The sequence below is a fragment of the Mesobacillus harenae genome (genome assembly GCF_013343715.1).
Classification (GTDB): Bacteria; Bacillota; Bacilli; order Bacillales; family Cytobacillaceae; genus Mesobacillus_A; species Mesobacillus_A harenae.
In genome coordinates this window covers 1-53,427 of the sequence record NZ_JABUNR010000023.1, presented here as the reverse complement: position 1 = coordinate 53,427, position 53,427 = coordinate 1, and the positions used below count along the sequence as shown (strand labels likewise).

Sequence of the window (53,427 nt, the reverse complement as noted above, 5' to 3'; positions counted from 1 at the left end):
ATTAGACATTTGGTGTTAGAAATGACCAGTCACGTTTTATCGAGTGGTCATTTTTAACACCCCACCAAACGAAGTGCGGTAGTATTCTGAGGAGAATCTAGTCTCATTTTTTTGTGTCTACTTTCTTGACAGAAGTCCAGATTTTCCCGTTATACTGCAGGATAGAACTCGGTTCGGGGTATATAAGCGGAAGTTTTCCCGTTAAGTAAGGTACAATGATCGATTTTCATGTTTTTGGAGCATATAGGCGGAATCCCTCCCTCTAATTAAGCTAAATTTCATGTTTTTCTTAAATAAGAGGAATTTCTCCGCTTATTTATCAACCATGCAGATCCCCTCCTCTGGTCCGTGAGAGTCCGCTCTTTTATGGTTAGGGTTAAGCAGAACTTTGAAGAAAAGGAGGCACCGCATCAAACAAGGTTGCAGGAGGTTTTTTTAGTAGAGAATTGATGCAAGAGTTGTTTAAAGGAAGAAACCTTCCATAAGATTGTTATAAAAAATGCTTGGAGCATATGTCTCCAAGCATTTCTTTGCTAATTTACTTTTTAACTCTAGTGCGAATTACTAGACGAATTCGTATTTTGTACTTCAAACAGAATCCGTTAGAAAAAAAACAGTTTTACTTATTACCTTTCCACTCTAGCATTCCACCAACCATATTTTTCACTTTATACCCATGATCCATTAAAAAGTAACAAACATTTTCACTGCGTCTTCCTGACCTGCAAATAAAAATATACTCTTTATCCTCATCAAAGTAGTCCAAATTTGTGGGAATGTCGTCCATACGGATATGCTTTGCTCCTGGAATGATTCCCTCTGCAACCTCTTCGTTCTCTCTAACATCGACAAGCTCAAGCTTTTCTCCAGCTTCGAGTTTTTTTTGTAATTCTTCAGTAGTGATTGTCTGCAATTGATCCATACCTCTAACCTCCAGTTAAGTTGCTTACGTTCTCTAATTATTATATATAAAATAGACCCCAGAACAAGAGGGCAAAACTCTCAGATGCGGAGAGAGTCTGCTTATATCTAGTTCTGGCCAAGGTGCTTGCGCTTTTCTAGTTAGCGACGATATTTACTAATTTTCCTGGTACGGCAATGACTTTACGAATTGTTTTACCGGTAATCTGCTCTTTTACCTTTTCATCATCCATTGCGATTTGCTCAAGTGCTTCTTTATTTGCTCCAGACGGCACCATCATTTTAACTTTCACTTTACCGTTTACCTGAATGACAATTTCGACTTCATCATCAACAAGTTTTGCTTCGTCAAAGGCAGGCCAGGCTTCATAGGCAATAGTTTCTGAATTGCCAAGTAAGTGCCAAAGTTCTTCAGCGATATGCGGGCAAATTGGAGAAAGCAGTTTTACAAATCCCTCAATATAACTCTTCGGAAGAACATCCGCCTTGTATGCTTCATTTATAAAAACCATTAGCTGTGAAATGGCGGTATTAAAACGAAGACCTTCTATATCTTCTGTTACCTTTTTTACCGTTTGATGATAAACCTTTTCAAGACTCTGAACATCAGTGGTGTTTTGAATTTTCCGATTCAAAGCCCCATCGTCTCCAACAAATAGACGCCAAATTCTGTCAAGGAAACGCCGGGAACCATCTAGGCCAGTAGTTGACCAAGAAATCGATGCTTCAAGCGGGCCCATAAACATTTCATAAAGGCGAAGTGTATCAGCACCATGGCTTTTAACTATTTCATCTGGATTAACAACATTCCCCTTAGATTTGCTCATCTTTTCATTATTTTCTCCCAAGATCATTCCTTGGTTAAACAGCTTCTGAAAAGGCTCTTTTGTAGAAACTACACCGATATCATATAGGAACTTGTGCCAGAAACGGGCATACAGCAAATGCAGCACAGCATGCTCAGCACCACCGATGTAAATATCAACAGGAAGCCATTCTTTTAACTTTTCGGGATCTGCCAGAGCCTGATCATTTTTTGGATCTATATAGCGAAGGTAGTACCAGCAGCTTCCAGCCCATTGCGGCATGGTATTCGTTTCCCTGCGCCCTTTTTTACCTGTTTCGGGATCGGTTACATTAACCCAATCCGTAATGATTGCCAGTGGAGACTCCCCAGTACCTGAAGGTTTAATTTCAGTTGTTTTCGGTAAAATCAATGGTAATTGATCCTCTGGAACAGCCGACATCGTTCCATCTTCCCAATGAATAATTGGAATAGGTTCTCCCCAGTATCTCTGGCGGCTAAACAGCCAATCACGAAGGCGGTAAGTAACCTTTTTTGTACCCAGTCCTTTTTCCTCCAGCCAAGAAATGGCTTTAATGATGGCCTCTTCCTTGTCTAACCCATCAAGAAAGCCTGAGTTAATATGTTCTCCGTTTCCTGTATAAGCCTCTTCGGCAACATTGCCACCTGCAACAACCTCTTGGATTTTAAGATCAAATTTCTTGGCAAACTCATAATCTCGTTCATCATGTGCTGGAACAGCCATAATCGCACCGGTCCCGTAACTCATTAGCACATAATCAGCAATCCAGATAGGCATTTTCTCACCATTAACAGGGTTAATTGCATAAGCTCCGGTATAAACGCCAGTTTTGTCCTTCGCTAGGTCGGTCCGCTCTAAGTCGCTTTTACTTTTAATTTCATCCAGGTAGCCTGCAACCGCCGCTTTTTGCTCGTCCGCAGTAATTTCGTTAACTAATGGATGCTCAGGAGCCAGGACAGCATAGGTAGCTCCAAACAAAGTATCAGGGCGCGTTGTAAACACTTTAAATGAACTGTTATGGCCATCAACGCTAAACGTAATTTCAGCACCCTCTGACCGGCCGATCCAATGGCGCTGCATATCTTTGATGCTTTCAGGCCAGTCAACCTCTTCAAGATCCTCAAGAAGGCGGTCCGCATATGCAGTAATTCTCAGCATCCATTGTTTCATTGGACGGCGCACAACCGGGTGCCCGCCTCGTTCACTTTTACCGTCAATTACCTCTTCATTAGCTAAAACTGTTCCTAGAGCGGGGCACCAATTAACAGCAACTTCATCAATATAGGCCAAGTCTTTTTCATACAGTTTTAAGAAAATCCACTGGGTCCATTTATAATATTCTGGATCGGTTGTGTTAACTTCCCTGTCCCAATCATAGGAAAAACCAAGTGCTTTAATCTGGCGGCGAAAGTTATCGATGTTTTTCTTCGTAAATTCTGCAGGATCATTTCCTGTATCAAGCGCATATTGTTCTGCTGGTAAACCAAAAGCATCCCAGCCCATTGGATGGAGAACATTATATCCTTGCATTCTTTTCGTGCGGGATAATATATCTGTTGCTGTATAGCCTTCTGGATGGCCAACGTGCAGACCAGCTCCTGATGGATATGGGAACATATCTAAAGCGTAAAACTTCCGCTTTCCTTCATCTTCCGTTGTCTTGAATGTGTTATTTTTTTCCCATTGTTGCTGCCACTTTTGTTCAATTTCCTGATGGCTGAAACTCATTTCTTTTCCTCCTAGTAAATAAAAATAGTTGTTATTGTGTAAGAGCTAATTAGCCCATGCAATTGAAGTTTTTGAACGGCTATATGCCGGACAAATAAAAAAACTCCCATCCCTATAAGGGACGAGAGGATATGTATATCTCCCGCGGTACCACCCACAATTAGTGACAAGTCACTCGCTTCATTAACTCCTTAACGCGGAAAACGGCAAGCATTACTGGAAATTCACACTTGCAACTCAAAGGTGAGTTCACGATGGGTCCGGTTGGCTTGCACCTGCCGCCAACTCTCTAGATCGGACAAAACATCATTACTATTCCTAATCAAAGTTATTTCATATTCAGATTATAGTGATATTGTATTAAATTTCCCATAAAGATGCAAGCTAGGCTAATCTTCAAAGGAACAAGTAATATATACGGTATGCAGGCAGCAGGGGAAAGTTCTTAGCTTCTGCAGTAAATTATTATAGACAACTATTTAAAGCTTTAAAAGCATACTTAACCGTTTTTCGCAGTTTTTAAAGAAAGATGTGAGATAAAATAGGCAATAGTCGCTGCTACGAACATAAAGAACGATGAACCCCATGAGTTCTCACCGAAAACAACTTCCTGTTTCGAACTTTGTTCTAAGGCAGAAAAATCTGGAATATATGCAGCTGTCAGCCATAATCCTAGTAGAAGCTGAAATGCCGTATGCAGCAGTAGAAAACAGGCTATGAACACAAGATATCTCTTCAAATAAATCTCCTCCTTCCTTTTAAATACGAAAGCTGGAGGAAAAAGTTACATAAAGTTTTTTAACTGACATATATTTCATAACCCTTTTAGTGTTCAGGCAACACTTAACTTGATCCTAAGACGCTGTTTTTGAAGCATTTGCTGGGAGTTGTGCTCCCTGTTTGAGTTTTTTGTCATAGACGATAGTGGTAAAGATCGAAATAACAAACAACCCAATCAGTACAGCAAACATCATTGACATACCATAGTTATCAACAAGAAGGCCACCAAGCAGAGGGCCGATCATTCTGCCTCCTGTAGCCGTACTGTTGACAACCCCCTGGTAAAACCCTTCACGCCCTTTTGGTGCAAGTTCATTTGCGATGGTTGGCACCGCGGGCCAAATTAACATTTCACCAATTGTTAAAATAGCCATGGCTGTTAGGAAAAAGGCAAATTCTGTTGCGGCTGCTGCGACAGCAAAAGAGCCCATAAAAATAACCATTCCTATAATAATCTGCTTCTTTAGGGCATTTTCAAAAGGCTTGACCATTCTGTTCATCAAAGGCTGGGCAAGCACAATTAAGGCTCCGTTTAAAGTCCACAAAATACTGTACTGGTTCAGGGATATGTTAAGCTCCTGGGTATATGCAGGAATGGTAGACTGCCACTGGACATAGCCAACCCAGCAAAGTAGATACCCGATACACAGAACCAATAACGCATAAAGCTTAGTGTGGTTTTTAACTTTGCCACCCTCCTGAAGGATCGTTGTTTGACTTACAGGATTCGTATTAATTTTGCGATATCCTACCCCAGCTATAATTAAAAATATAAAATACATCAGTGCATTCGCGATGAATATCAGCTGGAATGAGTAAGAAGCAACTACACCCCCTAATGCTGCTCCGACCGCAACTCCAAGGTTCTGGGCCACATAAATGGAATTAAACGCTTTTCTTCCTCCAGTTGGCCATACTGAACCAGCCATTGCATACATGGAAGGAAACACGATCCCAGAACCGAAACCAATAATGGTTAAAAAGAAGATGTAAGCTGGCCAATGGTGCCAGACACTTAAGCCAAGCAAAGCGAAGAACGTAATCAAAATTCCTAGGAGGATACTTTTATAGCCGCCAATTTTATCGTATAAAATCCCTCCATATAGATTACCGGCAACACTCGCTGCTGAATTTAACATTAAAATAAGGCCAGCAACAGACAGAGTTTTGCCAAGATGCTGATGAATATAGATCGTATTTAAAGGCCAAAGAAAGGAAGAGGCCGTTACATTTACTGCCATTCCGATTATTAGAAGCCATAATGCTCGCGGCATGAAAAACGCTCCTTTACCAATTAAAGATTTTACACCAACAAATTATTCTATTGGTTTTTATAAAGGAGAGCAACAACTTTCGTTACCTTGCTAGCAGTAAATGGTTTCCTGCTGTCTGTGAATCTATGTGTGTAAAAAACTGTTGACACCCCTCCGTTTTTTTGTAAAACTAAAGAAAACACCGTGCAAGTACTATTCGCACAGTGTTTTCCTAACTTACCTATATTTATTTTGGCGCTGGAGGCTGTTGAGCAGGGAAGTAGCTGTTGATCGCATGCTCTTTCTTCTTGAAATTGTCCGTTTCAGATGTCACAGCCTTTTTCGCCTTTTCTATCTCTTTCTTTAATTCCTCAAGATTTACTTCTTTCTTAACCAGTTCCTCGGTTGCCAGCTTAATGGCTTCATTTGATTCCTCTACAGAAACCCTTAAGTTATCCATAGCTCCTTGCGGGTTATGGAATCCAGCTGCGTTTTCAGCCGCGACAATATCCCACATCCATTGCCCTTTACGGACATGCTCCTGTGCCTGCTTAACTTTATCTTCACTGACACCACTAGTAATCATCTTATTGATATAATAATGTGCCGTAATTGAAATGTCTTCTGCTTTATGAAGCCCTTCCATATGTGTATCCTGAATTTCACCAATCCGATCTTTCAGCTCGTCTGCAGTACGGTTAGTATGACAGGTTGCACAAGACTGCTCCATTGTTTTTAGCGGAGAAGTCCACCAGTGAGAGGTAATTTTCTTTTTGCCGTCTACCCGCTCATATGGCATATGGCAGTCCGAACAAGTTACTCCTGCCTGCCCGTGCGGACCCTCCATATGAGTCTCAAACTCTGGATGCTGTGCTTTTATCATTGGTGTACCGGAAACATTATGAACCCAGTCTTTTTCAAAACCGTTTGCTTTTGCTGTTGTGTCATAGTATTCATACATATCTTCAGCCTTAAATCCATTTGCCCAAGGGAAGGTTACTTCACCATTGCCGGCATCAAAATAGTACTCAACATGGCATTGTGCACACACATAGTTACGCATGTCGTTCTTCGTTGCATTTGAAATATCTGTACCTTGTGATTCCATTGCCTTAATAAAACTAGGGCGGGTAATCCGCAGATCCATTGTTTCGGGATCATGGCAGTCCGAACATCCAATAGAGGAATGCCCCATAGCCTCTGCTTTCGGCCAGATATCTTTATTAAAATTGCCGCCCCAATAATCGTCACCCAATTCTTCGATTAAGTGCGGAACAGCAGATGACTTACAAGTTAAACAAGATCCAATTGATTTATCGGTAATCCTTGCTACCGCACGAACATCTTCATTTGCGTATATATGTCCGCGATCTTCATTATATTCAGTTGCAAATCCATATCCATTAAACAAAATAGGAAGATAAGGTTCTTTGTCCGCATCATATTTACTGCGTTTTACGGACCCACTATATTTTGTATCTTCATGATCTTCCCCATTTTTCATGTAGCTGTCATATTGAAGCGGAAATAAATCCTTAAATGCTTCATTTTTAATTTCATCCTTGTCCAGTCCAGTTTTTAATTCACTGGCCGATGTCTCTTTATCGTTTGAACTGGAACAACCTGAGATGACAAGTATGACAGCGACTAGGAGCAAATATGCCCAACGTAGATTCCTAGCCATTGTTAAACGTACCTCCCTTATTTTCTAGTAACTCCCCTGGTTTTGGTGCTTTGTAAAAATCTTCTGTTTTAAATCCTTTCCCATGCGGCACTGACTGATGGCAGGTAACACAGCTGTCTTTCGAATCATGCGAAACATTATTTAAAGTGTTTTCATGACAGTCGATACAGTTTTCATTTACCACTTGTTCAGTACTTTCCACTGGATGAAGTACTTTTGGTATCTTTTCTTCACCAAGCGTGTTGTAATACACATGGTTCATTCCTGCCTTTGCCTTGTACGTATACTTATTGACCACATTGTCATGCGGCAGGTGGCAGTCCCCGCAGCTAAGCCCTGCATGGTTTGAATCGGTAAACGAATTATGGACCTCCGTCATAATGTGACAGCCGCTGCAAAACTCGGGTGAATCTGTATAAGCAAGTGTTTTTACAGTTACCACCGAAAAGATAATACCTGCAAATACCCCAATAAACAGCAGCAGCCGTTTGTCTACCTTCCAAATCTTTTTAAACATCTCTCTCTCACCTCCCTTTAATAGAAAATATCTATTAAAACACTAATAGTGCTTTAACCAAGTTAAGGTGAAGTTTTTTCAATTAAATTAATTAAATCTGTTTTGGTTGTTGGACCTGAAAAACGTTCGACTATCACACCATTTTTATCAATAATAATGGTTTCAGGCTGGCCGATAACGCTATATTCCTTAGACGTTTCTTCCTTAGTATCAAGTAAGTAGATCAACTTCGAACCTTGTTCATTGATATACTTTTCCATTCTTTTCTTCGTTTCGCCTTTTGCGATTATTAGCAATGCTGCATCCTTATATTCCGTACCAAACGCTTCGAGCTCTGGTGCTTCCTCAATACAAGGAGCGCACCATGTCGCAAAATAATTTAAAACAACTGTTTGCCCTTTAAAATCGGACAACCTGTAAGTCTCTCCATTGATATCCTTAAGCTCGAATTCAATTGCCCTGTCTCCAGGATTGGCAGAGGCTTTTCCTCCTAGACCATTAACGAGAAACCCGAGTACACCTGCAACGGCGATTATTACAATAATTGGAACAAGTTTCTTCCCCATCTTTTCCACCTGCTTTTACTGTTCTGTGTTCCATTCCTCTAACAATTTAATTTCCTTTTGAAGCTGCTTTTGGCGTTTTCCTAAGATAAGAACATATCCTGAGATTAAAGCCCAGATGATTGTATAGGTCATAAATAAGTAAGTCATTAATAATCCTCCTTAAGTTTCCAACTAGTTTTCTAGGTTTTTTAAGCAGCACTCACTTTTAGCTTGCAAGTCTGCTGATTGCTCTATTCTTTGCTCTCCTGACGGTATCACGCATCTTCTCAATTTCGATTCCTTTTCTCATTAGAAATGCATAAAGGACTGTGATTGTAAAAATACTGAACAATAGTGTAAGCAGCATCTCAGGTGCGATTCCGCCGCCAGATTGGTCTTTGCCTTCACCGAATACAACAGGATGCAGCTTTGTATTCCACCACCGGATTGCCATAAAGACGATGGGAACATTAATGCAGCCTATGATCCCAAATACAGCAGATAATCTTGCGATATTTTCCCAAGATCCTTCCATTTTACGGACAAAGAGGTATGCCACATAGATGAACCACAAAATCAAAGTGGTTGCAAGACGGGGTTCCCACGTCCACCAAGTGTTCCAGCTCGATTTACCCCATATCATTCCTGACAGAAGCGTAACTGTCGTAAAGATGACACCTATTTCGGCTGAAATACCTGCGGCAATATGATGATTCATATTCGGTTTTATCAAATTTCGAACACTGTAATAACCAACGATAATGAAAGCTAGAAAAGCTACCCAGGCACAGCCGACATGAAAATAGAAGATTTTTTGCGGTGCACCCATCACACGTTCTACAGGCGACCAGATAAACACTAACCATAACGCTAGAAAAAATGATGGAACCAATGTAAAAAATAGCAGTTTATCAATAATTCCAGAAACCTTACTCATCAGGATCCCTCCATAATAAACTCAAATAAGAAAAAGCAAGCGGCCAAAAACAGCAGGTCGTATGCGGCCATTAGCTGCAGCCACGATATAGCATCCGATATATCCTGATTTTCGAGCACAATCCTTGTACCCTGTACTGCTGCGATCATTAAAGGACTCAATAAAGGCAGCAGCAAGACTGGAAGAAGCATCTCACTGTTTTTCGCATTCGCTGCTAAGGCCGCCAGAAACGTGCCAACAATGATGAAACCAAACGTTCCTACAATAACAATTAACATAAACCATAGGATTGCTCCGAGAAAACGGTAATCAAACAAGATGAATAACACTGGTATACTAATCACCTGAACAACTGTTACGACTATAAAGTTGGCAAGGACTTTACCGAGGTAAATACTTGATGGATCAATTGGCGCTGACCTTAACCCGGTAAGACAATCATTTTCATGCTCTGACAAAAAGGAACGGTTCAGTCCAAGGATCCCAGAAAAGATAGTAATCAGCCAGACTAAGCCTGGTATTACCGCTTTGACCATGTTATTCGTTGGATCGAATGCAAAACTGAACACTAGGATAACCAGGCTTGAAAAAATAACCATCATACCAATCGTCTGTTTGGTTTTCAGCTCGTTGCTTAAATCCTTCCAGGCAATAGTCCAGGCATCTATTAAAATGCTCATTTTTGAGCCACCGCCTCTGCATACCAATCTTTCATTTTCGGCAAATCAATGTCCGATGTCAGCTGAATTGTTTCTGTTATCCGGCCCTTGTTTAGAATGGTTACTCTATCAGCAAGTTCATGAACCTGATCAAAATCATGAGAGATAATTAGGATGGAAGTTCCGTTTGTCTGTTTTTGTTTAATGATTCTATTAAGCAATGCAACTGCCTCCTGGTCTAGCCCGGTATGCGGTTCGTCCAGCATCAAAATGTCCGGCTCCGCCAGCAATACTCTCGCAATCGCTAGCCTCTGCATCATGCCCCGAGAAAATGAGCGGATCGGAATCTCTTTAAAGTAATGGAGGCCGACTTCCTTTAGCAGCCTGGTGGCCTTCTCATCAATATTTTTGACTTTAAATAATTTTCCGTAGAACTTAAGATTCTCCATCGGAGTAAGCGTGTTATAGAGAAAAGATTCATGGCCTAAGAACCCAATCTTTCTTTTAATCTCTGCAGAGTTTTTCTGTATCTTCTGGCCCTCAATAATGATATCTCCGCTAGTTGGCTGCAGAAGTCCTACAGTGCATTTAAAGAATGTGCTTTTACCAGCTCCGTTAGGTCCTATTACAGCTAGCGTTTCACCCTTATTAAGGACCAAGCTGACATTTTTTAAAATTAGCTTATCACCCAGAATCTTTGTCATATTCTTTAACTCAAGCATATTTCCCAACTCTTTCATAAGGTAAATTGGAGAAGCTGTTTTTTGACAATATCTAGATGCTCCTGAAACTCTCCTATTCTCTTCCTGTATAGCACTTCGGTTATCTCTCCCTGTTTACGCTGTTCTTCGAGATTTAGAAGCTGCTCTTCAATAACGTTTTTTTTCAGCAATAATCGCTTAAACGCCTGTTCATCTGCTTCAGGCTCACTTTTTTGCTTTCTCTTCCACAAACTATATAAGATCACTGTACCGAACACCGCTAAAATACCCAGCATCCAATGAGGATCCAGCCTATTGAGGCCTGGTGTTTTAAACCAGAAGGTTATTAGCCAATCAGGATGAAATGGCGGGAACTTACCCATCCCCTATCTTCCTTTCTGCCTGCGTAATGTTTCCAGCTCACGAAGGATTTCCATATCGACCTCTTTAGATGAGGTTTTGCCTTGGACAACCTTTGGATTTTGTTCTCCTTTTAAAAAGTCAGCTGCCAGCATCTGATAATGCTCCTTCATCTTGATGAAGTCAGCTTCAGAAATTTTTTTCATTAAAAAGTCCATTTCCAGCTCATTCACAGATCTGTAAATACTATCCACACTGCTTGCTTCCCCTGACACCTGCTCGATTAATCCGTCTGAATGAACTGTGGTTGAAAAGAAAGGCGAGATTATAAAGTAAAAACAAGTAATAATGATGATCGAACCTGTAACTAGAAATATGTAATCCATACAATCAGCTCCTAAAAAAGCTTTCGACGTTCTTCTTCGAATGTTTTTTCAATAATTTCACGCTCTGTTTCATTCTTCCAGCCAGCTTTTCCAGGCTGGACATATACGGCCTCCTGATTTTTTCTTGTCAGTCTTTTTAGCCATACAGCTAAAATGATAACTCCTATTACAAGTCCAATACCCGGCATCACCCAGGCAATTATTCCGCTTTTTCCGCTCCCAGGTGTTCTTAAAGCTGCCTGCCCATATTCATCCACATATGACTGGATGATTTCTGCTTCATTCATCCCGCCATTCAGCATTTCAATGACTTCATCGTAATAGACTTTTTGAATTGTACAGGTTGAAAACTCATGGTCTGCATGCCCCTGCATGTCAAGCTGCTTTATGACTGTTTGAAATTCTTTTGAGTTATAGGTAAACGCCCCGGTAATTGTTGGTATTAAAATGATTAGTAGAATGGTAGACAGTATTATTTTTAAATTCATAACGTTCACCTGCCTTAGCTCTTCGTTACTGATGTAGGCTGAATTCGACCTGCTGGTCTGCCGCCAATTAAGGCAAATGCTGATCCAATTACCACAATGATTCCACCTGTCCAAATCCAGCTAACAAACGGATTCACTTTTACCATGAATGTTACTTTATCTTTTGTCTCCCACGAGCTTAACACTACATATAAATCTTGGGCCCAATGGGTCTTAACTGCTACTTCTGTTGACGGCTCCGGCCATGTCTCGTAGAAGATTTTTTCAGGTTTTACTCCGCCAATCGCTTTTCCTTTATACGCAACAGAAACATCGGCCACAACAATTCCATTATTATTTCTAGTTGTTTCACTTAGCCCGTTAAAAGTTAATTCATAGTGCCCTATTGTAATACTTTCACCTTTATTAATCGTTTTCATCACTTCACTAGAGTAGGCGTATGAGGAAATGACACCAACAGTGAGCACAGCAATCCCCATATGAACAATATATCCCCCATACCTGCGCTGGTTTTTCAGCGTTAGCCTGACAGCCGCCCTAAAGACATTTTCTTTTGTTGCCTTTCTTCTGGCATGAATCCCCCTGACAAATTCCATGACATGGGTTCCAAACATAAAAACAGTAGAAGCTAAGCCCAGAATTGCATAAAGTCCTTTTACTCCTGCTGCCAATAATAGAAAAGCCGTGGCTAATCCCATTAAAAGAGGTACTATAGCGCTTTTAATAAACTTATCGAACGCAGCCTTCTGCCAGGCAATGAGTGGACAGACTGCCATGAGTAAAATAAGTGCCAGAAATATCGGTGCCATTACTTTGTCGAAGTAAGGAGCCCCTACGTTAACTTTTGTGCCTGTGACCGATTCCGAAATCAGCGGATACATGGTACCCCAGAAGACAGCGAAGGCAGCGACTACCAATATTAGGTTATTAAGAAGAAAGCTGCTTTCTTTTGAGAAATAAGATTCAATTGGGTTGCTGTCCTTTTTAATTAATTGATATCTAGTCATAACAATGTAAATAGAAATCATCGCCATGAAGGCAAGGAAAATCAGAAAATATGCTCCTAGGTTACTGTCCCCGAACGCATGAACACTTGTTAAAATCCCGCTTCTGACAAGAAATGTTCCAAATAAGGTTAAAATGTAGGACAAAATAATTAAACTGACATTCCAAATCTTCAGCATGTTTTTTCGTTCCTGGATCATAACCGAATGAAGGAATGCCGAGACAGTCAGCCATGGAAGAAAAGAGGCATTCTCAACAGGGTCCCAGGCCCAGTATCCTCCCCAACCCAGTTCAACATAGGCCCACCAAGCACCGATGATATTACCAAGTGTTAAAAACAACCACGCGGTTAATGTCCACCGTCTTGTCAGCTTTATCCACTCGGCATCCATTCTTTTCATGATGAGAGCAGCAATCGCGAATGCGAAAGGAACGGCAAGACCGACGTAACCCATAAATAGTGTGACCGGGTGGAGAATCATTCCTGGATTTTGGAGCATTGGGTTTAACCCTTTACCATCAGCAGGAATTTTATCTGTCATTTCAAATGGGTTGCCATTAATCAGCATAACGGTGAAGAAGAATAAAATATTAATCAATAACACACTTGAAACGTAAGGAATCATTGGATTCCGTTTCTCTTTTGAAAAAACAATCATTCCAGCATATATGCAGAGGAGAACCGTCCAAAGCATTAATGATCCTGCATTCCCTGCCCAAAAGGCGGTTAGCTTATATACCATCGGAAGATTTTGGCTGGTATACGCTGCTACATAGCTGAATTGAAACTGGCTTGTACCAAGGATGTAAAAGAGCAGAAAGGATGCTACAGCTGCTATAAAAACTAGCGATAAAACTCCGCCGCGGGCACTTTCCAGCCATTTCCGATCTCCTGTTCTAATTCCTATTATGTTGGCTGCCAGTGAATAAAGGGATATAACCACTCCAAGCACTAAGGCTATATTTCCGATCAAATACATTTAGAAAACCACCTATCCGAGTTATTCCATTTTGTCATTGAACATTTTCTTGTGCATTTCACCATCGTAGTTTTCCATGTCTTCACCTTCATACTTTGATGGGCATTTTGTCTGTACCTTCTCAGCTTCAAAGATTCCATCCTGCATGAATCCTTCTACGATTACTATGACATCATCCGTAAAGTTATCAGGTTTTACTCCTCTATAGAAAATAGGCAGACTGCCTTCACCTTCATTAAAAATTTCAAATTCAAGCTCGATTTTGTCAGCGTTCCATTTTATCGAGTCTTTGTTTAGCAAGCCCTGAGTCATAACGTAGTCACCTTTAAATTTTTCCTGGTTATTTACTAAATCGTCTATTGTAATCTCCTTACTTCCCGCAGCAGGCATCGTTGAGAAGAACATGATTAGGATTGCAGCAACTCCCATCGCTAAACCGGTAATGATTTTTTTATTTTGAGACATTTTCATCGGCCTCCTAGCTTCTTAATGAGTTGGTTGTACTCTGCTTCTGTGACAGTGCCATCCAGCAGCATAGTTCGCAGTTTTGCTTTTTTGATCTCTCGTAAGGCATCCTTTTGTGGCTGGGTAGTTGACAGCTGTTTAGTACGTCTTTTTAGGATAAAGACAAGAAAAGCTGCAGCAACAACAGTAATTCCTGTTATTACAGAGATGATGATCCATAACGGCATGGTTTCGTTATCTCTTACAGCACCATTGGATCCTGCAGATTTACCTGCCATCGCATCCATAATATCCATCGTAGTAGCTGATTCAGTCCGTTTATAGACCAGTTCAACATTCTTCTCTTCATTTGGTTTCATCCCGCGCTGCTGGTATAAAAACATATTCATGTTGTATGTGTTTTTTTGGTGTGTTTCTGCAGCGGGTTCCAGCTTAAAACTGTCGGTTTTCAGCGGTTCAACAAAGATCAGGTTGAGCATGCCAATATCTGCAAAGCTTTTGAATGTATAGGAAAGGGTTTTCTCACCATTATCTTTTGCTTTAATACTGTCTGTATAAAACTCTATAACAAACTTATATAGTTCCTGAGTTTCTATCTCATTGCTCGTCTCCCAAGCAATAGTTCCTTTTTCTTTATCTAGTGAATATTTAATTTCATTCATTTCTGTTCGATCTCCAGCATAGTCGGCGACAAAACCTATCCGGAAGTTTTTAGCATCCATCGGAAGGGGTATTTCAATTTCTCCCTTTTGGCTCGTCTCTGTTTTATTTATCAGCGTACCGTGATATCCGATCAATAACGGAGGCTGTTCCTCGTTCTTATCACTAGGATGAAAGGAGAATTCCGGCATGACTTGCACACTTAGTTCCTCCATTTTCAGCATATCGTTTTTATCTGCCGCACTTGTGAGCCCTGGTAGTGCAAACAAAAGACAAATCACAGAGCTGTAAATCAGTGCTAGTGTTTTCATTTTTAACATCCTTTCTAATCAATTGTCCTTTTAAGTGAAATGGCAGTTTCGTGAATTATTTCACAAGCGTAATGCCCTGTTTCCCAAATCAGGTTTGCAGCTTGGAAGAAGACTTGTTTTTTCATCCTTGTTAAGAAACGTTTCTCTTTTATCTACTCTATTTAAACCATTTCTGAAACAGTTCATTCTGTGATTTAACTCACACAAATCCCGGCAGATTCATCTGATTTGTGAACGCCAACTCTAAAGGTAAATAAGCTGTATACACAATACGCATTTTAAAATATTACAAAATATTGAACATATTTCGGTTTTTAAATTAAAAAAACAGTCTATCCACGTGGGAATAGACTGTCTTCCGCTAAGATGCTTTTTTATAGTAACTGCAGCCATAGCGTTTCTTAAAAGGACCACTCTTACCTAGCTTGTTCAGGCTCAGGGTGAAATTTCGACTTTACTGGCTGACCACCGGTTTGCTCATAATTTTTCTTTGATTTCTTTATTGGATCATGCTCTAAACCAAGTTCCATATCCTGGTTGTTGATTCCATTTCTCGTTTTCTGCTCAGGGTTATTTTGTTTGGAACGTTTTTTCATCATATATCCTCCTTATTTTTAATGGTCTAGAAGGATCAGGCTGTTTTGAAGCTGTTGAAGCTGCAGCCTTTTACGATGCAGCAGTTCGCGCTGTTCACTGTTGGCACTGAGCGCAAGCTGTGCAAGATCATTATAGGCTGTTTCAAGCATTTGAAGGGCACTTGTAAATTCTTCGTCATCATAATGCTCCTGCCTGCTCGCACTATTGTACTGTTCCTGTCCATAAAGAACTGCTTCCTCACATTTCTGGAGAAGTTCATCTACTGACTGCCGTGTAGCCACTTGAAACCCTCCTCTAAAACAAACTGAAGCAAAATTTTGCTTCATCGTTTATTTTGTTCAGTTTTTATTGTCCTAACACTTTACCTAGAGCAATAACTCCTTCCAATTTTTTAATACTAATTGGATAAGCAATAACTTCATGATAAAATCCTTTTTATAGTTTCGTTCCCAAAAAGGAGGTATCTGAAATGATTCAAAATAATCCTTTTCCATTTTCGAGTGAATCAAAACGTTATCATACCTGGAATTACCATCTCCGGCAGGAGTTTGGGCATAAGGTTTTTAAAATTGCTTTAGATGGCGGGTTTGATTGTCCAAATCGCGACGGTACAGTTGCACATGGAGGATGTACATTCTGCAGTGCAGCGGGATCTGGAGATTTTGCTGGAGACAGAGCAGAAAGCCTTGAAGCTCAATTTGTTGAAGGAAAAAATAAAATGCATAAGAAATGGAAAGATGGCAAGTACATGGCTTATTTCCAGGCTTATACCAATACCCATGCGCCAGTAGAAGTGTTGAAGGAAAAATTCGAGGCCGTTCTCAAGCAAGAAGGCGTAGTCGGCCTATCAATCGCTACACGCCCTGACTGCCTCCCTGATGATGTTGTGGAATATCTGGCTGATCTGAACAAAAGGACATACCTTTGGGTTGAGCTTGGCCTCCAGACTGTTCACGAACGCACAGCCCTTCTAATCAACCGCGCACATGATTATCAATGTTATAAGGAAGGTGTATCGAAGCTGCGAAGCCATGGGATACGGATCTGTACCCATATCATTAATGGACTGCCTTTAGAGAATCCTGAAATGATGATGGAGACGGCCCGTCAGGCAGCAAAACTGGATGTACAGGGGATAAAAATCCATTTACTGCACCTCTTGAAAGGAACTCCTATGGTTAAACAGTTTGAAAAAGGAATGCTTGAATTCCTTTCATTGGACGATTACGTAAATTTAGTATGTGATCAGTTAGAAGTATTGCCTCCCGAAATGATCGTTCATCGGATAACTGGCGATGGCCCGATTGATTTAATGATTGGACCAATGTGGAGTGTAAATAAGTGGGAAGTTCTAAATAGTATTGATGCTGAACTTAAACGGCGGAACAGCTGGCAAGGTAAGTATTACGAAACGACACTGGCCGGTACCTAAGATGAAGCTTGATAGAATCCTTCCCTTTGCGAGAAATTTATTGAAGAAAGCAATACAACCTGGCGATATTGCTGTGGATGCAACACTAGGAAATGGTCATGACACTCTTTTCTTAGCTAACCTTGTTGGACCAGAAGGAAAGGTTTATGGCTTTGATATCCAGGCTGAAGCTCTTTTCTCAACTAGATCGAGACTCCAAGAGCATCAGCTTCTCGATAGGACAGTGCTCCTTCAAAAAGGACACGAAAATATTAACACAAGCATACTTCCTGAACATTATCAAAAGATTACTGGGGGTATTTTTAATTTAGGATACCTTCCGGGCGGCGATAAATCCATAGTAACCAAGGCTTCCACCACTATAGCAGCAGTTGAGCAGCTATTAGAATTCATGCCAAAAGGGGGTATTATTGTCCTTGTGATTTACCATGGACATTCCGAAGGGGCTACAGAGCGAGATGAGCTTTTGAAATATGCAACTGATCTTAACCAAAATAAGTTCCATGTTCTCCACTACCAATTTGTGAATCAAAAAAACAACCCCCCGTTCATAATAGCCATCGAGAAGAAGTAAAAGTGGAAGCATCTGGATCAGCCAGGCATAGCGTAAACAAACAAGCCTCCCAATAGGAAGCTTGTTTGTTTTATTTTAGGAGCGTTTAACAAACCCAGACGGGACTAATTTCTGGAAGTTTCGGTATGCTCTGCCATTTATATAAAAGAAATAACTGATAAAACCAGAACCTTTGATCATTTTTCTTGCAAGCTGATGAACTTCTTTCTGTGAGCGAACCTTTTCATCCGATAGATAGACACCCAAAAGTCCTCGGTTTATTAACTTGTGAAAACCTTGATTGGGGAGTTTTGATGTATAACTATCTGCCTTTTCTACAAAATGGGTTAGACGTTCAAAAAGTTTTTCATCATTTTCATAATAAAAACAAAAGTTCAAGTCTCCTCCAGCCCGATCCTCCTCTTGATCAATAAAATAATCGAGCAAAATATGCAGACCTTGTATGTAGGGAAAATAACCATTTAAGATCCTATCGGCATCTTCCGACTTGAAATCATCCCTCATCGCATATGACACGAGACAGAAAATACCTAGGGTTGAACCTGTGCACGCTGAAAACTCGTACCACTCCATATTAGGCATACGATCTTTATGCGTCAAAAACCAATTTTGCAGCCTTGGTACTCTTTCATCCTGTTTGACATGCTTATGAACCTGAAGATCACAATACAATTGGGATAATTCCATAAGCTGGTCTTTAATAAGGCCGTATGTCTTTACGTCCTTGAGGACGTTTCTGCATGTTCTTACAAGATCAGCGAGGTATTCGCCATCATCTTGGTCTTCTCTGTAGCGGTAATAGTCCCTGATTTCCCCTTCGAGAATAAAAACATCTTTCATTGATTCATGTAATGCAGAGAAATCATCTGGGTCGAGGGATGTGCTTCGGTCACAAAGGTTATCTAAATAATCGCTGATGGTTTGGTAGGCAACGATAAACCGAACAGCTGATTTATAATCTTCTAGTGAAACAAGGGAAAGGATCCCTCCACCTTCACAATGAAAGGCCTTGTGATTAATGCTAGCAAGCGCCTGATTTCGCAGTTCCTCATTCGGTATTGCCTCAGCTCTGCTCTTCCAGTAGGCTAATTCCCTATGGACCTCGGGAAACACTTTACGATATACACGATACATAAGGCTAAGCGGCATGGATGGAATACTCATACTAACATCCTTTCTATATTACGTAGCCGATAGCCCTTAATTGGCTTTCAACAAAATCCTTTGCGTACACAAACACTTCGTCTCGTTCCGGCTCATTAAAAATTTCGTGATATAATTTTGGCCATTCCTTTAAACGTTTTTCAGAAAGAGGCACCTGATTAAACCATGCTTTAACTGGTTCTTTGTTAACAATTTTATCATCACCAGCCTGCATGAGCAGCAATGGGACGTCCTGCATCTGCCCCAATTCCTCAAAAGCCAGATTCATTGATTTCTCCAACTCCCTGTACCATCTCACAGACACTTTGGTAATGTACAGAGAATCGTTTAAATCCACATCAATGACGTCCTTATTTCTAGTTGCCATTTCAACAGTCAAGCCAGAGGCTATTTTTAAGGAAGGCATCATTATATTTAAACCGTGTGACAGGATATCCATTATTTTCGGTGGAGTATGAACAAGCCCTAGACAAGGAGAAGACAGAATTACACCAGCCAAAGCGAACTCTTCTTTTTGTAGGAGCCTAATCGCTATTAATCCTCCCATACTGTGCCCAAGTAGAAAAACTGGCAATTCAAAGTCATAAGCTGCTTTAACCCAATCCTTCACTTCAGTCAAATAATCTTCAAAAGAATCTATATGGCCTCTTTCGGCTCTTGTAGTCATTCCCTGCCCCGGGAGGTCTCCCATGATGACATGAAAACCTGATGAACGCCACATCTCAATAAGCCATCCATACCGTCCATGATGCTCCATTGCTCCATGAATCATCACAATGACTGCCTTTGCATCTCCTTCAGCTTCCCATTTCCACATGATATTTTCCTCCTAGCCATTTACTTTAACAGTAATAAAAAGAACGATATAATAAGAAAAGCGGAAACGCCTGGGCAGACCCGAATAGCGCTGGAGGGCCAGCGGGTGAAGTCGTACTTTGACTTCATCAGATGGACCGAAGCGTCTCGAGGGTCTAGGCGTTGACGCTCGACAATAAGAAAAGCGGAAACGCCTGGGCAGACCCGAATAGCGCTGGAGGGCCAGCGCGTGAAGTCGTTCTTTGACTTCATAAGCTGGACCGAAGCGTCTCGAGGGTCTAGGCGTTGACGCTCGACAATAAGAAAAGCGGAAACGCCTGGGCAGACCTGAAAAGCGCTGGAGGGCCAGAGGGTGAAGTCGTTCTTTGACTTCATCAGCTAGGCATCTACCTGAATTGGCTTCCTTGCAGCCTTACGATGCGGCTTTAGCCGTGGGAGCAGGACTCCGGGGTGCTTTTCTTTAATGAAGCATATGTGACCCGAGCAGCTCCGAGCCTATTGGCCCCTCGCGGGACAATCCGGGAAGTTTACTCTCGATATAAAATTGCTGGCTCCGATCAATGTAATTTCCATTTTAAAAATCATCATAAACTTTATTAGGGAGGCTGTAAAATGATTTACCCTTATGGCGGAAAATTTCCAAAAATTGCTGACACTGCATTTATTGCTGATTATGTAACAATTACTGGTGATGTTAAGATTGGTGACCACTCAAGCGTCTGGTTCAATACGGTCATTCGCGGTGATGTTGGACCAGCCGTAATCGGCAAACGCGTAAATATTCAAGACAATTCTATCTTGCATCAAAGCCCGGGAAACCCGGTAATTTTAGAAGATGAAGTATCCATTGGACACCAGGTAATTCTGCATAGCTGTAAAATCCGGAAAAAAGCCTTGATTGGCATGGGCTCTATTATCCTTGACAAAGCCGAAATCGGCGAAGGCGCTTTTATTGGAGCAGGAAGTCTCGTTCCGCAAGGAAAAAAAATCCCGCCGAACACTTTAGCCTTTGGACGTCCCGCAAAGGTTATCCGTGAACTGACCGACGAAGATATTCAGGATATGGAGCGAATCACCAGGGAATATGCCGAAAAGGCCCAATATTATAAATCACTTCAACCTAAGGGAAAGGATTAAAAACCAACATTCTGTAATCTAAGTTTATATCTTTACCCGTATTTATAAAAGCTTATGCCACATTTATATTAACTTTGCAGCTAGACAGCCGATAAAAAACATATGATCGATTTTTAAGGTGGTAATTCAATGAATAAGATGGAACTTGGCTACCTTTTACTTTTGGCTGTCTGCCTTTTTATCTTCTTTCTGTTATTATTAGCTAACAAAAAACTAAATTTATTTTTGAAATCTGCAATCCCTTTTTCGGTTGTCATCTTAATTGCAGCTATTATATTTGTACTTGAAAGTTCTAATACATCGCACAAGGTCTTATCGGTTACAAACTGGTTTGAGCCTTCCTCCGCAACAATGGCGATCGAGTCGGAGGTAACAGGTGATCTCAGAATAGTTAAGGTCAGCGAAAATGTATTACTCGATGTTCAAGTTGTATCACAAATGCCAGAGCTGCCCCGGGGCTGTGAGGTAACAAGCCTTGCTATGCTTCTGCACCACGCAGGATCACCAGTTGATAAGCTTTCCCTTGCCGAACAGGTACGGAAGGATCCTGCTCCATACAAGCTAAAGGCTGGAACTGTCATTTTTGGCAATCCTAACATTGGGTTTGTTGGCAATATGTATACTTATACTGAACCAGGCCTTGGTGTTTACCACAAGCCTATTTTCGACCTAGGCGAACAGTACTTACCCGGCAGGATGCAAGATTTAACCGGATCTGATTTTCAAGATTTAAAAATCCACCTGTCTGATAATCGCCCCGTTTGGGTAATCACAAATACTTCATATAAATCTCTTCCAGAAGCAGATTTCCAAACATGGCAAACTCCTTCAGGCAAAGTTAAGATTACTTTTAAAATGCATTCTGTTTTGGTTACAGGCTATGATAATGAATATATATATTTTAATGATCCGCTTACAGGTATTAAAAATAGAAAAGCACCCATCTCCGATTTTGAGGAGTCATGGGTGCAAATGGGCAGACAGGCTGTTACCTATCTCCCCCGTTAACCTTTTTGGGCATACATCAATTTATCAGTTTCATACTCCTTCTGAAAGGAGTATTTTTTTTCCACATAAACATCATGCCAAATCATGAACATTAAGACAGTCCAAATTTTACGGCTGTTATCAGCTTTTCCTTGGCAATGATCCTCAAGTATTTTCAAAATATAAGTCTTATTGAAGAGGTGGCCTGTATCACTCTCATGAATCGTCTTTTTGACCCAGTCATTCATTTCGTCTTTAAGCCAGTGGCGGATTGGAACTGGGAAGCCAAGCTTTTTCCGGTTAAGGACATGATCAGGCACTATACCTTCAACTGCTTTACGCAAAATATATTTTGTTGTTCCATCAGCTGTTTTCAAGCCTGCTGGGATTTTAGAAGCGACATCAAATACTGCTTTGTCAAGGAATGGTACTCGAAGCTCTAACGAGTGAGCCATTGTCATTTTGTCTGCTTTAAGAAGGATATCCCCGCGCATCCAAGTATGGATATCGATATACTGCATTCGGTCAATCGGATGATAACCTGCGCTTTCCTCATACAGGGGCTTTGTGACGTCAGTGTATTGAATCCCTCTGTTATATACGTTAAGCAGTTCGCTCTTTTCTTCCTCAGTAAACATTTTCGCATTTCCGATATATCGTTCCTCCATCGGGGTCACTCCGCGTTCAATAAAGCTTTTGCCTTTCATTCCTTCTGGCATAATTTTCGCAATGCCTCTAAGCAGATTTTTTCCTGCCTGCGGAATTTTATTGAACATCTCAAGATCCTGAGGTTCTCGGTAAATGTTATAACCGCCGAATAATTCATCTGCTCCTTCTCCCGAAAGAACAACGGTCACATGCTTACGTGCCTCACGTGCGACAAAATACAGCGGTACGCAGGCCGGGTCTGCAAGCGGGTCATCCATATGCCACATAATCTTCGGAAGCTCGTTCATATATTCCTCTGGTGAAATAACGTAACTGATGTTCTCAACACCAAGTTTATCGGCTGTTTCTTTAGCCACATCAATTTCACTGAAGCCATTACGTTCGAACCCGACAGAAAATGTTTTTATTGCAGGGTGAAATTCCTTAGCAATACTGGCAATTATGGATGAATCAATTCCGCCGGACAAGAATGACCCGACCGGTACATCACTTCGCATATGGATTTTTACAGAATCTATTAAAACGTCTTTTATTTCTTTGATAAAATCAGATTCTGATTTCTTAACGGGTTGGAAATTAGCTTTCCAGTACCTTTGTATTTCCATAGGCTGCCCGATTTTTTTTGTGAAGAAATGCCCTGGCTCAAGCTTGTGAATTCCCTCAGACATCGTGTCAGGTTCAGGAACAAATTGATAGGTCAGGTAGTGCTGCAGAGACTCATAGTCCATCACATCATTTTCAAGGGCTAGTAAGATACTTTTCTTTTCTGATCCAAAAAAAGTCCTTTCACCATCTTGGAAATAAAAAAAGGGCTTAATTCCGAACGGGTCACGTGCTCCAAATAGAGTCTGCTCCTGTTTATCCCAAATAACAAATCCAAACATCCCACGTAACTTGTCGACCGCTTTTTCTTTTAAATGACTAAAGAGAGCAAGAATCACCTCAGTATCAGAATGGGTCTCAAAACTCAGCCCTTCCTGAACCAATTCCTCCCGCAATTCTAAATAATTATAAATCTCTCCATTAAAAATAATCCAATAACGCTCGTTTTCATACGTTAAGGGCTGGTGTCCGCATTCAATATCAATGATACTTAAACGGCGGAAGCCAAATTGAATGTGTTCATCAAAGAAATAGCCATCATCATCAGGTCCTCGATGGGTAATAATATCATTCATATTTTTAAAGAGTTGTTGTTGTTCACTGTTATTATCTTGTGTCTTGTCATGTACACAACCGATAAAACCACACATTATGTACTTCACCTACTCCATTTCTACCAAAATTTCCCTTGGCTTGTATTTTTAGCCGACCTTCCTAGGCCCAGCATAGGTAAACATGAAAAAAAAACATATCTCTAATACTAACACTAAAACATTAAAAAATGTACTCATGAAAACAAAGGAAGCGATGGTTAAATTTCGGTAATAGTAAAATCTTACACGTTTTCCCGTTAGGATAAACCTTATGCGAAAAATCATATTCTTTTATAAGACGGAGAAAAGAAAAGAGGAGTTACAGTTTATGCAACTCCTCTTGAATATTTATTTGGTCGCTTGCTCACGAAGAGTATCTGCTTTATCCGTACGTTCCCATGGAAGATCCACATCAGTACGGCCAAAGTGACCATAAGCGGCCGTCTGCTTATAAATTGGCCGGCGCAGGTTCAGCATGTTGATGATTCCTGCTGGGCGGAGATCAAAATTAGAGCGGATAAGATCAGCTAACACATCTTCACTTACTGTGCCTGTTCCAAAGGTATCTACTGAAATGGAAACCGGCTGTGCTACCCCAATTGCGTAGGCAAGCTGTACTTCCACTTTTTCAGCAAGCCCTGCTGCCACAATATTTTTAGCAACATAGCGTGCAGCATATGCAGCAGAACGGTCTACCTTTGTAGGATCCTTACCAGAGAAGGCTCCTCCGCCATGGCGAGCATAGCCTCCGTACGTATCAACAATGATTTTACGGCCTGTTAAACCTGCATCACCTTGTGGTCCGCCAATAACAAATCGGCCTGTTGGATTAATAAAGTACTTTGTTTCTTCATCAATTAACTCTTTAGGAACTACAGGATTAATAACATGTTCCTTTAGGTTGCGCTGTATTTGTTCCAGGCTTATTTCAGGATGGTGCTGGGTAGATATAACAATGGTATCAATACGTACCGGCTTGTCATTTTCATCGTATTCAACTGTTACCTGAGTTTTCCCATCTGGTCGCAGGTAAGGAAGAATATCTTCTTTCCGCACCTCAGTTAAACGGCGGGCAAGCTTGTGTGCTAACGAAATTGGCAAAGGCATAAGCTCTTTTGTCTCATTGCAGGCAAAGCCAAACATAAGGCCCTGGTCTCCTGCTCCGATAGCATCAATTTCTTTATCAGACATAGTGCCTTCTCTTGCTTCAAGAGCTTGGTCTACACCCATGGCGATATCAGCAGATTGCTCATCGATTGAAGTTAGCACAGCACAGGTTTCAGAGTCAAAACCATATTTAGCGCGTGTGTAGCCAATGTTTTTAATTGTATTTCGTACAATTTTAGGGATATCTACGTATGTAGATGTGGTAATTTCTCCTGCAACCAGGACTAAACCAGTTGTTACCGAAGTTTCAGCGGCAACACGAGCATTGGCATCTTTTTCTAAAATTGCATCCAGAATAGAGTCTGAAATTTGGTCGCATATTTTATCAGGATGACCCTCTGTAACTGATTCAGAAGTGAACAAACGACGTTTTGTTGACATCTGATTTCCTCCTTATTATAACGCGAGGCAAAAAGGGCTTGCCCTTCTCAACCCCGAATTGATACGGTACTCATTCCCTATGTAGTATGAAATAAACGTGGAGTTTTTATTAGAAAATATCAAATCTTTCTTACTCCAGCCAGGTGCATTGGATTTTCGGAGAAGCAGCACTTAACAAGAAAGCCGTCCCATCTAGTGGTCGTGCTTTAAGGACTGCAAAATAAAAAACCCTTCCTTAATAAGCCCGAGGAAAGGTTAACTGCGAAAAAACCGCGCCTTTCACTCTTATCGTTCAAGGTATATGCCCTTGCTTCAGGTTAGCACCTTTGCTCAATAAAACATAATTGATCAGGAATAATTCTCATAGACAAAAAGTTCTATACCTTATTATGTTTGCTTTAAACAGGGTATTTGCCTCATGCCTTTTCCGATCTGTTTTCTTGATTAGCAGGTTGCTGGGTTTCATTGGGCCTGTCCCTCCACCAGCTCGGGATAAGAGAGTATCCGTTCAAATAAAAATCATATCTTAATACTTCAAAAGCTGTCAATATAATTTCAGCATTTATCGCTAATTTTTGCTTAAAAATTGTCGAACGTGCAAAAAAAACGGCTGCTGTATGTCCAAATAACTCGGTATCCCCTAAATTATTAACCATTTGCTGGAACTTTCATATCCCTATTAGAACTGTTAAAATGAGTGCATTTCCAGGAGATTGTTCATTTAATGAAAAACAGAGAATTTTCAGGTTATTAGTATAGATTAATCTTTCTAATGTGTTATACTATTTAGAAGATGCAATGACTTTCAAGCATAAATTTTCTAATAAAGGAAGGTATTCATCAGATGAGCTCTATAGGAATAACAAATGAATTAAACCAGCTATTAAAACAGGCTAATGTACACATTCAACTATCCGTACCTCAGTTAGTTGAAAGGGTGCTGAATCGTGAAGAAGGCATTTTGACTTCTACAGGAGCCGTCTGTGCCCAAACAGGAACTTATACAGGCCGTTCCCCGAAGGACAAATACATTGTTGATGAAGCTTCTGTTCGTTCGAAAATCGAATGGGGATCAGTAAATCAGCCCATTTCCGAAGAAGTTTTCTCGAACTTGTACAACAAAGTCCTTAATTATTTAAAGGAAAAAGATGAGGTCTTTGTATTCAAAGGCTATGCCGGCGCGGATAAAAAACACCGGATGCCAATTCAGGTCATTAACGAGTACGCCTGGCACAATCTTTTTGCCCATCAACTATTCATTGGTCCAGATCAGGATGAACTGTTAGACCATGATGCTGACTTTACTGTTATATCAGCACCAGATTTTAAGGCAAATCCTGCTGTAGATGGAACATCATCAGAAACCTTTATCATTATCTCGTTTGAACGCAGGACTGTTTTGATTGGCGGTACTGAATATGCTGGGGAGATTAAAAAATCGATCTTTTCCGTCATGAACTATATTTTGCCGGAAAACAACATATTATCGATGCATTGCTCTGCCAATGTTGGCCGAGAAGGAGATGTTGCACTGTTTTTTGGATTATCCGGGACAGGCAAAACGACGCTCTCTGCTGATTCGCACAGGAAGTTGATTGGTGATGATGAACACGGCTGGTCGCCTAACGGAGTATTTAATATTGAAGGTGGCTGCTATGCGAAATGTATAAGCCTCTCAAAAGAAAAAGAACCGCAGATTTTTAATGCAATCCGGTTTGGATCGGTCTTAGAGAATGTCGTTTTAAACAAAGAGACACGTGAGGCTGATTACGATGATAGTACACTGACCGAGAATACTCGGGCTGCTTATCCAATTCAAGCGATAGATAATATAGTTGAACCAAGCGTTGCCGGACATCCAAATACAATAGTCTTTTTAACAGCTGATGCATTCGGAGTCTTGCCTCCAATTTCTAAGCTAACAAAGGAACAGGCAATGTACCACTTCCTAAGCGGATATACATCTAAACTCGCTGGCACCGAACGGGGAGTCACAGCTCCTGAAGCTACATTCTCGACTTGCTTTGGATCGCCTTTCCTCCCGCTCCCTGCGACACGCTACGCTGCCATGCTGGGAGAAAAGATCGAAGAGCATAATTCCCGGGTTTATCTTGTCAACACAGGTTGGACTGGCGGAACCTATGGAGAGGGCAGCCGTATGAAACTAGCTTTCACACGTGCGATGATCCAGGCAGCTCTTGAAGGCGAGTTAAACAATGTTGAAACCGTAAAAGATGACATCTTTGGACTTGAAATTCCAATTCATGTACCTGGTGTACCTGATGAAGTTCTGCAGCCTCATTTGACTTGGGCAGATCCAAAAGCCTACGATGAAAAGGCAAGAGAGCTTGCAGCTTCATTCCGCAATAACTTCAAGAAATTCACAAGTGTCCCTCCAGAGATTGAAGTTCAAGGCGGACCTAAAGGATAGCATCAGAAAATATATCTAAAAGAGGCCCTTGTCTGTTGACAAAGGCCTCTTTCCTATTAAGCTTTTGTAGCAGACCGAGCTTAAGCACGCGGGAAGCTTAGCGTATTTCCAGAGAGGTAGTACATCGCAATATACGTCCATGAAAATAGAAAAAAGAACCGTTATTCCAATGGAATCAACGGCTTTTATTCTTTAGAGGCCAATAATCGTATGCTTTGGCTTTCATCCAGTTCCGCATCCAGCGACTTGCATGACTATCTAGTTTGTGGAGTTTAGAGCGACTAGCTGATAAATGACAGTAGTCGAATTGTTCTCCCACTCTACTTTCTTGATAACTGCTGTCCCTGTAGTTTCACCATCAACTGTTTTTCTTACTTCTATAGGAATATTAATCGGGTAAAGCCGATACCCTTCTTTGAGCAGGGAAAACAGGTTTTCCTCCACCCGTTTTTCTCTGCCTTTCGTAACGATTAATGTATTCAATTCTAAAGGCATTCCCATTTTACTCTCTCCTTATAGTTCCTTTTCACCATCTTATCATTTTTCTGCCTGTTTTTTCATCCAAATACATAAATCTTTAACAGTATCGCGGTTAATGTGCGGTGGAAAATAATGAGTATACTTTTCAAAATACCAGCTTGTAACAGATTTGCCAAGCTCCTTGAGCCTGTTTTCTAGACGGTATGCATGATCCACTGAAACGTTTTTATCCCTGCTCCCATGAATAATTAGGACAGGGGCTTCAAGTTGGTCCAGCCGGTATAATGGCGTCCGTGTACGGTATCTTAACGGATACTTTGCTGGAGTCCCGCCTATCACTCTCTTCATCATTCTTCGCAGGTCTTTCCTCTCCGCATATGTTAAGAACATATCGCTTACACCACCCCATGTGACAACGGAAGCAGCCTCGGGAAACTCAATCGCCGTCAAAAGAGCCATTACACCCCCTCTGGAAAAGCCAAAGATATGAACATGTTTTATTCCAGGATAATTCAGGAGAAGCTTAAACGCTCCAAAAGCATCCTCTCTATCATTGCCAGCAAAGTCTTCATTCCCTTCACCTCCCTGATTCCCTCTGTAAAAGGGAGCGAATACAATAAAACCTTCCGCAGCAAACTGTGCTATTCTAGCAGGTCTTACCTTTCCGATATTTTTTATTCCCCCTCGTAAATAAAGAAACCCCTCCTGGCTGGCCTGCCGCCTTGGTACCGCTAGCAACCCCTTAACTTTAAGGCTGCTGGACATGTACGTTATAACAGATAACTCCACACCAGGATTTGGCGATGGGAATTTCTGAGATGAAATAATTTGTCCATCCAGATACACTGCTGATTTCCTCCTCTCTAGCAATTTTTATTCCTAGGCATTCACACAATTTTGGCACCATCATAAGATATCCTAAGTTTAGAATAAGCAAAATGATCAGGAGGTTACTTAATGAAAAAGTGGTGGAAAGCTGGAACGTTACTGCTCTTTACGATTGTCTTAATCATACCTCTTGCAGCGTGCGGGAAGCAAAAGGTCGATACTATCCGCGTTGCAGAAGTAACAAGGTCTATTTTCTATGCTCCTCAATATATTGCCCTTGAAAAAGGATTTTTTGAAGAAGAAGGTCTAAAAGTGGACCTTACTACCACCTGGGGGGGAGATAAAACAATGACAACCCTTCTTTCAGATGGAGCCGACATAGCTCTCGTGGGTTCTGAAACTTCTATTTATGTCTATGCCCAGGGGTCAAATGATCCAGTCATCAACTTTGCCCAATTGACCCAAACAGATGGAACCTTCCTCGTTTCCAGGGAGAAGATTGATAACTTCAGCTGGGATCTTTTAAAGGGAACGACTTTTCTAGGCCAGCGAAAAGGCGGAATGCCCCAGATGGTCGGGGAATTCGTATTAAAACAACAAGGGATTGACCCTCATGCAGACTTAAATTTAATTCAAAATGTTGATTTTGCAAATATAGCAAACGCCTTTGCTTCGGGAACTGGTGAATTCGTCCAGTTATTTGAGCCGACTGCAAGTATTTTTGAAAAAGAAGGCAGGGGTCACATCGTCGCCTCGTTTGGAACTGAATCTGGCCATGTTCCTTACACTACATTCATGGCTAAACAAAGCTTTATGAAGGAAAATCCTGAGTTAATCGATAAATTCACTAAAGCTGTCTATAAGGCACAGCAATGGGTAGATTCCCACAGTGCAAAGGAAACGGCACAATTACTAGAACCGTATTTTAAAGACACAGACATCGAGATTATCGAAACCGTTATAGACCGCTATAAAAGCCAGGGTTCCTTTGCCACAGATCCGATTCTAGATGAAGAGGAATGGAATAACCTGCAGGATATTATGGGTGAAGCCGGAGAACTTCCTCAACAAGTAAATTACAACACTCTTGTTGATACAGAGGCAGCAGAAAAAAGCATGAAATAATGAGGAGGGGATTGCCTGATGGATTTCCTTACGATTAACCATATCCATCACACGTATTTCACAAAATCATCAGCAACCACTGCCCTCTCTGATATTACATTGGACGTACAAGAGGGAGAATTTATCTCCTTCCTAGGTCCAAGCGGCTGCGGCAAAACAACGTTGCTATCGATTGTAGCAGGATTGATTAAACCAACAGAAGGTAAAGTGGAACTTGAAAATCGTCCCATTGGGGATGGGGATAATAAAATCGGCTATATGCTGCAGCAGGATTACTTGTTCCCCTGGAAGACAATCGAAGAAAATATAACACTTGGCCTTAAAATGAACCAGGTGCTTAACGATAAAACCAGGAGCGAAGCCTTATCGCTTCTGCATCAAATGGGATTAAAAGGGGTAGAAAGCAAATTGCCCAGACATTTATCAGGAGGAATGCGTCAGCGTGTCGCCCTTGTAAGGACACTTGCAACTGAACCGAAGCTGCTAATGTTGGATGAACCATTCTCCGCTCTTGATTATCAAACTAAACTTAAGCTGGAAGATCTTGTATCAAACACTTTAAAACAATTCGGAAAAACAGCAATTCTAGTGACCCATGATATTGGCGAAGCAATCGCCATGAGTGATCGAATCTTTCTGTTTTCACCTCAGCCAGGCAGACTTCACAAAACCTTTACAATACCAGAGGAATTAAGAAACCTGACGCCTTTTAAGGCTCGAAACCACCGACGGTTTGCTGAACTTTTCCAGATGATATGGAAGGAGCTGGAGCAGCTTGAAGAACCAGAAAAGTATTGAACTCCTTCATCAGGATTACCTTAAGACATTAATAAATAAAAAACGATGGATTCGTTTCTATCAGCTGGTCATTTTTTTGCTGTTCTTTTCTAGCTGGGAGCTTGCCAGCCAAAAAGACTGGATTGATCAGCTCATATTCAGCTCTCCCTCAAAAATCTGGAACCTATTTATCCAAAAAATGAACGACGGTTCTCTTGCTATGAATGTTGGAGTAACCTTAACTGAAACCGTTGTAGGATTCATACTAGGAACCTTTCTAGGGACATTGCTCGCGGCTATTCTGTGGTGGTCACCGCTACTTTCTGATATTCTTGATCCCTATCTAGTCATATTGAATGCAATGCCAAAAGTCGCACTAGGTCCAATTCTTATTGTTGCACTAGGCCCTGGTTTCACGTCCATTATCGCTATGGGTGCGATTATTTCTATAATCATTACCACCATCGTTGTCTATACATCCTTTAAGGAAGTTGACCCTAATTATGTAACTGTATTAAAAACTTTTGGAGCCACCCGAGTCCAATGCTTTCGTGAGGCCATTTTGCCAGCATCGTTCCCAACGATTATTTCAACTTTGAAAGTAAACGTTGGACTTTCCTGGGTAGGTGTAATTGTCGGGGAGTTTCTCGTCTCTGCAAAAGGATTGGGTTATATGATTATATATGGCTTTCAGGTATTTAACTTTACACTTGTTATGCTCTCACTTCTTTTAATCGCGGTGCTAGCTACGATCATGTATCAGGCAGTAGATCTGTTAGAAAAGAAGCTGATTAAAAATGGGTAGCCAACTAACAAAGGCTGCCCTTTGTAATAAGAGTTGCGTCTAACATCCAGTACAAGCAGGAAGCTTAGGTAGGGGTGCGAATGGGATGGCTATTTAGATTTCAACTGTATTTAAATCGAAGGATCTGTGCCCCTGTTTGGAAGGTGTTTCATTTTATGTCACGTTAGGAACTTGTCTGAACTGGCTGCTAGTTTATTTAAAACGGAACCTGCACCTAGTAATATGGCGTTGTTAAACTGAATCCTATATATAATTTACAAGACCAATACACTTCTCAATTACCTTATCCTTCATAATAAAACTAAAATGTGGCTTAAACCGGTCTTCTAATAGGTCGCCTGACACAAGCACGGGACCGTTTGTTTCATAAAACGAGTTAAGACTTTCCATTAAGCCTGCTTCACCATAATAGACTCTTTTAACAAATGAAGTATCTCCAATCCCTATTTTATATTCACCGATTGGAATAAGTTTCGCTAATCGAGCTCCAGTTTCCTCGTATACTTCCCGATGTGCAGTCTCTTCAAGCGACTCATTCTGTTCCCGTTTGCCTCCCGGAAACTCCCAGCCCCGCTTTTTATGATCGGTCATCAGCCATTTCTCTTGATACCGGCATATTACTAATACATGTTCCGGCTCCATGCTAAAAGCATTCGTACTTAGAGATAAACTGACGGCTTCCCCGTTCATATCATAAAATTTCTCCATAGCTAGCCTCACTTTTGTAAACATTAATAAAGAACATTCTTTCTTTTTGTGTATGTAAATTGTTTCTCATTCGAAATTCTTGTTCAGCGTAATTTTGTCCACTTTTCTAGAATACAATCAAACAAACAAGAAACCAAATAAAAAGCCGCAGGTTGGCTGCGGCTCTTGGTTAGTTTGAGAGAATCCCCATGCTTTCGATATGTGATTTTGCCTGTTCATCTCCAAGTTCATAAATCATTTCATAAACTTTTGTTAATGTCTCGTCGTAAGCATCATTTTCTCGGTCATAATGATACTGGACATAAGGAACATGGGCTCTAAAAAAGTTTTGCCAGTCTGTTGTATAACTTTGATCAAAGTATTCTCGGAGTAAAGTTACTTCTTCGTCCGTAGCTTTTATTTCATAATTCCAAGATGAAGCAGTGCTGCTTTGAGAAATTTCTCCACTTCCCACATTAATGTAATAGGTTTTCTTTTGCTGGCCCAATCCTCACCCTCCAAGCGTAATGTATTTGGTTTCTCGCAATTTTTTTTAAAAAATTCATTAATGTTATTATGTTTCAGTTTTTTAATGATATGCTTATAAGAGAGCAACTTTCTAGAATAAGACCGCAACATTAAAAGGAATATTTTTTTATTGGAAGGGTATTAAATAGATATAGTGCAGAACCTATCTGTGAACTTTGCGAACGAAATAGGCGGATAAGAGGTGAGAAAATTGAAACTTATTGATGAGCTATATGAACTTTACAGAAATAAACTGACAGGCGATGAAGAAGATATCGATATGCTTGCTTTTGCTTTCCTTGAGGAAATGAGCCATGAGGATTTGCTAAGTCTAATAAAGGATCTTGATAAACAAGAACTGTATGACCTGATGGGTATATACCTAATTGAAAGCCTAAAAGGCAAGTTTGCCCAGGATGAATTTGGCGGGACAAAGATGGCACCCTTTCAAACACGCAATATTCATTAATTAGCTTATACATATTGCGATGAGTGCGGATCATCGTTAAAGATGGTACGAATGTCGAATTCTAATAGCAACCCAGTTCAGACCTTAGACAAACTCGTTCCATATCGAGATTGTCTAAGGTCTTTTATTTATCTCTTAACCATCTCTTGGGGATTCTACTGCCTTAAATCTAAAAAAAGAATGGTAAAATGCCCGGATAGACCAATAATGGTTAACTTTATCGGGGATTCTCTAGCAATAGCAAAAAAACAAAAGGGATTCGGAATCTTCCCGAACCCCTTTTGGCGACAATTTATCCGGCGTTTCTACCACCGGCTTATCGGTATTAAGTATTAATCTCCAAGGTAAGCTGTGAACATCCATATATGCTTCCGTAAATTCTTTTTAACAGCTAAAAGCATATCAGCAGTACCTTCATCGTCTATTTCTTGTGCAAGCTCGATGCCTTGCTGGATTTCATCTGCAATTTTAGAAAAGTCATCTTTTAAGGTTCTAACCATTTCTTCTTCTTTTTCCTTACCGGATGCTTCCTCAATTGATGAGAGTTCTAGGCATTCTTTCATTGTCCCAACCGGCTTCCCGCCTAGAGCAAGCATTCTCTCTGCAAACTCATCGACAACTAGACCGGCCTCGTCGTATAATTCTTCAAATTTTGCATGCAAAGTAAAAAAGTGCGGTCCTTTAACGTACCAATGGTAATTGTGGAGTTTTACATAAAGTACTGTCCAGTTTGCTACCTGGCGGTTTACGGATTGTAATAATTGTTCGTTTGACATAGTATCTCCTCCTATGAAGTATTATTCCCCGTCTCTTCATTGCAAAACATCAAAAGACGATTTTGTCCCTATCCTAGTTAAAAACGTGTTAAAATCATTTTGAGGCAAAGGAGGATTTTTTATGTACACAGTGTTAGTTATTTCGGTTGTAATTGTAATTGTTGTACTACTTCTTGCAGTGATCACAACTTCAAAGGCGTATTCCTTTAAACATACGGTTGACCCAGTACAAGAACACCTTTTCGAAGACAAAGATCAAGAAGAAACAGTAAAAAAGCTGGACGAGAAATGATTGTTTTTCAATTAAAACCCACGAAAAAATCCTGTTCAAATTTGAACAGGATTTTTAATAGCGAAAATTATATTAAGCAAACACTTCTTTCAGTGTGTTTTTATCTTGGTCAAGCCAGTAACGCATCAAACGTTTAGCTCCTTCGAGATCATGAAGCTTCGCTTGGCCGCACTGTTTTTCGTTAGCTGCGGGAATATCGGTGATTTCAACTGCCGCCTTCATTGTATCATCAAGAAGGTCAATGATTTCCTCCACTGTTGGTTCACCGCTAACGACTAAATAATATCCGGTCTGGCAGCCCATAGGAGAGATATCAATAATATCAAAGTGATCGTACTTTTCTGCATGTTCACGTATATTGAATGCGAGCAAATGTTCAAGTGTATGAATGGCATCCGGTTTCATCGCCTGCTTGTTAGGCTGTGAAAAACGAATATCAAATTTATTCACAAGACCATCACTGCCCACCTTATGAACTCCGCAATGTCTTACATAGGGAGCTTTAACTGCATTGTGGTCTAAATCAAAGCTTTCTACTGATGGCATAATAAACACTCCTTTATTAATTCTATTCTTAGCATAACTCAAATCCCGACTTTTTTCATCAACATTAACTGAATTACATTATTTAGACTATTTCTCAATAGTATGGTATCTTTTTTCAGGAAAGGAGTCGAGTCATATGCTAAAAAGATTAATGATTTCTGTAATCCGCTTTTATCAGAAAGTCATCTCTCCATTAAAACCGCCTACATGCCGATTTTATCCTACTTGTTCCCATTATGGGCTTGAAGCCATCCAAAGGTTTGGTCCTCTAAGAGGTGGATGGTTAACCATTGTACGCATCGTTAAATGCCAGCCTTTTCATCCTGGAGGGATTGACCTCGTTCCAGAAAAGCAGTCTGCCAAGCAGCCTAAGCCTGATACCCATCAACAATAAGGTCTAATTTTCCAGTTTCCGGATTAATAACAAGTCCATGCACTGGTACGTCATTTGGCATTAACGGATGATTATCAATTATTTCAACGCTATGTTTGACACTATCCTTAACATTTTCAAAGCCATGGAGCCATTGGTTCACGTCTATACCTGAATAGGATAGCGTTTTAAATGTTTCGTCTTCAACTCCGCGATTCTTCATATTGTTAATAATATCATCTGATTTCATCCCGCTCATTCCACAATCGTAATGGCCAATAACAAATACTTCCTCCGCCTGCAGCTGATAAACTGCAACCAGAAGGCTTCTCATAATACTTCCAAAGGGATGCATAACTAGGGCACCCGCATTTTTCACAATTTTCACATCCCCATTGCTAACATTAATAGCTTTAGGCAGAAGCTCAAGCAATCTAGTGTCCATGCACGTTAATATAACCATTCGCTTGTTTGGGAACTTATCTGAAGCATATTCCACATATTTTTTTTCGGCCACAAATTTTTCGTTATGATTTAAAATTTCTTCAAGCATTCTCATTCTATGTTCCTTCCTCCTTATACCCTTTGACAAAAGAATACAGGAAAAGTTCTCATATACCAAATTTAATCATTGCATTTTGGTTAATTTTTATGTAAGATACATATTGTTAAATCGTAATCATTACGTATTAATAAATTTCATAATGTTACTAAATAAAAGTGAACAAAAGGAGGGCCTTTGCCCATGAAAAAGTGGATCTTCCCCATTTTAATTACCCTCGGGATTGTTGTGTCTGGATGCAATGTCGAAAATGATGAACAAACAGCTACAGATTCAATAGAAGTTTATACGACCGTCTATCCATTACAATACTTTACAGAGCAAATTGGGGGCGACTACGTATCAGTAAAAACAATTTATCCTCCCGGAGCCGATGAACATACTTTTGAACCATCTCAAAGCGATATGATAAAACTTGCTGACTCAGACCTGTTCATTTACGTTGGGCTTGGCCTTGAAGGTTTTGTTGAAAAAGCAAAAAATACCTTAGCTTCAGAAAACGTTACAATGGTAGCAGCGGCTGAAAATCTTGATCTTGAAGGCGAATCCGCGCATTCCCATGACGATGAAGGAAATGGTGAAGAAAGTCATACCCCGGATGGCAGCCACGCTGAACATAGCGATGAAGAAGACCATAGTACTGAAGGCGCTCACGATGATCATGGTAATGAAGAAGACCATAGTACTGAAGCCGCTCACGATGATCATGGTAATGATGAGGAGCATAGTACTGAAGGCGCTCACGATGATCATGGCAATGAAGAAGAGCATAGTACGGAAGCCGCTCACGATGATCATGGCAATGAAGAAGAGCATGCACACGGTGACGTAGATCCCCATGTCTGGATTGATCCGCTTTATTCAATTGAACTAGCGGAGGGAATTAAAGATGCTCTTATAAATGAGATGCCGGAGAATAAAGAGACGTTCGAACAAAACTTTACCCAATTATCAGAAAAACTGACTAACCTTGATAAAGAATTTCATGATATGGCGGAATCTGCTAAGCGGAGCGAAATCATTGTTTCCCATGCGGCTTACGGCTATTGGGAAAAAAGCTATGGGATCAGGCAAATAAGTGTGTCAGGATATTCAACTACAAATGAGCCTTCCCAAAAACAGCTTCAACTTTTGATAACAGAGGCAAAAGAGCATAATCTTAAGCATGTCTTATTTGAACAAAACGTTAGCTCCAAACTTGCTGAAATTGTTCAGGCAGAAATTGGCGGAGAGTCGCTGATGCTTCATAATCTTTCCGTTCTTACTGATGACAATATTAAAAATAACCAAACCTATTTCACCCTAATGGAAGAAAATATTGAAACACTTAGAAAAGCATTAAATGACTAAAAATGAACCTTCTTGGACACTCCAAGAAGGTTTTTTCATTTCCAAATTATGAATGAAAGGCGATTTGATCTTCCCTTAATTTGTCTAACATATCTAGCCTCAAATGAAAGAAACTAACCTTGTATCAATCACAAAAAAAGGAGTGATACGAGTGGCTAAAGATGTATTATGCGAAGTGAACAATTGCCATTATTGGGAAAGCGGAAACCTTTGTGCTGCCGAAAAGATTTATGTTGTTAGCCATTCTGGTGAAACGGCGGAAAATACTAAGCAAACCGACTGTAAAACATTTGTACCTCATGATCAACTTAGTTAATTTGATTCCAATAAGAAACCCAGGCATAATTGCCTGGGCTTTTACAGTATATACTCTTCTTCAAATATGAGCGTTTCATTAATTCTTTTCCAGTTGAGGTCGAATCCAATTCCTGGTTTGTCCGGGACACTTACATAGCCATTTTCAACACTTATTTCTGGAAGAATAATATCTTCTTCCCAGTATCTGCTAGATGATGATAGGTCTCCGGGAATTGTAAATCCTGAAAGAGAAGATAGAGCTATATTATGTGCTCTTGATACTCCAAATTCAAGCATCCCTCCACACCAGACTTTAATCCCCTGCAACATGCAAAAGTCGTGTATCTTCTTCGCGGGTCCAAGGCCGCCAACCCTTCCTGGCTTGATATTGATAACTCGGCAGCTCTGTATGCCTGCTGCCTTTCTGGCATCATCTAGACTGATAATACTTTCATCCAGGCATATGGGGGTTTTCAGGCTCCTTTGAAGCACTGCATGTTCCACTATATCATCATGTCCAAGAGGCTGCTCAATCATTAAAAGATTAAACTGATCAAGTACTTTCAACTGTTCCGTATCATCCAAGGTATAGGCTGAATTTGCATCAGCCATCAGCTGCAAAAAAGGATAATTCTGCCGAATTTCTGATAACAACTGAAAATCATTGCCCGGATTGATCTTTACTTTAACTCTGGTGTAGCCCTTTGCTAAATAATCTTGTATTTGCCGAATAGACTCTTGGATTGTTTTGGTTCCTACGACAACGCCAGCAGGGACACTCGTTCTGGTGCCTCCAAGCAATTTAGCGAGAGGCATGTTTTGGCGTTTGGCATGAAGATCCCAAAAAGCCATTTCAATAGAAGCCTTAGCCATTTGATTTCTTTTAATAGAACTGAAAAGTGCAGTCGCTTCCTCTGGATGACTAATTGTCTGCTTACTTACAAGCGGAATTAAAAAATCCTTTAACATATGTAAGCAGGTCTGTATGGTCTCCTCTGTATACCATGGTGAACTAAATGCTACTGCTTCTCCATAGCCCGAAATGCCGTCCTGTCCGATTACCTCAATTAGTATCCCTTCACGGTCTGAAACAGTCCCGAGATGAGTCGTAAATGGTACCTTTAAAGGCATCTTGATTCCATATAATTTTACAGATTTAATATTCACCAGTACCAGGCTCCTCTTCAAACCATTCACGAAGTGTTTTTCTGAGCAGCTTCCTTGATGCATTCCGGGGAAGTTCGTTCACAAATAAAAACTTTTTCGGAACTTTATATCCAGCAAGCTTTTGTCTGCAAAATCTTTCTATATCAGCAATTGTAAGCGAGGATCCTAGGCTTTTCACCAGAAAAGCGACTGGAACCTGTCCCCATTTTTCATCGTCCATACCAATGACACCTGCATCTTCGATTCCCTGCTGATCCAAAAGGGTTCCTTCAATTTCAGCAGGATAGATGTTTTCGCCACCTGAGATAATAAGATCCGAGCGCCTGTCCAAAACATATAAAAATCCCGCTTCGTCCAAATAGCCAATATCTCCTGTATAAAACCAGCCATCCTGTATTTTCTCAGCTGTAATCTCGGGTTTATTTAAATACCCAGGTGTCACATTTGGCCCCTTAACGACAATTTCACCCTCTTTTCCATTAGCGCACACTTCCCCATCTGTCCCAATAATTTGTATTTGATTAGGAAATAGGGCCTTTCCAGCAGAACCTGACTTTTCAAGACTATACTCAGGAGAAAGAGTCGCAAACTGAGATGATGTTTCGGTCATTCCGTAGGTTTGAAATACTGGAATCTGTTTACTTAGACACTTCTCTAATAATGGCAGCGGAGCTGGACCACCACCGAGCATCATGCAGCGAAGATCGGGAAAAGACGCCCCATCTGAAACTTTTTCTGTTATTCTTGTGAGCATCGTGCTTACGACTGACATAATAGAAACCTGGTACTCTTTTAAATCCTCAATTACCTTCGCTTCATCGAACCCTGTGTGAAGCACAACACCGATCCCATAAATCTGGCTCCTCATTAATATAGAATAGCCGCTAATATGGAAAATTGGGACGGCACAGAGCCATCTATCCTTCTCAGATAATCCAAGGTTAAGAGCAGAAGCAATTGCACTCCACCAGTGGTTTCCATAAGTTTGCAATACTCCCTTAGGGTTTCCTGTAGTTCCAGAAGTGTACATAATAGTTGTTACTTCATTTAAATTAAATTCATTTAGAATAGTAGGTTTGTGATTAGAGATATCATCTAACTCTGTTTTAGTTAATATTTTTAATGGGTTAACTGCCAAGCTGCTAAATTTCTCGGTCTTCTCATGAGAAGATTCATCCGTAATCAGAACTCCGCAACCCGAGTCATTCAGTTGCCAGGCAAGCTCATCTGATGTCAGCCGGGTATTCAGGATTAATGTCTTTGTCCCAAGCATTTGAAGTGCATACAAAATAACCACAGTATCAATATGGTTAGGAAGTAACACTGCAATAAGCTGATCTTTCCCGATATCATTGGCTGTCAAATTGCCTGCAGCACGATAAGCTTCCTCGTACAGTTCTTTAAAGGACAGGGATTGGCCTTCAAAAATAAGCGCAGTCCTGTCAGGAGTTAAAGCCGCTCTCTTTTGGAGCCAGTTAGGCATCGTTCCTTCCATTCTATTCACTCCTTTTTTTATAAAAGAAAGCTTCCGGTTTATTTTAAAAGTTTGTTTATTGAAGTAGACATAAGAAAACAGCCTGATGGAGACCCATCAAGCTGTAATAACCTAGAGCGTATTAAGGGAACCGCGGGAATTGACCAAAGTCAGGCTTGCGCTTTTCTTTAAAAGCATCGCGTCCTTCTTTTGCTTCATCAGTAGTATAGTATAATAATGTTGCATCACCAGCGAATTGCTGAAGACCCGCAAGTCCATCGGTATCTGCGTTAAGCGCTGCTTTTAAGAAACGGATAGCAGTAGGACTTTTTTCAAGAATCTCTTCGCACCATTTAATTGTTTCTTCTTCTACCTGTTCAAGAGGTACAACCGTGTTTACAAGCCCCATGTCTAAAGCTTCCTGTGCATTGTACTGTCGGCATAAGAACCAAATTTCACGGGCTTTTTTATGACCGACGATTCTTGCTAAGTAGCCTGAACCATACCCAGCATCAAAACTGCCGACCTTTGGTCCAGTTTGACCAAAAATAGCATTATCAGCAGCAATAGTTAAGTCACATACGACGTGGAGAACGTGGCCTCCACCAATAGCAAAACCTCTGACCATGGCAATGACTGGCTTTGGAATCACTCTGATTAAACGTTGAAGGTCTAGTACATTTAAACGCGGAATTTCATCCTCGCCAACATATCCTCCATGACCACGAACGCTTTGGTCTCCGCCTGAGCAGAAAGCCTTTTCTCCCGCACCAGTTAAAACAATAACTCCAACATTGGAATCATCACGAGCATAAGCAAATGCATCCAACAACTCCATTACTGTTTTGGGTCTAAAAGCATTGCGAACTTCGGGGCGGTTAATCGTAATTTTAGCAATGCCATTATATGTTTCATACAAAATATCTTCGTACTGGCGGCTTGCTGTCCATTCAACTGTCATTATTGAGTCCTCCTTTATGTATTCGACAAAAACTCACTTACTATTGTACCAAATTTTTCAGGTTCTTCCACATGAATTGCGTGTCCACAGCCAGGAATTTGAATATGTTGACACTTTGGTACATTTTTTTTCATCTCTTTAGCTATTTTACTAAACTTTTGATCAAGTAATCCAGTGATCAGAAGTGTCTCAAAATTGAAATGTCTTAACTCCTCCCACCAAGAAGGCTGAGTACCTGTCCCCATCCCTCTTAGACTATTGGCGAGACCTGTTGCGTTATTTTTCAAGCGCAGCTCTCTTATTGATTCCCTCATTTTTTCAGGTAAATTCCTCTGGGAAGAGAATAAAGGAATCTGCTCCCAATAATCTATAAAGTTTTCAATCCCTTGCTCCATAATCTTGAAGGCGAGCGTTTCATCCTGTCTTCTGCGGCTTTTTCGTTCTTCTAAAGAGCGAATACCAGGTGTTGTACTCTCCAAAACTAATTTTCTAACTTTCTCCGGATATTTAACAGCAAATGTAATCGCAAGCCTCCCGCCCATTGAATAGCCCAAAACATCCGCCTTTTCAATGCCAGACATCTCAAGGATTTGATTTAGACAGTCTGCGGACTGGTCTATTCCATAGTAGCTCACATCATCAGGAGAGTCTGTATGGCCATGTCCGATGATATCGGGCATGAGCAGCATAGAATGCTTGCCCCACTTTTCGCAAAAAGGCTTCCATGTCGAGGCTGACCCAGTAAAACCATGTAGGCATAAAAGCGGAAAGCCATCCTGACATAATTCTACATGGTGCTTTACACCGCCAATGACATATTCCATTAAATTTCACCATTTACATACAAATTTATTTCCTGGGAAACGCGGTTCCATAGTTCCCGATGTTCTAAAACATTATTCTCTCTTGATGTGGAAACTTCTAAAACTTTTAAACCTGAATAAGACGGAGCATTCCTCATTGCTTCATTAAAATGGTGCCAGTCAGATATGAGCTCATACGATCCGTTATACATTTCAACGATATGTTTAAAATCAATGCCGAGTGGCGTTCCGAATAACAATTCGAAATTTTCCTGGTGGCTAGACTGTGGAAGAAACGAAAAAATACCGCCGCCGTTGTTATTTATTAAAATAATATGAATGTTAAGTTCGTAGAGCTTTGCTGCGAGCAGTCCATTGAAATCATGATAAAAGGTTAAGTCACCGAGAATTAAGTACATTGGCTGGCATGCAGTGGCTGCACCAAGAGCCGTAGAAACAATCCCATCAATGCCATTAGCCCCTCTGTTCGCAAAGATTCGTATTTCCTTATTGTTATGAAAGAAGAAAGAATCAAGATCACGGATTGGCATACTGTTTCCCACAAATAAAGCAGCACCCTCTGGCAGCTGTTCTGCCAATTGATGAAATAATTTCCCTTCACTCAATTCATCAACAGACTCGATAGCTGAAAGGCCCCGCTTTGTTATCTGATTAATGTTTTGCCACACTGCTAAATTACCAGCCGTTTTTATCCCGTCAATTTGACGGATAAGATTCAAGCAAAAGTCAGCTTCATTACAGTAAATCATTTCAGTAGCTGAGGCACCTGGATCGCGCCATCCTGCTCCCTCATCGATAACTAACTGTCGTACATCATGATTTTCCTTTAAGAAGATAGACAAAGCCTTAGAGACAGGCAGAGCACCAAATCGAATGATAATGTCAGGTTTTAACAAGGTTTTGGCAGCTTCGTTCCTTAAAAAAGTATCATAGCAATCAATAATTAGATCACTAGTATGCCTTCCACTTCTTAATTGAGACAATGGGTCTGCCAGAACGGGAATATTCAGCTTCGCTGCTAGCTTCATTAAAGCACTGGAAAACTCCTGTCCATCAAGAGGTCCACAGATGATAACCCCTTTTCGGTAAAATTCCAGATCTTTACTGATTGAGCTTAATTGCTTTTCGTTCAAAGTCAGAGTGCCGGTATGAACGCTGATATATTGATTCGGGCGTTCATCATCTTCTTTAAATAATCCCTCATCTATAGTGGGAATAAGTGGTTCACGGATAGGAAAATTCAGATGAACCGGCCCAGAGGGTTGTCCTTTAGCAGTGGCGACAGCCCGGGCACATACTGTTCGAGCATACCGGATCATTTCCTTTGAATTTTCAGGTGGAGCCATTTCGACAAACCACTTTACATTATTTCCGTAAAGGTGGATTTGGTCAATTGCCTGGGGAGCCCCCACATCCCGCAACTCATGAGGCCTGTCAGCTGTTAGAACCAAAAGGGGTACCCTTGAAATGCTAGCTTCAATAATAGCCGGATAGTAGTTTGCAGCTGCAGTGCCTGAAGTACATAAGATAGCTGTTGGCTGCCGTCTTGCTTTGGCAATACCTAAAGCAAAATAAGCTGCGGATCTTTCATCAACTTGAACATGAATTCGCAGCTGTGGATGTTTCGCCATTATCATTGCAATTGGAGTCGATCGAGAGCCGGGGCTTATGACAACATCTTCAACCCCAGCCTTGACTAGCTCAGCGACAAAAGCGGCCAAATAGGCAGTTAATGCTTCCTGATGACTCATTTCACTTACCTCCAAGCGCTGTTAACATTGGTCGGAATTTAATGTTCGTCTCTTTATACTCACTCTCGGCGTCTGAATCTGCAACCACTCCGCAGCCAGCAAACAGGGATGCTTCATTTCCCTGCAGCAAGCCTGAACGTATTGCTACTGCAAACTCACCGCTATCTCTATAATCAAGCCAGCCTATTGGCGCAGCATAAAAACCTCTGTCCAGTCGCTCTACTTCCCTTATTTTTTTAACAGCTGCTTCCTTTGGCAGGCCTCCAAGTGCGGGAGTAGGATGAAGGCGTTCAACAATGTCTAACAGTGAACTATTCTTTCTGTTAATACCAAGAACAGGTGTATAAAGATGTTGAATGTCTCTCATCTTCATTAGCTTAGGCTGTTCCGGAAGAATAACTTCATCACAGGTTTCACTCATTGCTTCCTTAATCATATCCACAACATATTGATGCTCAATAATGTTTTTTTGATCTTTAAGCAAGCTCTCGCCTAATGCTTTATCAAGCTTGGGTGTCTTACCTCTGGCAATAGAGCCGGCTAAACAGGCAGTGAATAGGTGTTCTCCTTCCTTTTTAACGAGCCTCTCCGGTGAGGCTCCTATAAAACAGTCTCCATTCGATTCAAAAGCGAAAACAAAACTGTCACTTTGCTCTGTCAAAAGGTGCGAAAGAACCCCTTCAGCAAGTACTTCATCATTAAAGTGGAGCCTCAATTCCCTGGCAAGGACCACCTTTTTAAGTGGTCCGTCCTGCTTGAGGTCAGTCACAACATCTCTAACAGATGCCTTCCACTGATCTGGATTAACTTCCTCTTTATATAACAACTGAGGCCTTGTCATAAAACTTGAAGACTGAGCTCTCTCGAGAATGCTCTGCCGCTCTTTTGCTGTTTTTTCAAAAAGAGTAGTATCGTCATGCTGTGTACAAAGAATGTTTGTTGTAAAATAGGCTTGTCCTTTAATTACACTGAGCATATATTTAGGAATATGAAACAAAGACTCTGAAAATTTGGACCATAGCAATGTTTTGTTTTTAATAGGGTCGAATGAAAAACCGCCAAACATCGCTGGTCCGGTTCCATTCACATCAAAGTCATTATAAATGAGAGCAGACTCAATAAAGCGCTTCCACTCTCTCTCAACATGAAAAAAGCGGTCAGAGGACTGATCCGTTTGTATTTGCTTGCATATACCTAATCCTGAAAGATATTGTTCTCCAACTGGATCTTTCCAAAAAAAACGTTCCCCAAGGAACAGTTCCCTTCCAGCTGCATAAAAAAGAAGCGGTTCTAGATGGTCAATTTTATGGACTTCGCTCACCAAAACTGGCGCAGATATTGCTTTTGCCCTTTCAATCGCTATCAGGATCCCTTCTCTTAGCTCCGTATCTTGAATGGTAACCAAAAAAATCCCTCCAATAACAGGCTGCGACTGTTATCCTACGTTTTTAAACTTATTTTAAGATACACCTCAGGTCTTGCAATGTCAACAACTCTGGGTCCGCTCACCCTAGTTATTTCCTTATTATATTGAAAAAACTCCGACGATTTTCGATGAAATTTACAAATAGGAAGTTTTCTCCAATACCGGAGGGAAAATAGTGATTGACACTTTATATGTGAAAACCTACACTTAATATTGTAAACCAATTCCTTACTAGTTTCCTTAACTTTTTTGACGGATTTTCACCAATTTGATAAACTAATATAGTTTGTTAACTACGAAAGGAAGAGAATTATGGAAACTCAATTACAGCCTAGTTCTTCACCACTATATAAAAAAGATAATAGCTGGAGGGTATGGTGGCAGTTAACCCGGCCTCATACATTGACCGCAGCTTTTGTTCCTGTTCTGCTTGGAACAGCCTTAGCTATGGAAGTAACCAATATCCACTTTGGATTGTTTTTAGCTATGCTGATCGCTAGTCTTTTAATCCAGGCAGCTACAAATATGTTTAATGAGTATTATGACTTTAAACGCGGGTTAGATAACGAGCACTCAGTTGGGATCGGCGGCGCGATAGTCCGGCACGGCATCAATCCGAAAACAATTTTAAACTTGGCGTTTGGACTGTATGGAGTTTCTGCTTTAATCGGTGTATATATCTGCCTCAACAGTTCTTGGTGGCTCGCCGCCGTTGGTTTAATTTGTATGGCTGCCGGTTATTTTTACACCGGAGGACCAAAACCTATTGCCTACACCCCTTTTGGTGAAATCGTTGCCGGGTTTTTCATGGGCTTAATGATTATCTTAATTGCATTCTATATCCAGACAGGGACCGTCACCGTTCACAGCATTCTTGTTTCGATCCCAAGCTTTATTCTTGTAGGTGCAATCCTGCTCGCTAATAATATCCGTGATCTTGATGGAGATAAAGAGTTTGGACGGAAGACACTAGCGATTTTATTAGGAAGAAAAGGCGCCATTTACTTATTAAGCGGCATGTTTGTGATCTCCTATCTTTGGATCCTTATTTTAGTTTTCTGGGAAATGCTATCGTTCTGGCCAGTTATCGTTGCCTTAAGCATTCCTAAAGCTGTTAAAGCTGCTAAAGGATTTATTGGTAAAAGCAAGCCTATGGAGATGATGCCTGCGATGAAGGCAACTGCTCAGACCAATACAATTTTTGGATTTCTTTTATCAGTTGGACTTTTTCTTGGATATTTATTTTAATAAGCATTGAAGCCCTGCTACTTGCAGGGCTTTTTCTATAATAAGGATGTTTTTGCTGAAAACTGTACGGGTATCAAGTAAGTATCACTCATTTATCTAAAATAATTAGTGAACTGATACAGAGGATGTGATTATCTTGTTAACAGAAAAGCAAATACAATCCCTTAAACAAGAATTAATAATGCAAAAAGAACAACTGGAAAACCAGTTAGGTAATGATAATAACTATGACACAGGCACCATGAAAGAATCCGTTGGAGAATTATCTTCATATGATAACCATCCCGCAGATTCCGGAACGGAGCTTTTTGAACGAGGAAAAGGTATCGCTTTAAACGAACATCATGTGGGGGAACTGAAGAAAACAAATAAGGCTCTAAATGCAATTGATGAAGGAACATATGGAAAATGTGCTGTCTGTAATAACGAAATTTCTATTGAAAGGCTTAAAGCTATACCTAACACCCTTTATTGCTTAGATCACACACCGGAGCAGCTGTTATCAGAGGACAGGCCTATTGAGGAGGACGTTCTTGAAGATACTCATAACAGCCAGTTTCAGCGTCTTCAGAATGAGGAAATGGCTGATAATGAGGATAGCTTTGCTGATGTCGCTCAATATGGAACTTCGGAAGGCCCTCAGGATTTAAGAGGTGACCATGAAAGCTATGATAACCTTTATAAAGATAGTTCTAGCGGACAAGGCTTTACAGAGGACTACGAGTCTTATACAGCCACTAATATTAAAGGAAAGAATAGACAAGTTATTAATAACCGGGAAAAAGAAGACTATGAAGATATGCTGGATAGGGAAAAAATGCAATCAAAGATTGGGGATGTCCCCTATCACAATCGTGATGGTTATATTGAAGATAAGACCAAAAAAGAGACCGATTAATAGGTCTCTTTTTTCCTGTCCAAAATTCCTTACATTACTTCTAAGGGAACTCCCTGGCTGTGTCCCTTTTTTTGAAATAAAGGATTATCGAATGACCCCGAGAGTCTAGAACCATTTGCTACCTTTACGTCATTATCAAGAATAACCGTATCTAGTATACAATCTTCTCCCACATGGCACTTCTGCATGATGACCGAGTTTCTAATTACCGATCCCTTACCTATACGGACACCCCGGGATAAAATGCTGTTCTCTACCCGTCCTTCAATGATGACTCCATTAGCGACGATAGAATGGTGTACCGATGCATTCTTTGTATACCGTGAAGGTGGTTCATCTTTTACTTTGGTGTATATAGGCTGTTCTTTCGTAAACAGCTGTCCGAAAACATAGGGTGTCAAAAGCTTCATGCATGCTTCGTAATATCCCTTCACGGATTCTATTTTTGTCGCATAGCCTTCATGCTGATAATTACAAACGCTAAAACAACTAGTAACGTCACTCGTAACCTCAGCCATCGAAGAATATCCGGTTCTTTGACGGGATTCAATCAGTTCGATAAGCAATGAGGTTTTTAATAAATAAATCCCCATTGAAAGGCCATTCTGCTGCAACTCCGTAATGTCACAGCCGGAATTTAAGTGAAAGTTCAACACTGGCATGAAGTTCATATTAAAGACAGTATAGCTGTTAGCAATAATCGTATATGGCTGTTTACTCCGGTAAAAGTATTCTAAACTTTCGTCAAAGTGATCAAAAGATCCCGTTTTCATACTTAAACCTTCTAGTTCAGGTGAAGGAAAGAAAAACAAACCGTCTTTTTTTCGGTCAAGACCCCAATCCCTCCCTGAACCTAGGTGGTCGATCAAAGAACGGTAATGTACCTCTGGAAAAACAGCAACATTTTCAATGCCTGAGTTAACCATATTTGATAAAATAAAGTCAATCAGACGATACCTCCCTCCAAACGGTATAGCTGCTGCAGACCTGTTCATAATTAGTGTTTCTAAATTTCTATGAAAACTTGTAGCATCTATTACCCCTAGCAACTGTTTACTCATCTTTTTCCCCTTCCAATGACCATTAACGCATCAAACTTTCTAATATGGATTCATGAGACACAAGTATTACTGGGTCTTCTTTGTATTTAGGACGTATAATTGCTCCATCAGGCACTCTAACACCACACGAAATTATTGCTTTTTCAATTACGCATCCTTTACCCACTATAGCATCGGGCATAATGACAGAATGCCTTACAGAAGCTCCCTCCTCTATCGTGACCCCTTGGAATAGGACAGATTTTTCTACCTTTCCCTCTATGATACATCCTTCATTAATTAGTGCATCACAAATGCTGGCCTCTGGAGCTAGATACTGCGGCGGCTGATTAGGATTTACTGAATAGATTCGCCATGAGTGATCAAACAATTTGAGCTCACAATCTTCATCTAACAGGTCCATATTTGCCTCCCATAAGCTTTGAACCGTTCCAACATCCTTCCAGTATCCTTTAAATGGATATGCTATCAGTTTTTTTCTTTCCTCCAATAAAAGTGGAATGATATCTTTTCCGAAGTCATGGTTTGAGTCTGCATTTCGATGGTCCATCTCGAGATATTCCTTTAATACCTTCCAATTAAATATATAGATTCCCATGGAGGCCAAATTATTTTTCGGGTTGCTGGGCTTCTCCTCAAATTCAGTAATCTCAAAAGCTTCATCTGTATTCATAATTCCAAATCTGCTTGCTTCTCTCCAAGGTACTTCAATAACAGAAATCGTTGTATCGGCCCCTTTTTCTATATGAAAATTTAACATCTCTCTATAATCCATTTTATAAATATGGTCACCCGATAAAATTAGAACGTATTCTGGTTCATGTTCATTAAGGTAATTTAAATTTTGATAAATAGCGCTTGCGGTGCCTGAATACCACTTAACTTCAGAAGCCTCGCTGTATGGCGGCAACACCGTAACCCCGCCATTTTTACGGTCTAAGTCCCAGGTACTGCCTATACCTATATAACTGTTTAGGACTAACGGTTGATATTGCGTTAGTATTCCAACCGTATGAATCCCAGAGTTAGTACAGTTACTAAGAGTAAAATCAATTATTCTGTATTTCCCCCCAAACGGTACTGCTGGTTTCGCTATTCTCTTTGTAAGGCTGTTAAGGCGGCTCCCTTTCCCTCCTGCCAAAAGCATGGCAACGCATTTTTTCTTATACATTGCTTTCTCTCCCCTCTAACTGGGCGTGACGCAAGGATTACAATCTATATATATGTTTCCATAATCCCCTTCATAAGCTCCAATTTTCCTATCACTCTAAGGTATTGCAAACATTGAGCGCTCGCTCAGTTTAAATCATCAACTTTAAAAGTTTGTCCTTGTAGCAAGGTGCTTCTGGAATGTATCAATGACGCTATCCCAACTCCTCTTTTTCTGCCGAAATTGAACACACACAAGATTGAATATATGCTGAACCTGCTCATTGTATGACATGATATAAAATTATATAAGGTCAGAAAATAAGATAAGCTCAACGCCGTTAACAGCCCGCTGGAGGTGGTCTAGAAGATGAATTCCCTTTAACTTCATACCCGGTTCTGCTGCTGAGGAGGAGCTATCTCGAGCTACTTGAAACCTATCATCTCTTCTCAATATAGATACAGAAGCAGATCTTAGAGAAATAGAGCTGGAGAGCAGTCAATGACTGAATTATACTAAGCGAAAAAAGAAGGTGATTACTCACCTTCTTTCTTATATTCTTGTTGATAAGGTAAATCCCTTGAAATAGTTTTCTTATTTTAATGACAATATGCCTAAAAATAATGCGGAGAAATGTTCAAATTTGTATTGTTTTGACATAACAAGACTGGAACTAACACACACTAACTAAAAGGGAGCAAACCTTAGGAGGGAAATCATTTGGGAAACCAGGAAGAAAGATTAAATTTAGGAGAAGATAAAAAACCGCTATTCGAGGCTCCAGATGGAAAAATTCTTGCATTTGATCCTGCAAGAGGAGCCTATCCTGGTATTTCATCTGACATGGATTTGGATAACCCGGGGAGGAATCTGCCAAAAGAACAAAAACTGCCAGACTAAGACCAAAAAACAATGGCTTAGCCCGCACAGTAGATTTATTTGATATATACAAAAAAGAGGGCTGCTGACATATTGTCAGCAGCCCTCTTTTTATGACCCCTACGGGATTCGAACCCGTGTTACCGCCGTGAAAGGGCGGTGTCTTAACCGCTTGACCAAGGGGCCATGCTGGCGGAGAAGGAGGGATTTGAACCCTCGCGCCGGTTGCCCGACCTACACCCTTAGCAGGGGCGCCTCTTCAGCCACTTGAGTACTTCCCCGTGTTGGCTCCGCAGGTAGGACTCGAACCTACGACCGTTCGGTTAACAGCCGAATGCTCTACCACTGAGCTACTGCGGAACAATGTGGTATTACCTTACTTCTTAGCTAGTAACTATAAAGTAATGGTGGGCCTAAATGGACTCGAACCATCGACCTCACGCTTATCAGGCGTGCGCTCTAACCAGCTGAGCTATAGGCCCATAATTTGGAGCGGGTGATGAGAATCGAACTCACATCATCAGCTTGGAAGGCTGAGGTTTTACCACTAAACTACACCCGCATGTTAAGGGCGACTGATGGGAATCGAACCCACGAATGTCGGAACCACAATCCGATGCGTTAACCACTTCGCCACAACCGCCATTGTTACTTTCATACTGCTTATGACAGTAAAATGGTGGCTCAGGACGGAATCGAACCGCCGACACAAGGATTTTCAGTCCTTTGCTCTACCGACTGAGCTACTGAGCCATATTAAAGTATACATACCTAAATTTATATCCAAAAGCTTTGTCCCCACCTCGGAAAGCTTACTCGAGATGCAGCTCGCTGGGTACAACTCGCAGTGAATTCCTGGAGTTTATGCTCGTTGCTATACCGAATGAGCTACTGAGCCATATATTTTTTAAAAAATGGCGGTCCCGACGGGAATCGAACCCGCGATCTCCTGCGTGACAGGCAGGCATGTTAACCGCTACACCACGGGACCATATTGCGGGGGCAGGATTTGAACCTGCGACCTTCGGGTTATGAGCCCGACGAGCTACCGAACTGCTCCACCCCGCGACGATAAAAGTAAATAGAAATATTATGCTCTTAGTAAGCATTTGACTGTCCCGATCTCATAAGGCCTAACCAAGGTGCTGTTCGATCGGTACAACTCGCAGAAAATTCATGAAGTAACGCTTGTTGCTCCACCCCGCGACGATAATAGTTAAAAGATAACTTTCATGAAATAAATGGAGGAGGAAGGGGGATTCGAACCCCCGCGCGGTGTTACCCGCCTGTCGGTTTTCAAGACCGATCCCTTCAGCCGGACTTGGGTATTCCTCCGAATAATAATGTAGATGGTGGACCTTGTAGGACTCGAACCTACGACCGGACGGTTATGAGCCGTCTGCTCTAACCAGCTGAGCTAAAGGTCCGTATTTGGTAGCGGCGGAGGGAGTCGAACCCACGACCTCACGGGTATGAACCGTACGCTCTAGCCAGCTGAGCTACACCGCCAAATATATATTACATTATTATTTTATTGGTGGAGCCTAGCGGGATCGAACCGCTGACCTCCTGCGTGCAAGGCAGGCGCTCTCCCAGCTGAGCTAAGGCCCCATAGATGTTAATGGTCGGGAAGACAGGATTCGAACCTGCGACCCCTTGGTCCCAAACCAAGTGCTCTACCAAGCTGAGCTACTTCCCGAAGTAAAAGTTGAAAATGATAATGGCGCGCCCGGAAGAACTCGAATCCACAACCTTCTGATCCGTAGTCAGACGCTCTATCCAATTGAGCTACGGGCGCATTATATTTTCATATGGTGCCGAGGACCGGAATCGAACCGGTACGGTAGTCACCTACCGCAGGATTTTAAGTCCTGTGCGTCTGCCAGTTCCGCCACCCCGGCAAGTAGATAATGGAGCGGAAGACGGGATTCGAACCCGCGACCCCCACCTTGGCAAGGTGATGTTCTACCACTGAACTACTTCCGCAAAAATGGTGCGGGTGAAGGGAGTCGAACCCCCACGCCTTGCGGCGCCAGATCCTAAGTCTGGTGCGTCTGCCAATTCCGCCACACCCGCAAATATTGAATTAAATGGTGAGCCATGAAGGATTCGAACCTTCGACCCTCTGATTAAAAGTCAGNATGGTGCCGAGGACCGGAATCGAACCGGTACGGTAGTCACCTACCGCAGGATTTTAAGTCCTGTGCGTCTGCCAGTTCCGCCACCCCGGCTAAGTCACTGGAGCGGAAGACGGGATTCGAACCCGCGACCCCCACCTTGGCAAGGTGATGTTCTACCACTGAACTACTTCCGCAAAAATGGTGCGGGTGAAGGGAGTCGAACCCCCACGCCTTGCGGCGCCAGATCCTAAGTCTGGTGCGTCTGCCAATTCCGCCACACCCGCAAATATTAAATTAAATGGTGAGCCATGAAGGATTCGAACCTTCGACCCTCTGATTAAAAGTCAGATGCTCTACCAACTGAGCTAATGGCTCGGACCTATTAAAAAGTGGTGCCGGCAAGAGGACTTGAACCCCCAACCTACTGATTACAAGTCAGTTGCTCTACCAATTGAGCTACACCNTGAAGGGAGTCGAACCCCCACGCCTTGCGGCGCCAGATCCTAAGTCTGGTGCGTCTGCCAATTCCGCCACACCCGCAAATATTGAATTAAATGGTGAGCCATGAAGGATTCGAACCTTCGACCCTCTGATTAAAAGTCAGATGCTCTACCAACTGAGCTAATGGCTCGGACATATTAAAAAGTGGTGCCGGCAAGAGGACTTGAACCCCCAACCTACTGATTACAAGTCAGTTGCTCTACCAATTGAGCTACACCGGCAAGATATTGAATAAGGTATGGTGGAGGATGACGGGATCGAACCGCCGACCCTCTGCTTGTAAGGCAGATGCTCTCCCAGCTGAGCTAATCCTC

At 41.2% G+C, this 53,427-nt stretch carries 54 protein-coding genes, 24 tRNA genes, 1 riboswitch and 1 other annotated feature; of the genes, 16 read left to right on the top strand and 62 right to left on the bottom strand.

The genetic code is table 11. The annotated features are described in order from the left end of the window. Window positions 1-619 precede the first annotated feature (619 nt). The 19 genes from HRJ06_RS21185 to HRJ06_RS21095 form a co-directional block, all read right to left on the bottom strand. Window positions 620-922 carry a rhodanese-like domain-containing protein gene (locus tag HRJ06_RS21185; protein WP_174734951.1) on the bottom strand — a complete coding sequence of 101 codons (303 nt, stop codon included), beginning with the start codon at window positions 920-922 and terminating at the stop codon, window positions 620-622. Between the two features lie 136 nt (window positions 923-1,058). Further along, window positions 1,059-3,476 (bottom strand): leucine--tRNA ligase, encoded by a 2,418-nt coding sequence (gene leuS, locus HRJ06_RS21180; protein ID WP_174734950.1) that lies wholly within the window; start codon window positions 3,474-3,476, stop codon window positions 1,059-1,061. A gap of 114 nt (window positions 3,477-3,590) precedes the next feature. After that, window positions 3,591-3,811, bottom strand: a binding site (T-box leader). 164 nt (window positions 3,812-3,975) lie between these two features. After that, the gene (locus HRJ06_RS21175; protein ID WP_174734949.1) at window positions 3,976-4,215 is read right to left on the bottom strand and encodes a hypothetical protein; all 240 of its coding nucleotides are present in this window, start codon (window positions 4,213-4,215) and stop codon (window positions 3,976-3,978) included. A 115-nt stretch (window positions 4,216-4,330) separates the two neighbouring features. Then, window positions 4,331-5,530, bottom strand: a complete 1,200-nt coding sequence (locus HRJ06_RS21170) for an MDR family MFS transporter (RefSeq protein WP_174734948.1) — start codon at window positions 5,528-5,530, stop codon at window positions 4,331-4,333. A gap of 226 nt (window positions 5,531-5,756) precedes the next feature. Further along, on the bottom strand, window positions 5,757-7,193 hold the full coding sequence (locus HRJ06_RS21165) for an ammonia-forming cytochrome c nitrite reductase subunit c552 (protein WP_174734947.1): 1,437 nt from the start codon (window positions 7,191-7,193) through the stop codon (window positions 5,757-5,759). Next, window positions 7,186-7,710 carry a cytochrome c3 family protein gene (locus HRJ06_RS21160; protein ID WP_174734946.1) on the bottom strand — a complete coding sequence of 175 codons (525 nt, stop codon included), beginning with the start codon at window positions 7,708-7,710 and terminating at the stop codon, window positions 7,186-7,188. Before HRJ06_RS21160 ends, HRJ06_RS21165 begins: the two co-directional genes overlap by 8 nt. A 62-nt stretch (window positions 7,711-7,772) precedes the next feature. Then, the gene (locus HRJ06_RS21155; RefSeq protein ID WP_174734945.1) at window positions 7,773-8,276 is read right to left on the bottom strand and encodes a TlpA family protein disulfide reductase; all 504 of its coding nucleotides are present in this window, start codon (window positions 8,274-8,276) and stop codon (window positions 7,773-7,775) included. A 15-nt stretch (window positions 8,277-8,291) separates the two neighbouring features. Then, the gene (locus HRJ06_RS21150) at window positions 8,292-8,423 is read right to left on the bottom strand and encodes a CcmD family protein (protein WP_174734944.1); all 132 of its coding nucleotides are present in this window, start codon (window positions 8,421-8,423) and stop codon (window positions 8,292-8,294) included. Window positions 8,424-8,481: 58 nt separating this feature from the next. Then, window positions 8,482-9,192: a cytochrome c biogenesis protein gene (locus HRJ06_RS21145; protein WP_174734943.1), complete on the bottom strand. Its 711-nt coding sequence runs from the start codon at window positions 9,190-9,192 to the stop codon at window positions 8,482-8,484. Next, window positions 9,192-9,872, bottom strand: coding sequence for a heme exporter protein CcmB (locus HRJ06_RS21140; RefSeq protein WP_174734942.1), 681 nt, complete (start codon window positions 9,870-9,872; stop codon window positions 9,192-9,194). Before HRJ06_RS21140 ends, HRJ06_RS21145 begins: the two co-directional genes overlap by 1 nt. Continuing rightward, window positions 9,869-10,573 (bottom strand): heme ABC exporter ATP-binding protein CcmA, encoded by a 705-nt coding sequence (gene ccmA, locus HRJ06_RS21135; RefSeq protein ID WP_174734941.1) that lies wholly within the window; start codon window positions 10,571-10,573, stop codon window positions 9,869-9,871. Before ccmA ends, HRJ06_RS21140 begins: the two co-directional genes overlap by 4 nt. Window positions 10,574-10,587: 14 nt before the next feature. Continuing rightward, the gene (locus HRJ06_RS21130; protein ID WP_174734940.1) at window positions 10,588-10,935 is read right to left on the bottom strand and encodes a hypothetical protein; all 348 of its coding nucleotides are present in this window, start codon (window positions 10,933-10,935) and stop codon (window positions 10,588-10,590) included. Between the two features lie 3 nt (window positions 10,936-10,938). Next, window positions 10,939-11,298: a hypothetical protein gene (locus HRJ06_RS21125; RefSeq protein ID WP_174734939.1), complete on the bottom strand. Its 360-nt coding sequence runs from the start codon at window positions 11,296-11,298 to the stop codon at window positions 10,939-10,941. Window positions 11,299-11,309: 11 nt separating this feature from the next. Then, window positions 11,310-11,786: a cytochrome c-type biogenesis protein CcmH gene (locus HRJ06_RS21120; RefSeq protein WP_174734938.1), complete on the bottom strand. Its 477-nt coding sequence runs from the start codon at window positions 11,784-11,786 to the stop codon at window positions 11,310-11,312. 14 nt (window positions 11,787-11,800) lie between these two features. After that, window positions 11,801-13,771 (bottom strand): heme lyase CcmF/NrfE family subunit, encoded by a 1,971-nt coding sequence (locus HRJ06_RS21115; RefSeq protein ID WP_174734937.1) that lies wholly within the window; start codon window positions 13,769-13,771, stop codon window positions 11,801-11,803. A gap of 21 nt (window positions 13,772-13,792) precedes the next feature. Next, entirely contained in the window at window positions 13,793-14,236 is a 444-nt protein-coding gene (locus HRJ06_RS21110) for a cytochrome c maturation protein CcmE (RefSeq protein WP_174734936.1), read from the bottom strand. 2 nt (window positions 14,237-14,238) lie between these two features. Next, complete coding sequence (locus tag HRJ06_RS21105) at window positions 14,239-15,207, bottom strand: hypothetical protein (RefSeq protein ID WP_174734935.1); 969 nt, start codon at window positions 15,205-15,207, stop codon at window positions 14,239-14,241. Window positions 15,208-15,623: 416 nt separating this feature from the next. Further along, a complete protein-coding gene (locus HRJ06_RS21100) occupies window positions 15,624-15,803 on the bottom strand; it encodes a glycogen biosynthesis protein GlgD (protein ID WP_174734955.1) in 180 nt (59 codons plus the stop codon). 18 nt (window positions 15,804-15,821) lie between these two features. Next, a complete protein-coding gene (locus HRJ06_RS21095; protein WP_174734934.1) occupies window positions 15,822-16,085 on the bottom strand; it encodes a DUF2524 family protein in 264 nt (87 codons plus the stop codon). A 188-nt stretch (window positions 16,086-16,273) separates the two neighbouring features. Here HRJ06_RS21095 and mnmL point away from each other — a divergent pair, with 188 nt between their 5' ends. Next, window positions 16,274-17,236 (top strand): tRNA modification radical SAM protein MnmL/YtqA, encoded by a 963-nt coding sequence (gene mnmL / locus HRJ06_RS21090; protein ID WP_174734933.1) that lies wholly within the window; start codon window positions 16,274-16,276, stop codon window positions 17,234-17,236. A gap of 1 nt (window position 17,237) precedes the next feature. After that, window positions 17,238-17,810 (top strand): tRNA 5-(aminomethyl)-2-thiouridylate-methyltransferase MnmM, encoded by a 573-nt coding sequence (mnmM, locus tag HRJ06_RS21085; RefSeq protein WP_174734932.1) that lies wholly within the window; start codon window positions 17,238-17,240, stop codon window positions 17,808-17,810. A 75-nt stretch (window positions 17,811-17,885) separates the two neighbouring features. On the opposite strand, the gene HRJ06_RS21080 is transcribed toward mnmM, so the two are convergent. Then, window positions 17,886-18,974 carry a tetraprenyl-beta-curcumene synthase family protein gene (locus tag HRJ06_RS21080; RefSeq protein WP_174734931.1) on the bottom strand — a complete coding sequence of 363 codons (1,089 nt, stop codon included), beginning with the start codon at window positions 18,972-18,974 and terminating at the stop codon, window positions 17,886-17,888. 13 nt (window positions 18,975-18,987) lie between these two features. Further along, entirely contained in the window at window positions 18,988-19,791 is an 804-nt protein-coding gene (locus HRJ06_RS21075) for an alpha/beta fold hydrolase (RefSeq protein WP_174734930.1), read from the bottom strand. Between the two features lie 611 nt (window positions 19,792-20,402). On the opposite strand from HRJ06_RS21075, the gene HRJ06_RS21070 reads away from it, so the two are divergent. Next, entirely contained in the window at window positions 20,403-20,927 is a 525-nt protein-coding gene (locus tag HRJ06_RS21070; RefSeq protein ID WP_174734929.1) for a gamma carbonic anhydrase, read from the top strand. 129 nt (window positions 20,928-21,056) lie between these two features. Then, a complete protein-coding gene (locus HRJ06_RS21065; RefSeq protein ID WP_242035318.1) occupies window positions 21,057-21,935 on the top strand; it encodes a C39 family peptidase in 879 nt (292 codons plus the stop codon). Here the strand turns inward: HRJ06_RS21065 and asnB are convergent. After that, window positions 21,932-23,836, bottom strand: a complete 1,905-nt coding sequence (gene asnB / locus HRJ06_RS21060) for an asparagine synthase (glutamine-hydrolyzing) (RefSeq protein ID WP_174734928.1) — start codon at window positions 23,834-23,836, stop codon at window positions 21,932-21,934. The genes HRJ06_RS21065 and asnB overlap by 4 nt on opposite strands. 291 nt (window positions 23,837-24,127) lie before the next feature. Next, a complete protein-coding gene (gene metK / locus HRJ06_RS21055) occupies window positions 24,128-25,327 on the bottom strand; it encodes a methionine adenosyltransferase (RefSeq protein ID WP_174734927.1) in 1,200 nt (399 codons plus the stop codon). A 282-nt stretch (window positions 25,328-25,609) separates the two neighbouring features. After that, window positions 25,610-25,826: riboswitch (SAM riboswitch) on the bottom strand. Between the two features lie 345 nt (window positions 25,827-26,171). On the opposite strand from metK, the gene pckA reads away from it, so the two are divergent. After that, window positions 26,172-27,758, top strand: a complete 1,587-nt coding sequence (gene pckA, locus HRJ06_RS21050) for a phosphoenolpyruvate carboxykinase (ATP) (RefSeq protein ID WP_174734926.1) — start codon at window positions 26,172-26,174, stop codon at window positions 27,756-27,758. A gap of 258 nt (window positions 27,759-28,016) precedes the next feature. On the opposite strand, the gene HRJ06_RS21045 is transcribed toward pckA, so the two are convergent. Together HRJ06_RS21045 and HRJ06_RS21040 are read right to left on the bottom strand one after the other, a co-directional pair. After that, window positions 28,017-28,259, bottom strand: a complete 243-nt coding sequence (locus HRJ06_RS21045; protein ID WP_174734925.1) for a DUF2584 domain-containing protein — start codon at window positions 28,257-28,259, stop codon at window positions 28,017-28,019. A gap of 36 nt (window positions 28,260-28,295) precedes the next feature. After that, window positions 28,296-29,084, bottom strand: coding sequence for an alpha/beta hydrolase family protein (locus tag HRJ06_RS21040; RefSeq protein ID WP_422392750.1), 789 nt, complete (start codon window positions 29,082-29,084; stop codon window positions 28,296-28,298). Between the two features lie 111 nt (window positions 29,085-29,195). Between HRJ06_RS21040 and HRJ06_RS21035 the strand changes: the two genes are divergently transcribed. From HRJ06_RS21035 to HRJ06_RS21025, 3 genes are read left to right on the top strand one after another with little or no spacing between them, the layout of a single operon-like run. Then, on the top strand, window positions 29,196-30,191 hold the full coding sequence (locus HRJ06_RS21035) for an ABC transporter substrate-binding protein (RefSeq protein WP_174734924.1): 996 nt from the start codon (window positions 29,196-29,198) through the stop codon (window positions 30,189-30,191). Window positions 30,192-30,209: 18 nt separating this feature from the next. Next, window positions 30,210-30,989 (top strand): ABC transporter ATP-binding protein, encoded by a 780-nt coding sequence (locus tag HRJ06_RS21030; RefSeq protein WP_174734923.1) that lies wholly within the window; start codon window positions 30,210-30,212, stop codon window positions 30,987-30,989. Beyond that, on the top strand, window positions 30,967-31,773 hold the full coding sequence (locus tag HRJ06_RS21025) for an ABC transporter permease (protein ID WP_174734922.1): 807 nt from the start codon (window positions 30,967-30,969) through the stop codon (window positions 31,771-31,773). The genes HRJ06_RS21030 and HRJ06_RS21025 overlap by 23 nt, the downstream gene beginning before the upstream one ends. A gap of 243 nt (window positions 31,774-32,016) precedes the next feature. Here the strand turns inward: HRJ06_RS21025 and ytkD are convergent, their stop codons facing one another. Together ytkD and HRJ06_RS21015 are read right to left on the bottom strand one after the other, a co-directional pair. Continuing rightward, window positions 32,017-32,481 carry an RNA deprotection pyrophosphohydrolase gene (gene ytkD / locus HRJ06_RS21020; RefSeq protein ID WP_174734921.1) on the bottom strand — a complete coding sequence of 155 codons (465 nt, stop codon included), beginning with the start codon at window positions 32,479-32,481 and terminating at the stop codon, window positions 32,017-32,019. Between the two features lie 169 nt (window positions 32,482-32,650). Then, window positions 32,651-32,968, bottom strand: a complete 318-nt coding sequence (locus tag HRJ06_RS21015) for a hydrolase (protein ID WP_174734920.1) — start codon at window positions 32,966-32,968, stop codon at window positions 32,651-32,653. Window positions 32,969-33,199: 231 nt separating this feature from the next. On the opposite strand from HRJ06_RS21015, the gene HRJ06_RS21010 reads away from it, so the two are divergent. Further along, window positions 33,200-33,457, top strand: a complete 258-nt coding sequence (locus tag HRJ06_RS21010) for a DUF6154 family protein (protein WP_174734952.1) — start codon at window positions 33,200-33,202, stop codon at window positions 33,455-33,457. A 332-nt stretch (window positions 33,458-33,789) separates the two neighbouring features. On the opposite strand, the gene HRJ06_RS21005 is transcribed toward HRJ06_RS21010, so the two are convergent. Further along, window positions 33,790-34,233 carry a Dps family protein gene (locus tag HRJ06_RS21005; RefSeq protein ID WP_174734919.1) on the bottom strand — a complete coding sequence of 148 codons (444 nt, stop codon included), beginning with the start codon at window positions 34,231-34,233 and terminating at the stop codon, window positions 33,790-33,792. A gap of 121 nt (window positions 34,234-34,354) precedes the next feature. Between HRJ06_RS21005 and ytzI the strand changes: the two genes are divergently transcribed. Next, entirely contained in the window at window positions 34,355-34,525 is a 171-nt protein-coding gene (ytzI, locus tag HRJ06_RS21000; protein WP_174734918.1) for a YtzI protein, read from the top strand. Window positions 34,526-34,597: 72 nt separating this feature from the next. On the opposite strand, the gene HRJ06_RS20995 is transcribed toward ytzI, so the two are convergent. Next, window positions 34,598-35,071, bottom strand: coding sequence for an S-ribosylhomocysteine lyase (locus tag HRJ06_RS20995; RefSeq protein ID WP_174734917.1), 474 nt, complete (start codon window positions 35,069-35,071; stop codon window positions 34,598-34,600). Between the two features lie 136 nt (window positions 35,072-35,207). Here HRJ06_RS20995 and yidD point away from each other — a divergent pair, with 136 nt between their 5' ends. Continuing rightward, window positions 35,208-35,465 (top strand): membrane protein insertion efficiency factor YidD, encoded by a 258-nt coding sequence (gene yidD, locus HRJ06_RS20990; protein WP_174734916.1) that lies wholly within the window; start codon window positions 35,208-35,210, stop codon window positions 35,463-35,465. On the opposite strand, the gene HRJ06_RS20985 is transcribed toward yidD, so the two are convergent. Further along, window positions 35,440-36,003, bottom strand: coding sequence for a beta-class carbonic anhydrase (locus HRJ06_RS20985; protein WP_174734915.1), 564 nt, complete (start codon window positions 36,001-36,003; stop codon window positions 35,440-35,442). The genes yidD and HRJ06_RS20985 overlap by 26 nt on opposite strands. Window positions 36,004-36,189: 186 nt before the next feature. Between HRJ06_RS20985 and HRJ06_RS20980 the strand changes: the two genes are divergently transcribed. Both HRJ06_RS20980 and HRJ06_RS20975 read left to right on the top strand, forming a co-directional pair. Further along, on the top strand, window positions 36,190-37,356 hold the full coding sequence (locus HRJ06_RS20980; RefSeq protein WP_174734914.1) for a metal ABC transporter solute-binding protein, Zn/Mn family: 1,167 nt from the start codon (window positions 36,190-36,192) through the stop codon (window positions 37,354-37,356). Between the two features lie 151 nt (window positions 37,357-37,507). Further along, on the top strand, window positions 37,508-37,672 hold the full coding sequence (locus HRJ06_RS20975; protein ID WP_174734913.1) for a DUF1540 domain-containing protein: 165 nt from the start codon (window positions 37,508-37,510) through the stop codon (window positions 37,670-37,672). 41 nt (window positions 37,673-37,713) lie between these two features. Here the strand turns inward: HRJ06_RS20975 and menC are convergent, their stop codons facing one another. From menC to HRJ06_RS20945, 6 genes are all read right to left on the bottom strand, one after another. Beyond that, the gene (menC, locus tag HRJ06_RS20970) at window positions 37,714-38,820 is read right to left on the bottom strand and encodes an o-succinylbenzoate synthase (RefSeq protein WP_174734912.1); all 1,107 of its coding nucleotides are present in this window, start codon (window positions 38,818-38,820) and stop codon (window positions 37,714-37,716) included. Beyond that, entirely contained in the window at window positions 38,810-40,315 is a 1,506-nt protein-coding gene (locus HRJ06_RS20965) for an o-succinylbenzoate--CoA ligase (protein WP_174734911.1), read from the bottom strand. Before HRJ06_RS20965 ends, menC begins: the two co-directional genes overlap by 11 nt. Before the next feature lie 121 nt (window positions 40,316-40,436). Then, entirely contained in the window at window positions 40,437-41,255 is an 819-nt protein-coding gene (gene menB / locus HRJ06_RS20960; RefSeq protein ID WP_174734910.1) for a 1,4-dihydroxy-2-naphthoyl-CoA synthase, read from the bottom strand. A gap of 14 nt (window positions 41,256-41,269) precedes the next feature. Continuing rightward, a complete protein-coding gene (menH, locus tag HRJ06_RS20955; protein WP_174734909.1) occupies window positions 41,270-42,079 on the bottom strand; it encodes a 2-succinyl-6-hydroxy-2,4-cyclohexadiene-1-carboxylate synthase in 810 nt (269 codons plus the stop codon). Then, window positions 42,079-43,830, bottom strand: coding sequence for a 2-succinyl-5-enolpyruvyl-6-hydroxy-3-cyclohexene-1-carboxylic-acid synthase (menD, locus tag HRJ06_RS20950; protein WP_174734908.1), 1,752 nt, complete (start codon window positions 43,828-43,830; stop codon window positions 42,079-42,081). The genes menH and menD overlap by 1 nt, the downstream gene beginning before the upstream one ends. Before the next feature lies 1 nt (window position 43,831). Beyond that, complete coding sequence (locus HRJ06_RS20945; RefSeq protein ID WP_174734907.1) at window positions 43,832-45,235, bottom strand: isochorismate synthase; 1,404 nt, start codon at window positions 45,233-45,235, stop codon at window positions 43,832-43,834. A 333-nt stretch (window positions 45,236-45,568) separates the two neighbouring features. Here HRJ06_RS20945 and HRJ06_RS20940 point away from each other — a divergent pair, with 333 nt between their 5' ends. After that, window positions 45,569-46,504: a 1,4-dihydroxy-2-naphthoate polyprenyltransferase gene (locus HRJ06_RS20940; RefSeq protein ID WP_174734906.1), complete on the top strand. Its 936-nt coding sequence runs from the start codon at window positions 45,569-45,571 to the stop codon at window positions 46,502-46,504. A gap of 136 nt (window positions 46,505-46,640) precedes the next feature. Continuing rightward, entirely contained in the window at window positions 46,641-47,402 is a 762-nt protein-coding gene (locus tag HRJ06_RS20935) for a TraR/DksA C4-type zinc finger protein (protein ID WP_174734905.1), read from the top strand. A gap of 29 nt (window positions 47,403-47,431) precedes the next feature. Here the strand turns inward: HRJ06_RS20935 and HRJ06_RS20930 are convergent, their stop codons facing one another. Then, entirely contained in the window at window positions 47,432-48,463 is a 1,032-nt protein-coding gene (locus HRJ06_RS20930) for a GlgC family sugar phosphate nucleotidyltransferase (RefSeq protein WP_174734904.1), read from the bottom strand. Window positions 48,464-48,485: 22 nt separating this feature from the next. Further along, window positions 48,486-49,634, bottom strand: a complete 1,149-nt coding sequence (locus tag HRJ06_RS20925; RefSeq protein WP_174734903.1) for a glucose-1-phosphate adenylyltransferase — start codon at window positions 49,632-49,634, stop codon at window positions 48,486-48,488. A 699-nt stretch (window positions 49,635-50,333) separates the two neighbouring features. Here HRJ06_RS20925 and HRJ06_RS20920 point away from each other — a divergent pair. Beyond that, window positions 50,334-50,513 (top strand): hypothetical protein, encoded by a 180-nt coding sequence (locus HRJ06_RS20920; RefSeq protein ID WP_174734902.1) that lies wholly within the window; start codon window positions 50,334-50,336, stop codon window positions 50,511-50,513. A gap of 93 nt (window positions 50,514-50,606) precedes the next feature. Here HRJ06_RS20920 and HRJ06_RS20915 read toward each other — a convergent pair. From HRJ06_RS20915 to HRJ06_RS20800, 24 genes are all read right to left on the bottom strand, one after another. Beyond that, window positions 50,607-50,678 (bottom strand) — tRNA-Glu (locus HRJ06_RS20915). Between the two features lie 4 nt (window positions 50,679-50,682). After that, window positions 50,683-50,773, bottom strand: a tRNA-Ser gene (locus HRJ06_RS20910). A 4-nt stretch (window positions 50,774-50,777) separates the two neighbouring features. Continuing rightward, window positions 50,778-50,852, bottom strand: a tRNA-Asn gene (locus HRJ06_RS20905). A gap of 45 nt (window positions 50,853-50,897) precedes the next feature. Then, window positions 50,898-50,974: transfer RNA gene (locus HRJ06_RS20900), tRNA-Ile, on the bottom strand. A 6-nt stretch (window positions 50,975-50,980) separates the two neighbouring features. Continuing rightward, window positions 50,981-51,054: transfer RNA gene (locus HRJ06_RS20895), tRNA-Gly, on the bottom strand. 8 nt (window positions 51,055-51,062) lie between these two features. Next, window positions 51,063-51,135, bottom strand: a tRNA-His gene (locus HRJ06_RS20890). Between the two features lie 34 nt (window positions 51,136-51,169). Then, window positions 51,170-51,245, bottom strand: a tRNA-Phe gene (locus HRJ06_RS20885). 162 nt (window positions 51,246-51,407) lie between these two features. Next, window positions 51,408-51,483 (bottom strand) — tRNA-Asp (locus HRJ06_RS20880). 3 nt (window positions 51,484-51,486) lie between these two features. Then, window positions 51,487-51,560: transfer RNA gene (locus HRJ06_RS20875), tRNA-Met, on the bottom strand. A gap of 174 nt (window positions 51,561-51,734) precedes the next feature. Further along, window positions 51,735-51,827: transfer RNA gene (locus HRJ06_RS20870), tRNA-Ser, on the bottom strand. Between the two features lie 15 nt (window positions 51,828-51,842). Next, window positions 51,843-51,919 (bottom strand) — tRNA-Ile (locus tag HRJ06_RS20865). A 5-nt stretch (window positions 51,920-51,924) separates the two neighbouring features. Beyond that, window positions 51,925-52,001, bottom strand: a tRNA-Met gene (locus HRJ06_RS20860). 26 nt (window positions 52,002-52,027) lie between these two features. Then, window positions 52,028-52,103, bottom strand: a tRNA-Ala gene (locus tag HRJ06_RS20855). An 11-nt stretch (window positions 52,104-52,114) separates the two neighbouring features. Further along, a tRNA-Pro gene (locus tag HRJ06_RS20850) sits at window positions 52,115-52,191 on the bottom strand. A gap of 22 nt (window positions 52,192-52,213) precedes the next feature. Beyond that, a tRNA-Arg gene (locus HRJ06_RS20845) sits at window positions 52,214-52,290 on the bottom strand. 14 nt (window positions 52,291-52,304) lie between these two features. After that, window positions 52,305-52,393: transfer RNA gene (locus tag HRJ06_RS20840), tRNA-Leu, on the bottom strand. 10 nt (window positions 52,394-52,403) lie between these two features. Further along, a tRNA-Gly gene (locus HRJ06_RS20835) sits at window positions 52,404-52,478 on the bottom strand. Between the two features lie 5 nt (window positions 52,479-52,483). Then, window positions 52,484-52,568, bottom strand: a tRNA-Leu gene (locus HRJ06_RS20830). Between the two features lie 66 nt (window positions 52,569-52,634). After that, window positions 52,635-52,723, bottom strand: a tRNA-Leu gene (locus tag HRJ06_RS20825). An 8-nt stretch (window positions 52,724-52,731) separates the two neighbouring features. Then, window positions 52,732-52,806 (bottom strand) — tRNA-Gly (locus HRJ06_RS20820). Between the two features lie 5 nt (window positions 52,807-52,811). Further along, a tRNA-Leu gene (locus tag HRJ06_RS20815) sits at window positions 52,812-52,896 on the bottom strand. Between the two features lie 15 nt (window positions 52,897-52,911). Continuing rightward, window positions 52,912-52,987: transfer RNA gene (locus tag HRJ06_RS20810), tRNA-Lys, on the bottom strand. Window positions 52,988-53,167: 180 nt separating this feature from the next. Next, window positions 53,168-53,243: transfer RNA gene (locus tag HRJ06_RS20805), tRNA-Lys, on the bottom strand. A 15-nt stretch (window positions 53,244-53,258) separates the two neighbouring features. Continuing rightward, window positions 53,259-53,334: transfer RNA gene (locus HRJ06_RS20800), tRNA-Thr, on the bottom strand. Window positions 53,335-53,427 lie beyond the last annotated feature (93 nt).

Excerpts from the sequence above, each read along its gene's own strand:
- HRJ06_RS21185 (WP_174734951.1), bottom strand. The coding sequence starts at position 922 with ATGGATCAATTGCAGACAATCACTACTGAAGAATTACAAAAAAAACTC.
- leuS (WP_174734950.1), bottom strand. The coding sequence starts at position 3,476 with ATGAGTTTCAGCCATCAGGAAATTGAACAAAAGTGGCAGCAACAATGG.
- HRJ06_RS21170 (WP_174734948.1), bottom strand. The coding sequence starts at position 5,530 with ATGCCGCGAGCATTATGGCTTCTAATAATCGGAATGGCAGTAAATGTA.
- HRJ06_RS21165 (WP_174734947.1), bottom strand. The coding sequence starts at position 7,193 with ATGGCTAGGAATCTACGTTGGGCATATTTGCTCCTAGTCGCTGTCATA.
- HRJ06_RS21160 (WP_174734946.1), bottom strand. The coding sequence starts at position 7,710 with ATGTTTAAAAAGATTTGGAAGGTAGACAAACGGCTGCTGCTGTTTATT.
- HRJ06_RS21155 (WP_174734945.1), bottom strand. The coding sequence starts at position 8,276 with ATGGGGAAGAAACTTGTTCCAATTATTGTAATAATCGCCGTTGCAGGT.
- HRJ06_RS21150 (WP_174734944.1), bottom strand. The coding sequence starts at position 8,423 with ATGACTTACTTATTTATGACCTATACAATCATCTGGGCTTTAATCTCA.
- HRJ06_RS21145 (WP_174734943.1), bottom strand. The coding sequence starts at position 9,192 with ATGAGTAAGGTTTCTGGAATTATTGATAAACTGCTATTTTTTACATTG.
- HRJ06_RS21140 (WP_174734942.1), bottom strand. The coding sequence starts at position 9,872 with ATGAGCATTTTAATAGATGCCTGGACTATTGCCTGGAAGGATTTAAGC.
- ccmA (WP_174734941.1), bottom strand. The coding sequence starts at position 10,573 with ATGCTTGAGTTAAAGAATATGACAAAGATTCTGGGTGATAAGCTAATT.
- HRJ06_RS21130 (WP_174734940.1), bottom strand. The coding sequence starts at position 10,935 with ATGGGTAAGTTCCCGCCATTTCATCCTGATTGGCTAATAACCTTCTGG.
- HRJ06_RS21125 (WP_174734939.1), bottom strand. The coding sequence starts at position 11,298 with ATGGATTACATATTTCTAGTTACAGGTTCGATCATCATTATTACTTGT.
- HRJ06_RS21120 (WP_174734938.1), bottom strand. The coding sequence starts at position 11,786 with ATGAATTTAAAAATAATACTGTCTACCATTCTACTAATCATTTTAATA.
- HRJ06_RS21115 (WP_174734937.1), bottom strand. The coding sequence starts at position 13,771 with ATGTATTTGATCGGAAATATAGCCTTAGTGCTTGGAGTGGTTATATCC.
- HRJ06_RS21110 (WP_174734936.1), bottom strand. The coding sequence starts at position 14,236 with ATGTCTCAAAATAAAAAAATCATTACCGGTTTAGCGATGGGAGTTGCT.
- HRJ06_RS21105 (WP_174734935.1), bottom strand. The coding sequence starts at position 15,207 with ATGAAAACACTAGCACTGATTTACAGCTCTGTGATTTGTCTTTTGTTT.
- HRJ06_RS21100 (WP_174734955.1), bottom strand. The coding sequence starts at position 15,803 with ATGAAAAAACGTTCCAAACAAAATAACCCTGAGCAGAAAACGAGAAAT.
- mnmL (WP_174734933.1), top strand. The coding sequence starts at position 16,274 with ATGATTCAAAATAATCCTTTTCCATTTTCGAGTGAATCAAAACGTTAT.
- mnmM (WP_174734932.1), top strand. The coding sequence starts at position 17,238 with ATGAAGCTTGATAGAATCCTTCCCTTTGCGAGAAATTTATTGAAGAAA.
- HRJ06_RS21080 (WP_174734931.1), bottom strand. The coding sequence starts at position 18,974 with ATGAGTATTCCATCCATGCCGCTTAGCCTTATGTATCGTGTATATCGT.
- HRJ06_RS21075 (WP_174734930.1), bottom strand. The coding sequence starts at position 19,791 with ATGTGGAAATGGGAAGCTGAAGGAGATGCAAAGGCAGTCATTGTGATG.
- HRJ06_RS21070 (WP_174734929.1), top strand. The coding sequence starts at position 20,403 with ATGATTTACCCTTATGGCGGAAAATTTCCAAAAATTGCTGACACTGCA.
- HRJ06_RS21065 (WP_242035318.1), top strand. The coding sequence starts at position 21,057 with ATGAATAAGATGGAACTTGGCTACCTTTTACTTTTGGCTGTCTGCCTT.
- asnB (WP_174734928.1), bottom strand. The coding sequence starts at position 23,836 with ATGTGTGGTTTTATCGGTTGTGTACATGACAAGACACAAGATAATAAC.
- metK (WP_174734927.1), bottom strand. The coding sequence starts at position 25,327 with ATGTCAACAAAACGTCGTTTGTTCACTTCTGAATCAGTTACAGAGGGT.
- pckA (WP_174734926.1), top strand. The coding sequence starts at position 26,172 with ATGAGCTCTATAGGAATAACAAATGAATTAAACCAGCTATTAAAACAG.
- HRJ06_RS21045 (WP_174734925.1), bottom strand. The coding sequence starts at position 28,259 with ATGGGAATGCCTTTAGAATTGAATACATTAATCGTTACGAAAGGCAGA.
- HRJ06_RS21035 (WP_174734924.1), top strand. The coding sequence starts at position 29,196 with ATGAAAAAGTGGTGGAAAGCTGGAACGTTACTGCTCTTTACGATTGTC.
- HRJ06_RS21030 (WP_174734923.1), top strand. The coding sequence starts at position 30,210 with ATGGATTTCCTTACGATTAACCATATCCATCACACGTATTTCACAAAA.
- ytkD (WP_174734921.1), bottom strand. The coding sequence starts at position 32,481 with ATGGAGAAATTTTATGATATGAACGGGGAAGCCGTCAGTTTATCTCTA.
- HRJ06_RS21005 (WP_174734919.1), bottom strand. The coding sequence starts at position 34,233 with ATGTCAAACGAACAATTATTACAATCCGTAAACCGCCAGGTAGCAAAC.
- ytzI (WP_174734918.1), top strand. The coding sequence starts at position 34,355 with ATGTACACAGTGTTAGTTATTTCGGTTGTAATTGTAATTGTTGTACTA.
- HRJ06_RS20995 (WP_174734917.1), bottom strand. The coding sequence starts at position 35,071 with ATGCCATCAGTAGAAAGCTTTGATTTAGACCACAATGCAGTTAAAGCT.
- yidD (WP_174734916.1), top strand. The coding sequence starts at position 35,208 with ATGCTAAAAAGATTAATGATTTCTGTAATCCGCTTTTATCAGAAAGTC.
- HRJ06_RS20985 (WP_174734915.1), bottom strand. The coding sequence starts at position 36,003 with ATGAGAATGCTTGAAGAAATTTTAAATCATAACGAAAAATTTGTGGCC.
- HRJ06_RS20980 (WP_174734914.1), top strand. The coding sequence starts at position 36,190 with ATGAAAAAGTGGATCTTCCCCATTTTAATTACCCTCGGGATTGTTGTG.
- HRJ06_RS20965 (WP_174734911.1), bottom strand. The coding sequence starts at position 40,315 with ATGGAAGGAACGATGCCTAACTGGCTCCAAAAGAGAGCGGCTTTAACT.
- menB (WP_174734910.1), bottom strand. The coding sequence starts at position 41,255 with ATGACAGTTGAATGGACAGCAAGCCGCCAGTACGAAGATATTTTGTAT.
- menH (WP_174734909.1), bottom strand. The coding sequence starts at position 42,079 with ATGGAATATGTCATTGGCGGTGTAAAGCACCATGTAGAATTATGTCAG.
- menD (WP_174734908.1), bottom strand. The coding sequence starts at position 43,830 with ATGAGTCATCAGGAAGCATTAACTGCCTATTTGGCCGCTTTTGTCGCT.
- HRJ06_RS20940 (WP_174734906.1), top strand. The coding sequence starts at position 45,569 with ATGGAAACTCAATTACAGCCTAGTTCTTCACCACTATATAAAAAAGAT.
- HRJ06_RS20930 (WP_174734904.1), bottom strand. The coding sequence starts at position 48,463 with ATGAGTAAACAGTTGCTAGGGGTAATAGATGCTACAAGTTTTCATAGA.
- HRJ06_RS20925 (WP_174734903.1), bottom strand. The coding sequence starts at position 49,634 with ATGTATAAGAAAAAATGCGTTGCCATGCTTTTGGCAGGAGGGAAAGGG.